We start from the raw sequence: 41555 nt of genomic DNA, 5'->3' as shown, positions 1-41555 counted from the left end.
GGGCCGAGCGCTCCGGCCGGGTCGGGTGGGTCATGGCGGGGCCGGTACCACCAGGTCTGCGGCTGCAAAGGCTGCAACCCGCTGGGTGGGCCCGGGGTGTGCCGCGGCAAGGGCCTGCCCGCAGGGGCCGGTGCCCGACCCGGCCACCGCAGCCCCAGCCCGGGCGCACCGCCCAGCGTGCGCGGCAGGCGCAGGCCGCTGACGCTGCGGAAGGCGAGCATCCACGCGATGTTCTTCAACAACGAGGCGATAGGGGAAGTGCCGGGGTTGGGCTGCCACACCAGCCGCATCACCCACGACCCGATCCGGATCTGGGTGTAGATCAGCACCAGAAGCAGCAGGAGCTGCATCAGCCAGTCGTCGTCGCCCACCTCGTCCCCCGTAGCGGACGGGGTGCTGTTGAGGTCGGCGAAGGTCATCTGCCCCTCGAAGAACAGCTTCGCCAAGCACATGAACGTCAGGCTCTGCCCGACGGGGATGGCGCACAGGCCCGCCATGCACCGCCACCACATCTCCGCGATCCTGTTGGTCTGCGGTAGGGCGTGGAAGATCAGCAGGATGGGTGCGCCGATGACCAGGACGATGGCCATGCAGATACGGATCGCCTCGGTGATCATCCACACCACGAACAGCACCACCACGACCACCACGAGCAGCACGGTGAAGATCAGAGCTTCGGCCACCAGGGCGTCTAGGCGGTCGCGGAAGTTCTCCGCCGCCTCCCGGGGGTCGATTGCCTGGGCGCCGATCGCGGCCGAGATCTGGTTCGAGACGCGGATCATCTCGGTGGAGACCCACAGCGAGATGTTCGCCGCGACGAACCCCCACACGATGCGGGGCAGGATGTCGGCGGCCGAGTAGCGGGACTGCACGGTCTGGTGGCCCATGGCTATCAGACCGCCCGCCACCACCACCAGCACGAACAAGGTGTTGGCCACGCCTAGGATCCCGGCGTGCAGGCCCTGCATGCCCTCGGTGGGGACGGGGGTGTAGAACGCTTTGGCTGCCAGCCACCCCAAGGCGGGGTTCAACCCGCTGACGGCGAAGTCAGCGAACCAGTTCGAGACATGGCACCCGGCATCCATGAGGTCGCAGTCGAAGACGTTGTCGTCGACCTCCAGCTCCACCGGCTCCGGCTCCACCACCGGAGGCTCTCCACCTTCGGGGTCCTCGGGCGGTGGCAGCGGATCATCGGTGATCTCCGGGTCCGCCTCCGGTTCGGCCTCGGGCTCGGGTGCGGGGCCGGGGTCGGGTTCGGGTGGCGGGTCATCGGACGGAGGAGGCAGCGGGTCATCGCTGATCTCCAGATCCGCGGGCCTTCGTACGCCCGGCAGGTGCGGGGTCACTGGCCGCCCCCGGCCTGTGCGGCGAGCACCCAGTCCAGGATCTGCATGAGCGTGCTGGCCAAAACCGCGATGCCGTAGCCGATGGCGGTCCCGGTCAGCGCCCGTTTGGCGGAATCGATCGACCCGGGCTCCCCGCCCGCGACCATCCACCGCACCCCGGCGATCGTCAGGAACAAGGTGCCCAGAGCGGTGCCGATCACGATGAGGATCAGCTGCACCCTGTCCACGATCTGGAGCAGCTCGGCCGCCTCCTGCTCGGCGCCCTCCCGGGACTGTGCCCACGCCCACGAGGCATCCCCGACGACCAGCACCCCGACGGCACTGACCAGAGCCAGCCCCCACCCAACCGTCCACACCGGTGAACGCATACGCCTTCCTCCCTTCCTCGCAGTGACGCCTTTCAAGAAGCGGGGCGAAGACGCGGATGCGACACGGGAAGAGCGGCGACTTTCGACGGCAGCGGCAGCACGGTCCCGGTGACGTCGGGGGCGATCGAGTCGGAGCCCAGGGCCGCGGAGGCCTGCACCCGACCGGACCGGAGGGCTTCGGCCAGACGCTTCTCGGCGCGCTCACGGCGTTTGGCCGCCGTCTTGTAGGAGATCCCCAACCGCTGGGCGACGTCGGCGAGCATGTTCTCCTCCAGCCGGGTGGAGGCGATGAGGTCGGCCTCAGCGGAGGTGATGACCCCGCCGCGCACCGCGGCGATCAGCACCAGCTCGCAGCTGCCGCGGGTGTCGAGGCCGGGGTCGCTTTCGTTGCGTGCTCCTCCGCAGGGCGTCGGAGCGTCCATTTCGTGCTTGCGGGCGGAGAGCCCGGCCCGGTGCGCGGGCCGGGTGAGGTACCAGGCCAGGCGCCAGTAGGAGAGGTTGATGGTCCGCACCTGCTGGATGGTCGCGGTCAGGATCGCCGATTCCACCTCGTGCCGGTCGGCGGGGGTGAGTCCGCGCCCGGCCCGGGTGGCCGCTGCGCGCAGGGCGGGCATGCACAGGCCCAGGGCGCCGGTCATCCAGTCCGAGGACCTGCGGGCGGCGCGGATGGTGTGCCGCCAGACCTCGTCGCGGACCTCGTAGGGGGTGCCGTTGGTGAGCAGGATGCGGCGCAGTTCGGTGAGCGGGTAGGGGCGGGGTTCGAGCCAGGGGTGGACCTGGTCGCCGTTCAGCAGCAGGTGGGTGGGGGCCAGGTGGTGGAAGGCGTTCTCGACCACGTGCAGGGGTGAGCGCGAGCCCATGAGCAGAGACCTTTCGCCAGTGCGGGTCATCGGACACCCGCACCTTGACGAACGCCCTGCTCAGAGCACTTTCACGCTGTACTCAGACCGGACTCATGGCGCGCTCACCGGCCGCTCAGAAGGTAAAGAATCCACCAAGTGCTCACTGGTGGGGGATGGCAAAAGCCCTGCTCACGGGCAGTGAGGGTGTCGTGTGAGCAGGGCAGTGATGACGCGGGGGGACTTTCTCGGCTGTTGGCTTGTTGCGGCCTGTTTTTAGCGGTGGGCACCGTGCCATGGCGAAGGACCTTTCCCCACGGGCGAGGACCGCAGACGAGAACCACCAGGTGCCTTGAGCGTTCGGTGGCGCATACCGTTTCGTAACAACACACCGACATATAGACCGACATACAGGCAGGACGGCAGTAGCCAGAACCCGGACTGGGCGGTGGTTCCCGGCGTACCGTAGGGTGCGTGTGCGCAGACGAGATGACCCGTGAACGTGCTCTAGATGTCGGTGGCCGCGTGCTGCGAGCTGCTGGATGGCCGACACAAGGGATGCGGGTGCTGGGGCCGATCGGTGAGAACGCGAACCTGGTGTCTCCCGGGCCGGGGATCGTGTTGCGTATCAGTTCCCACAGCGCGTTAGAGCGAGCCCACCGGGAGGTGGAGATCGCACGCTGGTTGCATTGGAGTGGTGTCCCGGTGGTCCGAGCATTCTCGGACACACCCCACGTGGAGGACGGCCGGTGGGTAGTCACCCTGTGGGAGTACATCCCCGAGGTGAGGCCCGGCTCCCCGGCAACTATTGGAACAGTGCTCAGGTCACTGCACAGGCTTGCGGCCCCGGTGCACCTTTCGCTGCCGGTGCTGGACCCGTTGGCGGGCATTGACGGCTACATCGCTTTGTCCGCGCTCGGTGCCGACGAGAAGGCGTTCCTATACACACGTTTGGCTGAGCTGGGGGTCGAGCTCTCCGCGTTGGACCACGCGTTTCCGGTAGGCCCGGTTCACGGGGATGCCCACCGCAAGAACATCGTCGAGGATAACCAGGGGCGACCAGTGGTCCTGGATCTGGAACGGTTCGGTATCGGTGCCCGGGAGTGGGATTTGGTGGTCGCGGCCGTCTATGAGCGGGTCGGCTGGTATACGAACGCTGAGTACTCCGCGTTCGCCGACGCCTACGGATGGGATGTGCGTTCCTGGGCGGGGTTCGAGACGTTGGCGGCGGCCCGCGAGCTGAGGATGACAGCGTGGCTGTGCGCACGCACTGGCCGCGAGCCACACCTGCTCCCCGAAGCGCGTTGTCGCATCGCCTCCCTCAAAACCCCGTCAGCGCCCAAGAGTTGGACACCGGGAACCTGACAAGCCTCACCGGCGGACAAGCGGGGCGTCAGCGAGGAACTCGTCGAGTTCCCGAACGTGCCTGCTGCTGGCGTAGGGTTCGAGGTCGCTGCGCAGGCGGGTGATGTAGGTGCGTACGCGGGCCGAGCGCAGGGTTCCGGCCTGGGTGATGGCGGTGCGGGCCAGAGCGCAGGCGGCTTCAGGATCGGCGTCGGCCTGCTTCAGGTAGGCGCTGGCTTGGATGAGTCCGGCGAAGGTGCGGCTGCGGCGGAACCCCTTGGGTGCCAAGGTGATGGAGCGGTGGGCATGGTCGATGGCGCGGATGCCGTGGCCGAGGTCGTGGGCGCAGTGAGCGCTCTCGTCGGCAGCCTCCGAGGCGTCAAAGTATCCCATCCAGGCTGGCTCTGTCATCGGGTCGATCTGGTGGAAAGCCTGTTCCATCTCGTCCAGGGCCCGGGTGCAGGCGTGGTCGTCACCGAGTGAGGCCAGACCACGGGCCTCCATGGCGGCGAGCATGGCGCGTACCGCGGGGGTGGCGTGGTGCGCCGCGCCGGTTTTGGCGGTGCGGGCCAGATCGACGGCGCTGCGGAAGCGCCCCAGGAAGTTGGCCTGGTGGCTCAACAGAGCGAGAGATTTGGCTCCCAGGAGGCGGTCGTTTCCCAGGTGTGCGAGGTTGAGGGATTGGAGGAAGTAGCGGCGCCCCAGGTCGTGGAGTCCGGCGTCGTAGGCCATCGCGCCGACTTTGGCGGCGAAGCGAGCGCTGGCGGCGAACAGGCTACGGCCGGTCTCCGGGGCAAAGCGACCGCGCAGCAGCGGGGTGACCTCCGTGTGCAGGTATTGCACGGCGGCGGTGCGGGCGTGCCCACCGCCGAATTCGTGGTCCAGGGCCTCGAAGAGGTCGCAGGCTCTCCTGATGGCGTTGATGTCGTCTTCGGTCACCTCGGGTACGGCCTGGGAGGAGTGAGTGGTGAGGGTTGTGGGCGGTGCTACCAGCCACCTGAGTAACGGTGTGCTCAAGTGATCGGGATCGATCCGGATGGTATCCGGGGTGAGACGTTGTTCTAGGTCGGTTCGCCACAGCCATCCGCTGGCTTCTACCGCGTCCGGTACGGACTCGGTGAAAAGACCGTCAGGGTTGGTGAGAGCGAGCGGCGGGCTGCTGATGTTCGCCGTTGGAGACTGGGGAAGTTCAAGGAGGGTCTCCGCTGTGCCCACGTGTCGTTCTGGGTGTGGTGTATCGGGTGGTCGAAGTATGTCGAGTCCGTTGAACACAGCATCGCGGGTGCTTTTCCGTTTGAGTCTGGACTTGCCTGAGACGGAGTCGGAGATCGTGGACTGTGACAGGCCCAGAATCTGAGCCAACTCCGTCTGCGACAGCTCCGAGTGCCACAACACCAGCCGCACCAACGCCGCAGCGTCTCGCTTCTCCCACGCCTGCCGTATCTCAGGCAGTGCCCACACCTCCGCTGGGATGCACCGGCACCCTGACCAGCCGGTGTTGGGGGGTCGACCACAGCCCCGACACACCACTGGCTTCTCATCCGTCAGCAATATGCACCTTTCATCCGATGAAGGGATCGCTGATTTCACGGTAACCACCGCAAGTCCCTTGTGTCCGGTTCGTGCCTGAAGGGTGTAATTGGCGGGATTTGAAGCCCTTCGTCATTACCATAATAGTGCGGCCCTGGCTATCGCCAAACCCTGTTGAAACCGATATCTTTCGATCGTTTTTCGTTAGTGCGCAGCCCCGGGGATCCGCACGATGGGACACATGAATCCAGTTCCAAGGGCCCCGGCGCGACAGAAATCACCAGACATACCGGCACTGGTGCGCGCACAGGTCAAAGCGCTGTACCCCCAAGGCGTCGACCCCGTTGTTTTCGCTGCAAACGGGCGCACACTGGTTGGCGGTAATGGGCCCCTCGAAGCGATCGCACCACTCGTCGTCACCTACTCGGGACTGGCCAGCGCCCCCCACCACTGCGCTGCTGTGGCTGGCCTTGATCGGTTCCTGGCCTCCGAGTCCGCACGCCGAGAGGCAGGGCGTTGATCGTGGCGGCCGCGGTGATGCAGGCTCTGCACCAGGCACGGCGTACCTTTCCCGGCGGTGACATGGTCACCGTTGGTGCTGCTCGCCGATGGGTGGAGGACCACCTTCGTGAGTGGGACGTCGAGGCTCCTGACCTGCTGACCTTGATCGTGTCGGAATTGGTGACGAACGCGCTCACCCACACCCGCAGCGGCATTCCCGGAGAGAACGTCACCCTGCGCCTCTACGTCCACTCGGATTACATCCGAGTCGCGGTCAAGGACGCTGGCCCTAAACCCCGTCGCGTCCCTCGGCGTCGCTCTCCAGAGGACACGTCCACCCATGGCCGCGGTCTGCTGCTGGTTGACGCCCTCTCCCTGAGGTGGGGGCCGCTGACGGTCGGGACCGGGGTGTTCGCGGAGGTCGCCCGATGACGGCGCTCGCACTGACGATGGTGCCCCAGCACCAGATCCCACCCCGGCCGTCCCCTCGTGCCCAACAAGCCCTGCGGGACATGGAACTCGCTCTGGTGAGCCTGGGCTACACGCCCTGCACGGACTTGGGGGAGTGGGTGATCGACGCCCGCGTCTACCCCGAGCGCACCTGGCGGCAGGGCCGCCCCGTCGGGATCGGTGCGCCGTCGGCGGCGGTCCGGGTGCTCCTGCACCAGCCGGAGGAGACCGGCCTGTGGTGGCTCATCGAGTACCCCGCCCGCCTGACCGGCGCTCCTGCGACCGGGCACCACCGCTTGGCCGTGCTGGGCGATGCCACCCGGTCCCTGCACTCCCAGGACCTCGGGCTCCTCGACCACCTCATCACCCGGGCGCGAGGAGGGGGCGGATGAGACGGCCCATGCTCAGCACCGTGCTGCGGCGTGTTGATCTGCTCCGGACCCGGTTCGAGGACCTGCGGTGGCGCGCCGCCCTGCACGGCCTGGTGCTCACCCGGGAGCGCCGACTGCTGGGAGCGGTCTACCTCCTCACCCCGCTGGAGGGCGAGGCGGTCATCCTCTACGACCTCAACGAAGTCATCGGTCACCTCGCCCACAGACCCACCCGCTAGGACCTGCCGCCGCCCGATCGAGGACCGCCACGTCCTCACCGGGGAAGAGAGGGCGGCGGCTCCCCCGGGGCCGTCCCCCGGGAACCGGGTGGGGCCGTGCACACCACCACGGCCCCACCCGGGTCCACCGACTCGACAACGAAACACGAACATGACCGCTCACCCTTTCCTGCTGACGCCGACCGACGCCGGTCTGCTCCTGCGCCACCTGCGCCTTCTCCAGAAACAGACCACCACGGCTCTTGGCGCCGAGGCCGGGATCGACCAGTCCGTGATCGTGCGCGTGGAGCAGGGGCGGCTGCGCCTCAACCCGGACTCTCTCGGCCGTCTCCTCGACGCTCTGAACACACCACCGGCTCACCGCAAGGCGATTGTCCTGGGCATGGCCACAGATCCCGGCTACCTGCATCTTCTCGATCCCACGACCCCCTAACCCCTGCTCTGGAGGACCTGATGCCCCCCGCGATCACCCCTCCCACGGATATCGACCACGTCCTGGAGCGCACGCTCCTGCTCGCCCGGCTCGGACCGGCTGACACGGTTCCCCCTTGCCAGGCCCGGGACCTCACCGGGCTCGGGCGCCGTGCCCTGGCCGACCGCGCCGCCGACGGACGCATCCTCGCCCACCGCGCTACCTCCGGCGGCAACCGCTCTTACGAGGTCTCCAGCATCGTCGACTACCTGGCCGAACACGGTCCCGTCGTCACTGTTTCGTGCCGGGTGTGATGGTGGTGTGTCCTGCTTTCTTCGGAGTCGGATTTCTGGATCCTGGGACCACGTGACCCTTGAAGGAGGGCATCGTGGGACGTCGTGGATACCCCGCCCAGTTCCGCCGCAAGGTCTTGGACCTAGTCCAGGCCGGACGCAGCGTCACGGACGTGGCACACGATCTGGACATCAGCACCGAGACGATCTACGCTTGGCGGCGCCAGGACCGCATCGACCAAAGCCTAATCCCAGGCCTGACCAGCACCGAGAAGAGCGAGCTGGCCGCGGCGAACAAGCGCATCGCCGCACTGGAGGCCGAACTGGCGATCCACCGCCGTGCCAGCGAGCTGCTGGGGAAGGTGGTGCCCCCAAAAGACGGTTCGAGACGATCGCGGTGATGGCCACCGAGGGCCACCCGGTCCAGGTCGCCGTCCGGGTGCTGGGGGTGTCGGAGTCGGGGTTCTACGCCTGGCGCGACCGCGGCCCCTCGGCCCGCTCGGTCCGGCATGTGCTGCTCACCGACACCATCCGCCAGATCCACGCCGCCTCCAACGGCATCTACGGGGTGCGGCGGGTGCACGCCGAGCTCACCCTCGGCCGCGGGATGCAGCTCTGGCACGCCGGCGGTGGCGATGCTGATGTCCCGAGCCGGACTCAAAGGGGTTACGGGACGTCCGAAGTGGCGGCGGGCACGGCCGGACTTGGTCTCGGCCGACCTGGTGAACCGCCACTTCACCCGTCAGGCCCTGGACCAGCTGTGGGTCACCGACATCACCGAGCACCCCACCCGGGAGGGCAAGGTCTACTGCGCGGTCGTTCTGGACGTGTGCTCACGGCGCGTGGTCGGGTGGGCGATCGACTCCTCACCCACCGCGGCCCTGGCCACGAACGCGCTCGGGATGGCCATCGACAACCGCCAACCCCCTGCGGGGACGGTGATTCACTCCGACCACGGCGTGCAGGGCGGATTCAACTGGTCGTCGCAACACCTCGATCACGAGGGTGTGCGATGGGGCGCAAAAGAAAACAGCTCCCCGAGGTGCCTGCGGGAGCACGACGCCAGAGGGCGCCGTGGGCTCCAGCGCGGCAACGCCGCCGCGGAGTCCTTCAACGCCAGCCTCAAGCGCGAGACGCTGCAGAGGAAGGGTCTGAAACGCTGGGCCACAGCCAGGGCGGCCCGATTGGCGGTGTTCTCCTGGATCAACCGGTACAACACCCGTAGACGGCACTCAGCCAACGGCCAGCTCAGCCCACTCGTGTACGAGCAGAGAACGGCGAGCCTGGGACTCGCCGCCTAATCATCAGGTGTCCACTCTCATGGGGGAACGCCCCCAACTCGTAACTACACGGCATTGCATCTATAGGACCGTCCCGGCACGAAACAGGCTGCGGTTCGACCGTTCCTGGCCTGGGGTGGGCTGTTGACCGCGCCCATCGGGCGGGTGCGGGCGCTGCCCGCCCCAACCTGACCGGCTTTGACCTGCACTAACGAGGAAGAGGAGCCGTTTTCGGGGGCCGTGGACCCAGGCGCTGACCCGGGCGGATCGGGTCGTTGCCATGCCCGTACCAGGGTTTTCGCCATCCGGTCAGTCCCGAGTGGCTCTCTCTGTCTGACCGACAAGGCGTCATGAAAGATCGAGGTTAGTGTCGGAGATTTCCATGGCCAGGGGGAAGGCCCGTCAGCTGTAAGCAGTTTGAAAGCATATTCCGGGATACTTGTGCCTAGGTTGCCCAACCCTCCTCAGAAGGTGCGATGGATGTGTGGAAGGTATCAGCGGGCGGTTCAGGACACGGGCGATGCAGTCAAGATCCTTACCGAGCGTGATCTCCTCGCGTTCTTTCCGAGTGAGCACTCATTTCGCCCTCATCGGCAACCCGCTGCGAACTGCGGTGTTACTACGACGTTATGACACCACCAACGGAAGGAGTTCTCTTGGAGATGATCCGCATCACGGCCCTGGGCCGCTGTTCCATCGATGGGGTGGCAGTCCGCAGCCGCCGGTCAGTGGAGTTGGCCGCCCTGGTCTCTCTCAACGGGGGATCCGCTGGCAGGTCATGGCTAATAAGCAACTTCTTCGAGGACGACCCCTCGCCGTCGAGCCTGCCGACCCTGGTCCTGCGTGCGTGCAGGATCGGTCTACCGGTGTCCTACGACCAGGATTCCGGATTTTACAGGCTCCAGGACAATGTGTGCTGCGACATCACCGAGGTCTTCGACCTCTTACGCGACGGTGACATCGAAAGTGTTCTGGAGCTCTACAAAGGGCCCTTCCTGCATTCCAGCGACAGCCCTTTCGCCTGGTCCACGCGGACCTCCCTGGAGAACGCCCTGGTCCGAGGTGTACCGGTGCGGGCCGATACCGATCTGATGACACGGGTGGACCGCGTCGTCAAGCATCCCGAGCTGAGAGCGTGTCTGAGAAGGGTCAGGAGACGAGGCCTTCGCTCGTCCAGGCACTCTGGCGGACAGCATCTCGTCCTTGTGCCAGGCGGCAGGCCATTTGACCTATCGCGGCCCAGCGCACCATGGCCTCGGATACCGCGGGGTCACGCTCGTAGTCCCTGGCCAGACGCTGGTGGGAGGTCAACCACGCCAGCGAGCGCTCGACCACCCACCGGCGCGGGATCACCGCGAACCCCACTTGACCGGGAGCCTTGCGCGCAATGTGCGTGGTCGCGGCCACGAACTTCTCGGCTCAGGCCACCAGCCTTCCCGCGAACCCCGCGTCAGCGAACACGAACCGCACCGGAGTGGCCAGGTACAGGCTCAACGGGGTCGTTTTCGCCTGTCGTGGTCCTGGACCGAGGCGGCCATCACGCACACCACCAGCAACAGCCCCAGGGTGTCGGTGACGATGAACCTCTTGCGGCCGTTGACCTTCTTGCCCGCGTCATAGCCCCGGGTGTCCTGGCCGACGGCGTCGGCCCCCTTCGGGCTCTGGGAGTCGATGGTCCCGGCCGAGGGCGCGCCACTGCGCACTTGAGCCTTGCGGAGTCGGCGGCGCAAGGCGGCCATGGCCTGCTCGGTGACCTTGGCTTCCTCCCAGCGGGCGAAGTACCAGGTCTGCCAGGGTGGGAAATCCACGGGCAGGTGCCGCCAGGAGCAGCCGGTGCGCACCACGTACAGGATCGCGTCCACCATGTCGCGGTGGAGGTGCTTTTCGGGTCGGCCGCCGGTGTTGGTCGGCGGGAGCAGGGGCTCGACCAGAGCCCACTGGTCATCGGTCAGGTCAGAGGAGTAGGTCGGACGTCGCAGCATGGCGGCCATGCTCGCGGCCTGACGGCAGTCGTGTGAGCGAAGTGTCCGGACCGTCACCTCTCCTCAAACACTCTCTAATTCACGAACGACCGATGACCATATTCGGCCAACAGGAACAAACAAGGACAGCCTCAAGTCACATGACCAGCGGAAAGAAACACGCGACTCCGGAACCCCACAGAGCCAAACTGAAATGGGATATGGAGAATCCGATCCACCATCTGATGGCCTGAATTATAAACATTTTATAAACCCCCCCAAGCGCCCCCACTCCTTTCTCGGAGTCCGACTCCGAGAAGGGCGAAGGCGAGAATAATAGGTTTATAGTATGGCTAGACCAGAAACAAAGATCGATCCAGAAAACGGCCCGATCGGCCTCTTTGCGAGCAAGCTGAGGGACTTGAGGAAGCAGTCGGGCTCACCCACCTACAGGGATCTGGCAAAGAAGACCAACTATTCGGTCGCGACACTCTCGGAAGCCGCCCGGGGGTGCCGCCGTCCCACGCTCGACGTCACACTCGCCTACATCGATGCCTGCGGCGGTGACCGCGAAGAGTGGATCCGACACTGGCGCGAACTCGACCGCACGCTGAAGTCCGACTCCGGAACCCTCCAGGCGACTCGACCCGCCTCCATCAGCCGCCCGTCACCGAGCGTGTCCCCGCAGCTCGAGTCGCGACCGAGTCGAAACGTCGCCGCACCGTCCCTGACGGCCGCCCCTCCCGCACCGACGCCGCCCGGACGCGACACCGGACACGGTCACGACTCCGCTTTCGCGAACACCTCGAATTGGACATTCTTTCTCCTGGGTGCCATTCTCGCACTGGCCACCAGTATCACATTTTTCAACTGAGGCCAGAACACTTCAGAAGGCAATTGGACTCAAACTCGAAAGGTCCCATGCTCGCCATCAGCAATGCGTCAAAGTCATTTGGGTCAAAAAAAGTGCTTCACGATCTCTCGCTCAACGTGGAAAAAGGGAGCATCTTTGGCTTCTGTGGCGCGAACGGCCAGGGAAAAACAACCGCCATGCGGATCATGATCGGGATCCTGAAGCCCGACAGCGGCACTGTCAGGTGGAACGGTGCTTCTATCGGACGGAAGGAGCTCCGTCGCATCGGGTACATGCCGGAGGAACGGGGTCTGTACCCCAAGATGACGCCGAAGCGCCAGCTGGCCTACTTCGGCGTCCTCAGCGGTGTCAACCGGAGAGAGGCCGAGGAGAGGGCCGAGTACTGGTTGGAGAGGTTGGCGGTGAAACTCAACCCTAACGACTCCCTCGAGAACCTCTCTCTGGGCAACCAGCAACGGGTACAACTGGCCTCCACACTCCTCCACGAACCGGACCTCCTTGTCCTGGACGAGCCATTCTCCGGCCTGGATCCCGTCGCGGTCAACGCACTCTCCGAGCTCCTGGTCGAGCAGGCGAGAAAGGGCGTCTCCATCGTGCTCTCCAGTCACCAACTCGAGCTCGTCGAGAACCTGTGCGACTCAGTCGGCGTACTCAAGGATGGTCGACTGGTCGCTGAAGGTCCGGTGTCTGAGATCAAGAAGCAAAGCATCAAGAGGATCGCCAAGGTCAAGCTCAGCGGTGCGTCCGACAGCTGGCACGTGGACCTGCCGGGGACGCGCCTGGTTGAGAGGGGGGAGATTTCCTCTCTGCACGTGGATGAGGGAATACCGCCCGAGGAGCTTCTGAAGAACCTCATGGAGAGGGGCACAGTCGAGCACTTCTCCTGGAATCACCAGAATCTGTCGGAGGTCTTCCTTGATCTAGCCGGGGTCGAATCGTAAGAATCCCCGAGAACTGCCAGAAGAAATTTGGAGGCTGGGAAACATGCCCTCACCCGCGGGGGAGAACATCCGAACTGTTTGGATAATCGCCGAACGAGAAATCCGAGAGAAATTTAAGGACAGAAATTTCATCGCCTCCACGGGGCTCATTGTCTTTCTGATCTCGGCGATGATCCTAATCACCTCGTTCGCTCTGGATCGAGACACTGAGTACACGGTGGGATTCGACGCATCGGACGCAGCGGTCCGTACCGCGGTCGAGCAACAGGCGGAAACCCTGGACTTCGTCCTACAAACAGAGAAGTTCACGACCCTCGACGCCGTTGAGGAGGCCATCCGGTCCGAGCGGGTGGACATCGCGATCTTCGGCGACATGATCATCACCGGAGACAACTCCACGCCCGAACTCCAAGCGCTCCTGGAATCCGGCTACCAAGCCGCCGCCTCAATCGATCTCCTCGCAAGCGCCGAGCTCAGCGACGAGCAGGCCATGATCATCGCCCAAGGCCCGCCCCAGCCCGAGCGGAGCGACCTGAGCGGCATGGACTCGACCACTCACAGCATGCTGGTCTACACAATGTTCGGCACAGCGATCCTCTACGGTTTGTTGGCCCTGATGGGTCAGTACATCAGCCAGGGTGTGGTGGAGGAGAAGGCCAGCCGTGTCTTCGAACTGCTTCTCACCAAGGTGAAGGCCTGGCAACTGCTGGCCGGAAAGCTGGTAGGTCTCGGCCTGGTCGGTCTCAGCCAGATACTCCTCATCCTTCTGGCCAGCGGCGGTGTCGCCCTCTACTCCGGGCTGCTCACGTCGGGAACAGACCTGGGCCTGACGGACATGCTGGCCCTCGTCCTCAACATCACGATCTGGTTCGTCTGCGGATACGTGTTCTTCTCCGCGCTGTTCGCCATCGCCGGGTCCCTGGCCGCTCGGCAGGAGGATCTCCAGAGTGTCCAGACACCGGCGATCATGATCCTGGCCATCAGCGTCTCCTCCCTCCTCCCCGCCGCGAGCTCCCCCGAGGGAGAGTTCACACGTTTCCTCTCCATTATTCCGCCGTTCTCACCCGCGGCGATGCCAATCCGATCAGCGGTGGTCGACATCTCCTGGTGGGAGTACTCGATCTCCTTCCTGCTCCTGGCGGTCGGCACCGTCCTGATGATCAGTTTCGGTGGACGGATCTACAAGGGAAGCATGATGCGGGTCGGCGGAATCATGAAAATCCGAGACGCGCTCTCCCGGGACAAGGAATAAAGGAGTGATGATTCATGAAAGCACTGGTCCTGGCTGGGGGTTCCGGGACGAGGTTGCGCCCGATCACCCACACTTCGGCCAAGCAGCTGGTTCCGGTCGGAAACAAGCCCGTCCTCTTCTACGCCCTGGAGTCCATCCGTGAGGCAGGAATCACCGAGGTCGGCCTCGTCGTAGGAGAACAGGCCGACCAGATCAAGGCGGCAGTGGGCGACGGGAGCGGGTTCGGCCTTTCCATCACTTACCTTCTGCAGGCCGAACCGCTCGGGCTGGCGCACGCCGTGATCGTGGCGCGGGAGTTTCTCGCCGACGAACCGTTCCTCATGTTTCTGGGCGACAACTTTCTCATCGGAGGCGTGCGGGAGCAGGTCCAGAGTTTCGAGCTCCGCCCCCAGTCTTCGCGGCTACTCATCACCCGGGTTCGGAATCCGGAGCAGTTCGGGGTGGCGGAGATCGGAGAGAACGGGAGGATCATCAGCCTGGAGGAGAAGCCAGAGCACCCTCGGAGCGACCTCGCGATCGTCGGCATCTACCTCTTCTCGGCTGACATCCACCGCGCGGTCTCCGAGATCAAGGCAAGTGCGAGGGGCGAACTCGAGATCACCGATGCCATCCAGTGGATGATCGATCAGGAAATGGTGATCGGGACCACCGTCGTCGACGGCTATTGGAAGGACACGGGGAACGCCCAGGACATGATCGAGGTGAATCGCCTCGTCCTGGAGAGCGTCAAGTCGAGCAACCAGGGACACGTTGACGAGGAAAGCGAACTCGTAGGTCAGGTTCAAATTGGAGAGGGCAGCCACATACGCGACTCCCGAATCGTCGGACCCGTCGTCATTGGGAAGGGGTGCGTGATTACCGACTCCTACGTCGGACCCTACACCTCCATCGCGGACGAGTGCTCCATCGAAGAGACCGAGATCGAACACTCAATCGTCTTGTCGAATGCCTCCATTTTCGGAATCAAGCGTATAGGCGCATCCATGATCGGGCAGCACACCAACATCTCTCCCACGTCCGGACATCCCCGGGAACACCGATTCATTCTTGGGGACCACAGTGAAATCGAGCTGCACGTATGAAAATCGTCGTGATCGGTGGAGCCGGTTTCATAGGCTCGCAGTTCGTCCGTGACATCGTCCTCGGAGAACGTCCCGGCTTCGAGCACGCGGACGTCACCGTCTACGACAGGTTCACCTACGCCGGGAGCCGGGCCAACCTGGGCGAGGCGCTCCAGCGATGCAGGGTGGTCGAGGGCGACGTGTGTGACCAGGCATCCCTCACCGACGTCCTCGCCGGGTCCGACCTGGTCGTGAACTTCGCGGCGGAGACACATGTCGACCGGTCGATCACCGACTCCCACGCTTTCATGAGGACGAACGCCCTGGGCACTCAGGCCCTGATGCGGGCGTGCCTCAACACCAGTGTGCCCAGGATCGTACAGGTCTCAACGGACGAAGTCTACGGGTCGATCGAGAGGGGCCGCTGGACGGAGGACCAGTCGATCAGTCCGAACTCTCCCTATGCGGCCGCCAAGGCCAGCGGGGACTTGATCGCCCTGGCGTACGCCAGAACCCACGGCCTCCCGGTCAGCATCACGCGCTGCGGCAACAACTACGGACCCTTTCAGTACCCTGAGAAGCTCGTCCCCCTCTTCATCACGCATCTTCTGGAGGGGAAGAGGGTTCCGCTCTACGGAGACGGAAAGAACGTCCGCGAGTGGGTGCACACCGCCGACCACTGTGCGGGCATTCGACTTGTAGCCCTCGCTGGGGAACCCGGCGCCGTCTACAACATCTCCGGCTCTGTAGAACTGTCGAACACCGAGATCGTTGATCGTCTCCTCGAACTTCTCGGCGCCACCTGGGACCGTGTCGAGTTCGTCGCCGACAGGCAAGGCCATGATTTCCGGTACGCCCTGGACGACTCGCGTATTCGATCGCTCGGATACACACCGGAGGTCGATTTCGACAAGGGCCTCGCAGACACCGTTCGCTGGTATCGGGAGAATCCGGACTGGTGGGGTCCGAGAAAACTCGAACCCCAAGGAGGTGAATAGATTCCGTGGGGTCGACTCCGGTTCGATTCGGGGTGATGGGATGCGGATCCATCGCCCAGAGAAGAACCCTCCCAGCTATGATGCTTCATCCGTCGGCCGAGATCAGTTCGGTCGCGAGCCGCGACGCCGCCAAGGCGGAGGAACTGACGCGGAGATTCGGTGGCACGGCGGTCGAGGGCTACGCGGCCCTCCTCCACCGTCCTGATGTGGACGCCGTCTATGTCACGACCCCCACCGGTCTGCACGCCGAGTGGGCCGCCCATTGCATCAGGGCGGGCAAGCACGTCCTCGTGGAGAAGCCGTTGGCCTCCGAGCCGGCAGATGTTCGGGACCTCGTCGAATTGGCCAGACGCCACGACGTCGTGCTCATGGAGAACCTGATGTTCCGGCATCACTCGCAGCACCAAGAGGTGGCGAAACTCCTCTCCCGGGGGGACATCGGGGAGCTCCGCTCCCTCAGTGCCGCGTTCGGTATACCGCCACGCTCCCCCGACGATGTCCGTTTGAGCCGGGAACTGGGCGGCGGAGCGCTTCTCGACCTCGGTGTCTACCTCCTTGAGACCGCGAGCATGTATCTGGGTGAGGAGATCCGGGTGCGGGGGGCTGTTCTTCGTGAAGACCGGGACTCGGACGTCGATGTCGCCGGACACGTTCTCCTGTCGGCTGGCGAGGCCACCGCGGAACTGACCTTCGGATTCGGCTTCGGATACCGGTGCGCGTACTCCTTGTGGGGCTCCGAAGGTCGGCTCACCCTCGACCGCGCCTACACGGCACCCCCCGAGTGGCGGCCACGGCTCGAGGTAGCCCGGCAGGACCATTTCCAGGAGTTGACTCTCGCCTCGGACGACCAGTTCCTGCGTGCGTTGGAGCATTTCGTCGCCGCCGTCCAGGGGACCGAGAGCACCGAGGAGAACCTGCGGTCCGCCCTGAGGAACGCGGACCTCACGCGGGACATACGCGACATGGCGAACTTCGGTGCCGGGATTCGAGAGAAATCGCCCGATCACGTCCACTCCCCGGAGGAACAGAATCCATGACCTCGCTGTTGACGTCTGCCAACGGCGGACAAGCCCCCCTGATCGTGGTGTTGGGGGCATCCGGGTACATCGGTTCCGCGACCACGGCGGCTCTGGCACGATCCGGTGCCCGCGTACGGGCCGTAGCCCGGCGGCGCGCCAACGTCCCGTCCGATCTGGCGGACCGGGTCGAGGTCCGCTGTGCCGACCTGAGCGTTCCCAGCGCCGTCCACACGGTCGTCGGCGACGCCGACATTGTGATCAACCTGGTGGCTCCCCTCACGGACACCGATTCGTGGCGGGGGGTTGGTGACCAGGAGGCGAGCGAAGCCCTCAACCGGGGGCTGATCGTCGAAATCGTCACGGCGCTCAGCACCCAACGGGGATCTCCGAGACCCGTACTCGTCTTCGCCGGAACCACCGGACAGGTGGGCGCGCCACAGGACCCGCATATCGACGGCAGCGAGGTCGACCGTCCGGTCACCCCCTATGGAGACCTCAAGCTCGGCGCCGAACGCGAACTGCTGCGCGCCAGTGCGGACAAGGGAATCACGGGGCTGTCCCTACGCCTTCCGACGGTGTTCGGGCACAGTCATCGGGGCTACGCACCTGACAGGGGCGTCACGGCGGCCATGATCCGTCGTGCCATGACCGGCCGTCCTCTGCCCATGTGGAACAACGCCTCCGTCCGCAGGGACCTGATCCATGTGGACGACGTCGCGGACGCCCTGGTCGCGGCTGTCACCCACGCCGGGCCCCTGAACGGGCGTCACTGGCTGGTCGGTACGGGCGTCTCCACCACCATCGAGGAACTGTTCACTACGATCGCCGAAGAGGTCTCGCTCCACACAGGTCGAGAGAGGGTGCCGGTGATCTCGGTACCTGCTCCCGAGTCCGCGACCCCCACGGACTTCCAGAGCTTCGAGATCGACTCCTCGTCGTTCAGGAGTGTGACGGGTTGGCAGCCGAAGGTCGATCTCCGGTCCGGCCTCAGGCACTCCGTCAGGGAGTTCCGTTGATCCCGGTTCTCCACGTCTGAGAGCGGCGCCCCGCGTCCCCGCGCTACCCGGCGCTCGGGTCCGCGCGAAGAAGGCTCGCGTGTGCCCGAGGGCACGCCCGCCTCCCCGCCCGCACTCTCCGGTCAGCGCGCAACATCGATACCCACACTCATTGGAGAAGCCCATGGAACTCATGACGCGCGGACAGCGCCTCATAGAACTCGGCGACCTGATCACACCTATGGCACTGCGTGCCGCCGCCGAGCTGCGCCTCGCGGATCTCTTGGAAAAGGGGGAGTCGTCCCCCGAGGAGATCGCCGCCAAGACCGCCACCGCCGTCAGGCCAATGCGCAAACTTCTGAAACACCTCGCGGCGGTCGGTGTCGCGCAGGAAGGCGAGAACGGAAAGTTCTCTCTCGGTGAGCTCGGAGAACCTCTACTCTCCGCCAACGACCCCTACGGCTTCCGGCCCACCCTCGATCCAACGAACCTGAGTGGTCGGGCCGAGATGGCCATGACCAACCTGACTCACACCCTGAGGACGGGCGAGCCCGCCTACAACGCCTGCTACGGGCGGGACTACTGGTCAGACCTGGAATCGTCCCCCACTCCGATCCCCGGGCACGAGGATGCGTTGAACGCTCCGCCCGGGTTCGACTCGGACCTGGTGGTCAACGGGTACGACTGGAGCCGCGTGTCGTCCGTCGTGGACGTCGGTGGCAGTGGAGGGGCACTCCTGTCCTCACTGCTGCTGGCCCATCCGCACCTGACCGGAACGCTGCTCGACCTGTCAAAGGCAGCACGATCCGGTCTGGAGCGCTTCTCGCGCATGGGCCTCGCCGATCGGACCGACGTGGTGGCGGGCAGCTTCTTCGACCCTCTACCCGAAGGGGCAGACCTCTACCTGCTCTCCAGCATCCTCGTCGACTGGCAGGACGTGGACGCGGTGAGTATCCTGCGCGGTTGCGCCCGTGCTGCGGGCTCCAACGGTCGGGTGCTTGTGGCGGAGATCGACCTGTCGGTCTTTCGTCAGGGGTTGGATCCCATGACGAGATCACGCGTCGACCTACGGTTGGAAGCCAGTATGGCCAACCCGGACCGCGACCCAGCGAACGTGCGGTCCCTGGCCGAACGGGCTGGGCTCGAAGTCGTGTGGGAGTCCGAGAACTCCGGGACCCGGTTCCTCATAGAGCTACGAGGGACCGAGGGCTGAGACGTGAGTCCGCGCGAACCATGACGTTCGAGGGGCCATGAACTGCTCCCTGGAAGTTGGACTGGAAATCCAGTTCCATCGGCTAGGGAGCAGTCCCATGAGAGCGAACAGCTCGCTCACCCCTCTCCACGCGAGACCGCGATAGCGTTGTCGGCGACACGTGAATACTGACCCCGTAGCGTCGCCTGAAATCTGACCCCCTCTGCTGATGATCAGGAAGGTGATCACTGTGGAGGACTGGGCGGAAATCCGCCGTTTGAGCAGATCAGAGCAGATGCCGATCAAGGCCATCGCGCGCCACATGGGCATCTCCAAGAACACCGTCAAGCGGGCCCTGGCCGCTCAGGACCCGCCCAAGTACCAGCGCAAGCCCACAGGGTCGATCGTGGACCCGTTCGAGCCCCGGATCCGCGAACTGCTGTCCCAGGTGCCCACCATGCCGGCCACCGTCATCGCCGAGCGCATCGGCTGGGACAGGTCGATGACCGTGCTCAAGGACCGCATCCGCCAACTGCGGCCGCTCTACCTGCCCCAGGACCCGGCCTCGCGGACGACCTACCAGCCCGGGGAACTCGCCCAGTGCGACCTGTGGTTCCCCAACGCCGATGTCCCGCTCGGGGCCGGGCAGACGGGTCGGCCTCCGGTGCTGGTCATCGTCTCGGGCTACTCGCGGTGGATCCTGGCCCGGATGCTGCCCTCCCGCCAGGCGGGCGATCTGACCGCGGGCATGTGGGCGCTGCTGAGCGAGTGGGGCCGCACCCCCAGAACCCTGGTCTGGGACAACGAGCCCGCCGTGGGATCCTGGCGGGGCGGCAGCCCCCGCCTGGCCCGGGAGTTCTCGGCCTTGCGCGGATCGTTGGGAGTGCGCGTCCACCAGTGCGCTCCCCGCGACCCCGAGACGAAGGGGATGGTCGAGCGCGCCAACGGCTACCTGGAGACGTCCTTCGAACCAGGGCGCAGCTACACCGGCCCGGGCGACTTCAACACCCAGCTGGCCGCCTTGGCTATGTCGATGAGAAGCAGCAGCACTTGTCGATGGATTCTGGAAGCGCCTGAAGCTCTCTGAGGCTGGGCCGTGTCGATGAGTTCCGACAGCGCCGGTGCCTTCCTCGTCGCCGAGTGTGGCCGCCGCTCGTCGCACCTCAAGGTCGTTCGTCCTCGCTTCGCTGCGGGCGCTCCACCTTGACCTGCGACGTCGAGGACGGCGGTGGGGGCAACTATCGAGGAAGGGCAAGGTAAGCCCCATCGCGCGCGGTGCTGTCAGGAGTCATCGACACGGCCCTGAGGCGATCAGAGGCGCTGTCGAGACTGATCGACAAACGCTGTCCACTCTCGCGAACAAAACCACCGCCTGGCTGGAGCGCGCCAACCGGCGTATGCACAGCACCCTGCGCTGCCGCCCCACCGACCGGCTGGTGACGGATGTGGAGAAGATGGTCGCCCTGCCCGAGCAGGCACCTTCGGCGGTGGGGTGGTGGCGGACCTGCCGCCTGCCCCGGGACCACTACGTGCGCCTGGACACCTGCGACTACTCCGTGCATCCTGCGGCGGTCGGCAGGCAGGTCGTGGTGCACGCCGACCCCGAGCACGTCCGGGCCTGGTGCGGCGGTGAGCTGGTCGCCGACCACCGGCGGTGCTGGGCCGCGCATCAGACGCTCACCGATCCCGAGCATGCCCGGGCCGCGGCCCGCATGCGCCACCAGGTGCGCACCGCGCGTGCGCCCCGGCCCGCGCTGGAGCCGGTCGAGCAGCGCGACCTGGCCTGCTATGACCGGCTGCTGGGTGTTGAGGGGGTGGCCTGACGATGAGCACCACCGGCAGAACCGGGCGGGCGGCCGAGCACCCGACCGGCAAGGACACCGCCGCGCAGATCGCCTATCTGGCGCGGGCGCTCAAGGCTCCCTCGCTGCTGGCGGCGGTGGAGCGGTTGGCCGAGCGGGCCCGGGCCGAGACCTGGACGCACGAGGAGTTCCTGGCCGCCTGCTTACAGCGGGAGGTCGCGGCTCGGGAGGAGCACGGCGGGGCGGCCCGGATCAAGCAGGCCCGTTTCCCCGGGCTCAAGAGCCTGGAGGACTTCGACTACGACCACCAGCGGTTGCTTCGCAGGGAGGTGATCGCGCACCTGGGAACGCTCGACTTCATCACCGCCCGCGAGAACGTGGTGTTCCTGGGCCCGCCCGGGACGGGCAAGACGCATCTGGCGATCGGGCTGGGGATCCGGGCCTGCCAGGCCGGTCACCGGGTCGCGTTTGCCACCGCGGCCCAGTGGGTGAACCGGCTGGTGGAGGCGCACCGGGCCGGGCGGTTGGAGGCGGAGCTGGCCCGGTTGGGGCGGTATCCGCTGCTGGTGGTGGACGAGGTCGGCTACATCCCGTTCGAGCCCGAGGCCGCGAACTTGTTCTTCCAGTTGGTCTCCAACCGGTATGAGCGGGCATCGCTGATCGTGACGTCGAACAAGGCGTTCGGCCGGTGGGGGGAGGTGTTTGGGGACGACACGGTGGCCGCGGCGATGATCGACCGCCTGGTGCACCATGCGGAGGTGGTCGCGCTCAAGGGTGACAGCTACCGGTTGAAGGACCGGGATCTGGGGCGGGTGCCGCCCTCGGCCCAGACCACGCGTTAGCAGGACTTATTGGAGGAGAGGGGGTCAACTTTCAGGCGTCGGAAAGGGGTCACTTTTCAGCCGTCGTTGACAAGCGTGGTCCGAGCAGGGCAGGTCCGATCAATCGGTGGCAACCACGCTGGGAGTGGGCCGATGGTCGGTCCGGCGCCTGTACCAACGGTGGCGGATCCATGGCCTGAGAGCGCTGGTGACCAGACAGACGAGGAAGTCCTACTCCTTCGAGTTCAAGGTCCAGGCGGTGCGCCGCACCCTGGCGGGCGAGCCCAAGACCGAACTGGCCAAGGAATTGGAGCTCCCGTCACCCAAGCTGTTGGAAGCCTGGGTACGCACCTTTCGCTGTGAAGGCGACGACGGGTTGCGCCCAAACAGCGGGGCCGCCCGCCCGCGACCGAGGCACCCTCGCAGGAGTCCGGGTTGGAGCGGCTGCGCCGTGAGAACGAGCTCCTGCGCACCCAGAACGCCTACCTGGGAAAAGTATGGGCCTTGAGGGAGAACCGACCAGAGTGAGGCTCCTCGCTGTGGTCGCTCTCAAGGCTGAACACCTCCTGGAGGTGCTGCTCAAGGTCTCCGGTCTGGCCCGCTCGACGTTCTTCCACCATCACCCGGCTCAAGTGCCCTGATCCCCAAGCGGCGCTCAAGGCCGATATCACGCGGCTCTTCGAGGCGAACAAGGGCCGTTACGGGCATCACCGTATCCATGGCCGGTTGCTGGCCCAGGGACGCAGGGTCGCGAAGAAGACCTTGCTGAAGCTGATGGGCCGGCTCGGCCTGGTCTGTTGGGTGCTCCTACAGCTCCTACCGGGGCCAGGCGGGCGAGGTCGCCCCGAACCTGCTGGAGCGTGACTTCTCGGCCCGGGGACCGAACCAGAAGTGGGTGACCGGCGTGAGTGAATTCCGAGTGGGCAGCCGCAAGGTCTACCTGTCACCGGTCATGGACCTGTTCAACCGGCAGGTCATCGCCTACACGGCGGGGTTGTCACCGAATGGAGCTGACGAACGCCTCCTTGCGGGCGGCGTTGGAGACCCTAGCCCCTGGTCAGAGGCCGTTGGTCCACTCCGAACAGGGGTTTCAGTACCAGCACGTGTCCTGGCAGTGCCTGTTCGCGGGGGCCGAGTGCGCGCAGTCGATGTCGCGCAAGAGCAACTGTCTGGATAACACGGTGATAGAGAGCTTCTTCGGCCACTTGAAGGAGGAGTTCTTCACCCACACCGAGTTCCACAGCCTCGAGAAGTTCACCGCGGTTTTGGAGGAGTACATCGTCTGGTTCAACAACGAACAGATGCATACCTACCTTGAGGGCCTGAGCCCGGTCGAGTACCGGGCTCAGGCCCTGGCAGCCTAATCTTCAGTTAGCCGGTCCAACTATCGGGGACCAGTTCAGGGTCTGCTCGCCGCCTTAGACCCTCGCGCGCAGCACTCGCACCTTGCCGCCCCTGTTCTTTCCGCGAATGACCAGGTGCGGTTGGCCCGCGGTCCGGGCGCAGGGCACCTCGGAACTCACCGAACCCAGCATGGTGTTGTTGGTCTCGATGCTCGCCGTCACCCCTTCCGGCACCACCAGGCGACACTGACCCCACGAACAATCGATCGTGACCTCCACCGTGCTTGAGGTGAACTTCGCGTGTCCGAAGTCCAGTCTGGTGTTCCCGTAGGGGTTCAACGCCTCGATTCTTCCGGGTACGGACCACGGTCCCTTCCGTACGATACGTTCGCCCTTACCCATGAGCACAAGGCTCTCTTTGTTCTCCACGCCGAGGAGTACCTTATCAGGTGAGGGGATCAGATCCTCCGAGCCGGGGATATCCGCCACGATCGAACTGAGATCTGCGTACGTCAGGGATTCCTGCACTCGACCGAGCCGCTCGTCGAGTTCCTCTATCGTGATCCGGCCGTTGCCGGCGGCCGCTCTGAGGATGTCAACCACGGCATCCCGCTCACCATCCGACACCCGCTTGTCGCCGTCTGGGTATCCGCCATTCTTCACTTCGTCATTCCCCATAGGGAGAAATCACTTCCCTTCCGATCGGGATTCAAGCAGCTCAGCCTGACCCAGGATCAGTCTCTCCGCCTCAAGGGCCTCCTCGTAGTCCGGAAGAATCCCCGCCTTCTGTGCCTCGTCGAGATTCATGGCGTTTCGATCTCGCTCCGACACCACAGGTTCGATACCCTTCGGCAACGGAAGGGCGAGCCGGGGATCGAAGAACGAAACTCCGACCTCGTACTCCGGAACGTAGCTGGCTGTCAGCATGTAAGAGATGAGGGTGTCGTCCTCCAAGGATACGAAGGCGTGGCCGACCCCTACAGGAAGGTAGACCGACCTGTAGTCCTCCTGGTCGAGGAGTACGGAGTCCCACTGCCCGAAGGTCTCGGACCCCAAACGGAGATCCACGACAAAGTCGATGGCCCGGCCGCTGGGACAGAAGACGTACTTCGGGCTGCCCGGTGGCAGCGAAGTGAAGTGCACACCCCGAAGTACCCCCCGCCTGGACTTGCTGTGGTTCGTCTGCTTCACCGGGATGGCGGAAACACCGATGGTCTCCTCGAAGGCCTCCCTCTGGAATGGTGAGACGAAGACCCCACGCTCGTCGTGAAACGATTCCGGGGTGAATTCATAGGCCCCAGAAACGGCCAACTCTCTCCATTTAATCAATTCACCAAACTCCGAGTCACTTCGATGTTGACTTCCACAGGCGCGCGCCCTTGGACATTCTCAACGGCACGAGGGTGGCCTCGTCAGACCTTGAGTGGATCAGCGAGGCTGTACAGACACGCCACGAGGCTGCGGGCCTGCACATTGACGTAGTTGCTGCGCCTCAGGAGATCCGCCAGGTGCGCCAACGTCACCCACCGGTAGTCACGATGGCCCACGCCGGTGCTGGGCTCGGTCTCCACGATGAGGTAGCGCGATCGAGCATGACGAAAACGTCCTCCTTCTTCCGAGAGAACGGACGAGAAACGCACCTGGGCGTCGTCCGCCTCCCTCACCTCCTCGAGGAAAGGCGGCCAGGCCGACGGAGGTAGGTGCTCGTAGTTCTCCGGTGTGCACTGCACCGTGGGCGCTAGCTCGACGAAGCCCATCAAGCCGGGCTCGACGCGAGCGTGAATCAGGACATGCAGGACACCGTCGATCCGGCTGGTCAGGAAGGCCACGATCCCCGTTCCGCGAGGTTCGATCATGGGTTGGGACCAACGGCTCACTTCGCGTTCCCCAGCTTCCACGTCGACGCCCACGACGCTGAAGAAGCCACCGCTCTTGTGGGAGACCGTCCCGTTCTCGTACGACCACCCGTCGAGTTCGTCCAGACGGACCCGCTCCAGGGTGGCGGTCAGTCCGGCGCGCCTCTCGGAGATCCAGTCGACGATGTCCGAGGTCCGTTCCCGCGTGCGCCGCGGGTTCGACGACCGCAGGAGGGCGCCCCGGAAGTCGTCCGAGCCGACTGAGGCCGCTTCGCCGAAACCCTCACCGATGAACAGCAGACACGCCAGCACCGACCTGGTCGGCATGTTCACCAGGTCGTCGAAGGCCAATAGGCGGTACACCACAGCCAGGGGTATCCACAGGAAGCCCTGGAGGAGCTCGACCTCGTCCTTCGTCTCCACGACCACGTTGCGGTTCGTCTTCTGGTAGAACCAGGCTCCCTGTTCCGACTGGTCCACGTCCAGAACCACGTTCGTTCCGGGCCTTCCGTCGAAGTACTCGAGGTAGGGAACCGTTTTTCCCCCGTGCGCCCTGGTGAAGTTGCTCCGCGTCGCCTGGACCGTCGGAGACAACTGGGTCCCGTTCACGTTCCCGGGTTCGTACTTGGCCTGCATCAGGCAGTGCATCACCCCGCTGAACTCCTTGACCAGGATACCCAGGAGCCCGACCTCGGCCTGGTTGATGATCGGTTGCCCCCACTCCGGAACTGGCGCGCCGGGGATTGAGATCCTCAGCCCTTCGACCGAGAAGAAGAATCCCCGCTCGTGGCGCAGAAATCCGCTTTCCGGGTCGAGAACCCACCCCTCCATGTCGTCCAGCGGTATCCGGAACGAACGCGCGTCACACTTGAGCGAGATTTCCTCGAGTACGTCTCGGTAGCGCCGAAGGGACTCACCCGACTCATCCACCTGTATGATGGAGTCCGCGTAGCGATCCCGAACAAAACTCGTTCCCAGGGTACTTCCGGACACTGTGCCAACGTGGGGTATATTCATGATTCCCATAGTTTCCGCAGGTGAGGCAAGAGGCTCAGACAATTTCCCCAGAGGCGCTTCCTGGACGGTGCAAGGACATGGAGCACGTTTCCGTGGGAGTGGCCGCGGGTCTAGCCGGAAACCCGTTCCTACAAAGGTAACCGGCACGCGGCGCACCGCGCCCACGGGCGCCGACCATCCCACCAGACCGGGGCCTCCCACAGAGCTTTCCTCGTCAGAAGACGAAGAAGAGGATTCCAACGACAAACCCCACAGCCAGAGAGGCGATCATGAAGACCTTGTCTCTCGCACTTTTCTCCATGCAAACCTCCAAAATGACATTCATTGTGCTAACGAAAAACCCTGGCGAGCTCTTCTTTCATGATCCTACTCTGCTCGACATCCCGTCGCAGATGGACTTCCTTGATGCGAGAGGCATGCTCACGTCTGACACACCAGATGGGGTAGTAAATCGAGTAACCGTTCTTTCCCTTGCTCCAGGTAACCCGGTCCGTTACCAGAGCGTGGTCCGTGGTCGCGCAATCGATCCGGCCAAGAAGGACGTCGAGCATTTCCTCCCTGGAGTGACCCCGCGGCGTGGTGAAGTGATCGCTTCGCGCGATGTCGCTATACCAAGCCCGGTAATCGGCCAGGCACCCCTCCAGCATGCGGCTCCGGAACGCGTCCGACTGGGCCCGTTCCATGAAGCGCCGAACCTCCGACTCGGAACCCGCAGTGTGAAGGACTATGGCGTATCGGGCGGTGACCGCCTGGTGCCTCCCCCCCTCGTTCCGGTTCTGGTCCACGGTGTGCCGCGCTGAGGTCGCGAAGTATCCGCCCTTCTCGGCCAGACGCCACCACAGGTCCCAGTCCTCGAACCCGCTGTTCTCCTCGTTCCACCCTCCGACCTCGGGCACAATCCGTCGCGAGTGGGCCACACGCGACGGTTCGATGAATCCGTGCAGGACCTGTAGGTCCGGGTGCCACACGAGATCCGCGGCCTCCGAAGCCCCGATCGCCTCGCCCTCCGAGTTCCGGTACACGCACCCGGAGGCGGCCAGTGGCGCTCCCGTGTCGAGCAGGTCCACCAGGGTCTCCAGGTGGTTCGGCCGCCAGGAGTCGTCGCCGTCCAGGTAGGCCACGTACTCCGCGCCGGCGAACAAGAGTCCCACGTTGCGGGGACCACCTGGGCCGCCGTAGGAACCGCACCTGACCACCGAGATCCTGGGGTCCCCGTATTCGAGGGCGACCTCCTCCGTGTCGTCGGTGGAGGAATCGGAAACGATCACCATCCGCCATTCGGGCATGGACTGCGCGAGGACGGACTCGATGGTGGCCCGGAGCGCCTGTGAACGGTTGTAGGCCACGCAGACAACGTCGATCCGGGCGTCGAGCCGCCCCCAACCCCTGAGCACTTCCACACTCATGTCAAGCTCTCCTCACTTATGGTCCACTCACGTGCCCTCACCCCCGCGCGTCGGTCACGTGTTCCCACCCAATGAGGAGCCGTGCGGTGGGGTCCATGTCACGTATCAGTCCGTCAAGGTGGGAGAGCTGTCTCCGGTCCCGTTCCGCCGAGACGCGCCTGATCTCGCGGGCGTGTTCCCGTTCCCCGCACCAGAGGGGGCGGTAGATCACCGTCGTGTCGCCCGTCCGAGCGAGGGACAGGTGACTGTAGAGCTCGGACGCCTGGATGCCTCCCACCAGCTCCGGTGCCCGAGCCAAGACGCGGTCCGGATCCGAGCCCGCGGGAGAGACCAGTCCTCCGGACTCGGCCAGTCGCCGGAACCAATCGCCGTAGTCCGACCGCTGAAGTTCCGCGAGCCTCTCAGTGACCTCCGGCGAACGGAGCCCGGCGATGATCCGTCGAGCCCCCTCCCTGGTGTCCACGCGAGCGAGCGGCAGAGCGAACCGCGCCCTCACCGACGACGTGCGCGTGCTGTCGTCCATCAGGAAGCGTGCCGTCCGGTCGGGCAGCGGCGTGAACCCCGTCTCCCCCCGCGTCAGCCGCCACCACAGGTCCCAGTCCTCGAAGCCAACGGGCTCCGTCTTCCACCCCCCCGCCGCCCGCACCAGGTCCCTACGGTGCCCTACCTGTGACGGCTGGTACATCGCCCGCATGACCTGCATGTCCGCGTGCCAGGCGAGATCGAGGTCCGTGCTCCGGTATACCGTCGTACCCGTGGCATCGATCCCCACCGAGCCGGTCGCCACGAGGGGGTGGCCCGACTCCAACGCGTTGAGCAACATCTCCACATGCGAAGGAGCCCAGTGGTCGTCGTGGTCGATGTAGGTGACGAAGGGGGCCGTCCCGTAGTCCAGGCCGATGTTGCGCGGACCTCCGGGGTGTCTGTGGGGCAAACAGCGCAGCAGGTGCACACGAGGATCAGAACACGCGGCGACCACGTCGTCCGTGTCGTCCGTTGAGCCGTCCGACACCACGATCAGCCGTAGTCGACTGACCGTCTGGGCGAGGACGTCCTGGATGGTAGAGAGGATTGCGGTGGATCTGTTGTGGGTAGGACAGATCACGTCGACGATCGGATCGGCGGCCCCTTCACCTTTCCTCAGTACCGAGACACGGGTCATCGTGTCCCCTCACCACCGGAATCCCCGACGACCACGCCGGTGAACTCCGCGTGTGAGAAGGCCTCGAGTCCGCTGGAACGCAACTCGGCGTCGGTCACCCGCGCCAGACGGGTGGGCAGCTCGGTGATCCAGGTCAACCCCTTGCCCATCGGAGACAGCTGGCTGAGCAGATCCGCCAGCACGCTGGGTGACTCCAGTGCAGTCGAGACCTGGCGCACGCAGTATGTGCGTACGTTAACGATCTCCGCGTCCGTCGGCGGGCTCTCCTCCAGCCCTGTGATCTCCTCGAGGACGGCCTCGAGGACCCGCTCCTCCGAACCCGGAGGAGGGGCGGCGCTCAGGACCAGCCTCCTCGTGCCGACAAGGGAGTCCCGGCTCGACCACACGGGGAATCCTCCGGGAACCATGCGTCTGGCGGCCTGAGTGAGCCGGGACAGTTCGTAGCCGCCGAGGAAGCCCGTCGCCAGGTATCGTGCCGCCTCCGCCTCAGGGGAGCCTTCCGGCTCCGGGGCGCACAACACGATTCCGGAGGCCGCTCCTTGCCCCTGCATCCTGAGGATCCCGCTGGTCGGTTCCGCCCGGATACCCGCGAGAGCGCAGGGCTCCCCCTCGCCCAGGACGCGCTCAGCGTGTGCCGCGAACGTGTCGGGATCCAGGTTGCCGACCGCGATCAGCCAGCGCTCGGAACCCCCGAGAGACGGCCAGGGTACGTCGATGAGCGAAGCCGCCGCGTCCCCAACTACGCGCTTGGTGGTGACGAGGTTCGGGTCCTGGCCGAAGAACGTGTAGGCCGCGGCCCGTTCGGCGCGGGCGAGCGGTGGGGTGGACTTGTGCCTCGCCAAGTACACCGCGACGGCCTGAGCGATCCGCTGCTTGTCGAATCGGGACTCCGAACACGAGCTCCGTACGGCGCTCAGCCATGTCTCGACCTTGTCGGACGGCATGACTCCCGAGAACCGGACCCAGTCCGGCCCAGAATCCACCTTCCACTGTCCACCGAGTGCCTGGATGTCCAAGGCGTGCTGGTTCTCGGCACGTAGCGCGTTCGCGGCAATGTCCGTGAGGTGGAAGTCGCTGCTTCCCACCGGGACGTGGAAGCGCAGTTCCACCTGGGGGACGCGGACATCTCGAACCGCCAGGACCCGCACACCGTTCGAGAGCCGAAGGCAGGCACTGGCCGGCATGGTGATGGTCGGGGGACGATCCGCGGACGAGCGAGGGCCCTTGGGCCCACCGCCGCCTTCCTCGGTGGGCAGGGGTTTGCGCGGACGTTTGACTCCAAGGCGCGGTGCCGAGAGGCGCACCAGTCCTTGGGCGCTGGGGCGCACGTGAACGAGACCGCGCCCCTGTTCCAACAGTGCCCTGGCGACCCCTCTAACCTGGTCAGTCGTCACTTCGTCGATGCGCCGCACGAACTCTTCGAGCAGCTCGGGTTGGCCGAAGAGCAGCTCCAGACGGCCGAGTGTCCTGCAATGGGTCATGAGATCGGCGCGGTCCCTGTAGTAGGCCGAACGCACCTGCCGTGCGGCGCCGTCGACCGTTAGCCCGTCATCCTCCACGATGTCCCGGGCCAGGCTCTCGAACGCCTCCAGCATGGCCTGGGGTTCCATACCGGCGCTTCCCCTAACCGTCACGACCAGGGCGTCAGGCGACAGGGCGTTCAGCGGACCGAAGAATCCGCAGGAGGCGTCGACCTGTCGCAGTCCCGACTCGGTGGACGCCACCGGCAGGGACCTCATCTCCAGGAGCCGGGCCAGTACGGCCTGGGTCGCGTACTCGTCCAGCTGTGTGACCGGATCGGCCAGCGATGTGCCGATGGCCAGGGCCGGAGTCGGAGCCAGGGGGTCCTCGTACGTCTCGACCCGATCCGACGTCAGCGGCTTCTCGGGCGGCGGGGGGCCGTGCTGGACCGTCCTCACCGCGATGCCGCCGAAGAATTCGTTCACCCAGTCCGTCACCTGCGCGGGTGCGAAGTCGCCCGCGATGGTGAGCACGGCGTTGGAGGGCGCGTAGTAGTGGTCGAAGAAGCTCTGGCACGCGTCCACGGTGACGTCTCGCAGCGCCCGCTCCACACCGTACCCGTTGTGGGAGTTGGCGAAGCTCTCGTAGAGCACACCGGGCATCCTGGGCCAGGGGAAGTCTCCGAACGGCCGCTCGTACAGACTCTCCCGAATCTCCTGGCTCACCACCGCGATCTGTTCGTCGAGCACCTCGCGGTTCAATTGGGGCCCCCTCATTCGTTCCGCTTCGAGGAACAGGGCCTCCCGCAGGTCGCCCGGCGCGAGGGACTGGGAGTAGTCCGTGTAGTCCGGATGCGTCGTCCCGCTGGTGGTCCCTCCCGCGACCATGATCCGCGTGATGTGTTCTCCGGGTGACAGGTTCTTGGTGCCGCGGAACATCAGGTGCTCGAAGAGGTGTGCCAGACCCTCATGGCCTTCGGGGTCGGATCGGAACCCGACCCCGTAGTGGACGCTCACCGAGACCCTCGGCACCGCGTCCTGTGGGAAGAGCACAACTCTCAGGCCGTTGGGCAGGCTGTACCTCTTCATTCGGATCCTTCCTTGTTCTCCATGGCGGCGATTCTGTCGACGAGGTACTTGAGGAACTGCGCGTAGCGTTCGAACTCAACCGCGTTCCAGCCGACGTACACGAGGAAGTCATGCAGGTGGAGGAGGATCCGCAGCACGGCCGCGCGCGTCTCCTCGGCCCCGGCCGGTTTTCCGTAACCCTCAGAGAACGCCCCCAGCAGATGGGTCCAGGCGGCTCCCCCGTCCCGCCCGCCCAGCTTCCAACGAAGGTCGAGCAGTTCACCGATGACCCATCCGACGTCGAAGAGGGGGCTGGCGGCTCCGACGTCCTGTCCCGACAGCAGCACTGCTCGGTATGGGTCGTCCGAGACGGTGAGGGACCCCAGCCTGGGAGCGCCGTGGCACAGGACGGCGCCCTCGGAACTCGTCAGCTCTGTCCTCCACCTCCGTAGTGCCTCCCAGCGGCCCTCGCCGATCTGGGCGCGCAGGAATCGCTGGGCCTTGCCGTCTCCGGACTCCGGAGGGTAGAGCTCGTCTAGCCAGAGCCCGAGGCGGGTCAACCCCGGGGGCGGGGGGTGGCCCTCGGCGCGGAGCGGCGCGGCGTGCAGGTCGCGTAGGGTCCGGCCGAGCCCGCGGAGCAGCGGCACCAGTTCCGGATGGGAATCAGCGCCGTCCAGCAGAAGCAGCAGAGCGGCCGAACAGCCTCCCTGAACCGAGTAGGCCCGTTCGGTCTCGGTCCCGCCCGCGTCACCCATCGACAGGCTGACCCCGCCGTGCTCGGAGAAGGCTTGGGCGCGCAGGTCCTCAGGGACCTGGCGGAAGCCCTCAGGGGCCTTCGCCCCCAAGACGTACTCCCAGCGGAAGCTCCCGTCCGCCAGGGCAAGGACACTGGTGTGGTGGAGCTCGGTACCGAACTCCTGCAGGTTCGCGGTCTTCATGGTCGTCCCTCTCACAGAAGCGCCCGGTTGACAGCGGAGAGGGATTCGATACCCGAGCCAGCTTCTTGCTTCCCGGACGCCATAGCATCGCGCTGGCTCAGCAGCGTTTCGAGCACGGTCAGCATCGGAACGAGGACCTCGTGGTCCTTCCCCGCAGGAGCCCCGGATCGAGTGCTCGACTGGACCACCGCCGTATTGGGCCTCTTGGAGAGGGCTTCGACATGGGTCCTGTAGGCCGCGCTCCTCACCCCGCCGGGTGGCAATGCGGGAGCGACGATCACCGGGGCCTCCGTGCACTGCGTTGCCAGTAGGCTCGGCGAGTCCGCCATCCCCAGGGCTAGCCGGGCCAGGTAGTTGAGTGTGGCCGGGTAGATCAGGATCGCCTCGGCCCAGGAGGCGAGGTTGACGTGCAGGGCACGGTCCGGTTCGTCTTCCCAGGCGTCCACGATCACTTTGTGCGAGGTGCTGTGCAGGAACGCGGTGGTCGTGACAAACCGCTGGGCACTCCTGGTCAGAACCACCCTGACCTCAAGCTGGGGAAAGCTCCTTCTCAGCCATCTCAGCCAGGAGGGCATGTCCGTGACCGCCATCGATCCCGTTGCCACGATGAGTATCCGGGACACTCCAAGGTCCTTAGACACGATCCCGGACCCTCGCTCCTCATCCATCTCTTCCTCTTTGTACTTGGGTAGATCCCGCATTCATTGGCTGGCCGAACCAGGGTCACGAGTCGAGCGCGCCGAGAATCGTCTCGAGGTCGTCGATGACCACACGTGTTCCCTCGGTGGCCTGCACGCTGAGACTGTTGAGCACGACCTCGTCGACCCCGGCTTCCCAGAAGGCGCGAATCCCGGCAGCGATCTCGTCGACTCCACCCCAGAGGAAGCTCCCGTGGTCGACCAGCGCACGAGCGTTGCTTTCCGGGTCGGAAGGGTCCTGGGAGATGCCAGCCTTGCGCAACATGTCCTGGTAGTGCGGCATGGTCAGATGAGGACTGGCGGCCAATTGGTACGGGTCCCTACCGTTCTTGGCGCGCGCGAACGGGACCACCGCGATGGTCCGCGGCGCTGGGCGGTCGGCGTTCGCGGCGCCCTTGGCCAGAGCCGGGACAAGGGCGTCCCGAATGTAGTTCGGAGGCGCCAGCCAGGTGATCGCGTTGTCGGCCACCTCCCCGGCGAGCTCTGCCATCCTGGGCCGGAGCACCCCGGTTCCCACCTCGGCCCCGGGGTATCCCGGCGCCGGATTCAGCCTGCCCCTCATGGAGAAGTAGGAGCCCTCGACGTCGACCGTCTCTCCGTTGAGGAGTCCGCGCACGATGGTGACGAACTCCCGCACCGCGGTGAGCGGGCTCGCGTACCGGCTGCCCAAGACGCTCTCTTGCAGACCCACGGCACCGGGACCGAACCCGGCGACCATCGGATGTCCTGTGAGAAGGGCCGTCGACCGGACCTCCAGCGCCGCTTGGAGGGGGTGCCGAAAAGGCATGAGTGAGACACCGGTGCCAACGGGCACCCGGACGCCCATACCAGCGACGGCACCGAAAACCTGGTGCTGATCAAGGAGGATGCTCTGACCGCTCCACAGGCGTTCCGCGCAGCTCCTCTGCACGAGCGCGGCAAAGGGAACCGCCTGTTCCGATGCCGCCATCATGCCCGGTAAGAGCACAGAAACCTTACCCAAGGGTTTACTCCTTCATAGTAGGGTTGACCACCCTCGCGCCAGTTCGGTCGAACGGGAAACGAGGACATTTGTTGAGGAGGGATGTCTACGGAACATGGGAGTACCAGCGCGACCCTGTTCGTTCGAAAGAGTTCATTGATTCCAAGAGGCCGCACCTGCAAGGCAATCGAGATCTACTGGGAAGAGTGCCGGGCCCGCGCAAACGACGAAGGACGGACCCGGCACCGTGATCGGAAGACTCCGATCAGCGCTCCAACATCACGGGAGGACGGATCAGCACGTGATCGCGATGGTCCCGGTCACGCTGAGAGCACTGGTGAAGTAGCTGAAGCAGGCCGGGCTGCTGGCCGGCGCCTCGCCGAAGGCAACGACGTCGACGTCCTCGACGGTCGCGTAGCTCTCGTAGCCAGCAACCAGATCCATCAGGTCGTCCACCTTGACAGATTCACTCATTCTAGCTCTCCATTCTTGAAATCTGATTTCCAAGCAGGGGGCGCGTGCACTCACCCCCTGCAAGGAAGCCAGCGGTAAGATAAACATCGCTCTGACTACTCTAGGAGAAACTTCAGGCCCATCCTCAGGGAATCATTGGGTTCTCAGGTTCTGGTACGGCCGAGAGGGGTTGGCGTTCCCCTTTTCAAATACCTCCAGGATCGCCTCTCTGATTCCGGAGGAGTTTCGGGCGGCTCTGTTGAGCGCCTCCGCGACGAGCGAGGCACGGTGCATTCCGAAACTCATCCCCTGGTAGGCGCTCCTTCCGTCCACCGGTTCCTCAGCCGCGGCGACTCCAGGGCCGACGCGTCGGCACAAAGCGGGAGTCTCGTCGACGACACCCGGCATGCCCTCGGTTTCGGCCGCGACCATCTCCTCGACCTCCGAGGCCCATTCGTCGGCATAGACGACGAGGGCGTCACGCCTGGGATAGAAGGCGGGCCGGGACAGGATCTTCGCCTGATAGGCGACACCGGATCCGTTGAGGCGGGCGAGAACCTTTCCCCACACACCGACCGCGGCGTCCGCACTGTTTACGTGCACATAGGTACGCGATAGTCCCTGACGTCGCTCCAGGCCCCGCTCTCCCCGTACCATCAGGAAACCCGGGGAGAGGGACGCCCGAGCCGAGGGTGCCGAGAGGTCGACCTGTTCACCTGGGGGCGTTCCCTCCGACAGGTCAAGGAGCTCGACGGGTGCCCACACACGCAGGCCCTCACGTTCGACGAGCTCGAACGTCCCCTCCTTTCTCTGTTCCCGGCTGCCCAGGAGCCGCACGGGAACTCGGATCAGGCTGTGGGGAACGGCCGCCACGAGCTCCCTTTCGAAAACGGGGTCCCGGCGTCGGAGTTCGTGACTCCTCTCCTGTTCCCCGCCCTCATGCCCCGAGCGGCCCGCGTGAAAGATCTCGTAGATCGTGTCGGCGAGCCGAGCCTGGAGTTCGCGGGGTGTGTCAGTAGCGATCTCACGGTTCCCGACCCGCGCGCCACAGCGATCGTCCGAGACCCGCACCCGGCCGATGATCTCTACCAGGGAGGGATGCAGGACACCATCGCGTTCCGTCATGACCTACCCCATTCCCATCGCGCGAACGTACTTGCCAGGGGAGATCAGAAGCCTGCGACCGACGCCGGCCGCCGCGCGTTCGACTCCCGAGATGCGAGACCTCACCGCCGCCCCTGCGAGCAGCCGGTCGATCATGTGCCACCCAGCGAAGGCCAGCGCCCGGTCGGTCAGTTCCACGGCGCTATCCGTGCGCTGCCGCATGTACTCGTCCCAGAACGCGCTGATGACAGGCTGCAACCGCAGAATCTTCTCCACTCCACGCGTGAGAATGGTTCTTTCGTCGAGCTCGAACTCCGCGTCCTCCGCGTCACCACGAACGGTGACGATATCCAAAATCGCACGGTACATCCATTCTCCGATAAAGGAACCGACATCTCTGGCGGCGTCAGCGAGGCGGAACTCTTCCCAATCAGTGAGAATCACCTCGTCATCGACAACGAGGAACTGGTCCATTCTCACGTCACAGTGAGCGGGAACCCGGGGAGCCAGTCGTTCCTGTTCGAGCAGTCGAGAAACACCCTCCCTGAGGCCGGCATCGCCCTGGAGAATACGCCAGACCTCCATCTGGTTTATGGAGAGGGACTCGAACATGGAATCCGGAATCCCCTCCAACAGTTCCGGAGAGGGCAGAATCGGCCGGGAGTCGTCCAGAGATCCAACGGCAGCGGAGTCAAGCTCGTGGAGCTGCGCCAGGGACGCCCCCATCTTCCTCGCCAGGTGCTGGGGAAAGGCGTCCTCGGCCATGATCTGTCCACCGTTCACACCGTCCGGCTGGTACTCGTAGATCACGAGAGCCAGAGACGCGTCGTGCCCAACCATAGGCGGGGTTCTCAACGCCAGTGGCCACGAACCGGACGCCAATCGTTCGAAGTCCAGCACTCGACGCATTCGCGTGGCCACCTCGTCGGGCTGACCGAGCATGCGTTTCACCAGAACCCACTGCTCGGAGGTGGTGGGAGCGGCCCAGACGTCGTTCCTACCCTGGAGCGAAACATAAGCGTGCCGATCGAGTTCCCCGAGCCCCGCATCTAGGAGAATACGGTCAACGACCTGTTCTGCGGAGAGGGACGGGGAATCCGGACTCAGTGCGGCTTCCTGTGACGGAGACATGTCCTCATACTGCCAACTCGGCACTTGTGACTGTCAACACGAAAGGTACGCAACCCAGATATTTGTACAAGTCATGAACAACCAGACAAACCCCACCAACAACATAAACAACACTCTTCGTATGCAATTCATTACTTTTTGTTTTGAAGGTTCTCGTTTTTGTGACGATTCAGCGACACAAAGTGTTCGATTGCCTCTCCTCGAGAACATTCGCTCGGGCGAAGCAAGCGCACCCGGAGAAGGACCTGCCTGTCCCCCGCCCACCGGCTTCGGACACGCACAGGGACGGGGTGGCGCTCTATATCCCAGGGCTGTTTCATTCTCGATGAGTGGTGACGTTGGCGCTGGTCGCGGCAGCCCGATCACGTCCAGCGGGCGGGTGAACGCCTCATACGACGGTCATGTCCCTTGGAGTGGTGTAACTCCGGGATGGGTGATCTGACCTGCAGGGCTATAGCGACAAGACGAGCCATCGTGTGACGGTCAAGAGGAAGGCCTAAGTTCCCCACGAAGGACACGCACACGATGGCTCTGTCCCAGCATGACCTACAACAGCTTCTGGAGTCACTACGAGCCGCCGAGAATGTGGACATGGTCCGCCTGGTCCTGGAGCGCATGCTCCAGGAACTGATCGAGGCCGAGACCACCACCGTGATCGGCGCCCACCCCCACCAGCGCACCCCCGACCGCACCACCAGGCGTAACGGTCACCGCGACCGCAAGCTCACCACCACCGCCGGGGACGTGGACCTGCGCATCCCCAAACTGTTTCGTGCCGGGTGTGATGGAGGCTGGTGTGTACCGCTCTTGGTGGAGTCAGGTTGCTGGATTCTGAGGCACCTCACTGGGCCCACGGATTTGATCCTTGGCTTGCGAGGCGGGGCGATTGCTCGGTGGTTGCTCCGGTGCTGGGGGACGGGGTGGTCTCCGGTGGTGCCGGGCGGTCCTGTGTGGTGTCGGTGCTGCGGGTCGGCGGGGGAGCTATCGGGCCATAGCGGGGTGTATCGGCGTGGCGGGAGCGGACTTTTAATCCGTGGGTTCAGGGTTCGAGCCCCTGGGGGCCTACCCACAAAACCCCAGTTCAGAGCCCCTTTTCAAGGCCGCAGGCCTGGGTTCTTCTCGTCCCAGACACCCCCCGCTTGCTCGAAGCTCGCTCTTTTGTCTTGACCGTGCCTCCCACCTCCAGAGCATGCTCGCTCCACGCTCCTCCGCCGGGCACCGCCACGCTGCCATTCCCACCCTGGTCCCGTGTGCGCCCACCAACGCCCCGCTCACCGCTGAACACCCGCTGTTCGTCTGGTTGGTGGGCGGCGGCCGTGTGGGTCCGCTGAACGCCGTACGTCGCCCGGCCGGAATCGTTGCCGTTGGCGTCCTCGAGGGCGGGGCGGGAGCTTTCCCGCCGGGGCCCGCCCCGCCCTACGTGAAGAGGAACTGCCCACTTGGGTATGTGTCTGGATTGCGAAAGGCCCACCCAAAGCGGCACTGAACTGCACTGATAACGCGCAGGGGGTGGGCCGTTCTAATGGGCCCGTTCACGGGCGGAGTCACAGGCCCTCCGTGTGGCCCAGTCACAGGCGGAGTCTCCGGCGGAGTCACAGGCCCACCCCCGAAAAAGGGCGTTTCATTTCCTTATAGTCAGATATGTACGAATGCGGTCGGCCAGCTCGGCAAACTCGTCCTCCCCTGGTTCGGGCTCCATAGTCGAGGGCCTGACCGGGTGGTCGCTCGGCTCGGCCGGACGCGGCTGGGGAACCATGGCGAGGTCGAGGTAGGGGCGTACCAGGGCTCCGGCGATCTGGTCGGGGTCGGCGTCCACCGCGTCCTCCGGCGCGTACGGCGCGGAGCGGCCTCGGTAGGCCTGCTCCCAACGCTCGGATGCCACGGAGGCCCCGGTCGCCCAGATGTTCTGCTCGGGGAAGCCGGGCGGGTCGGCGAGCAGATCACCGCCTCGCCTGCCGCGCTCGGGGTTGCCGCCGGACGCCGGTGCTGCGGGCAGTGCGCGCGGTGTCCGGGTAGGACGGTCCCCTCGCGGGCTGAAGATCGCCGCTAGGGCGATGGCCAGCAGCGCGGCGGTCAGGGCCCACACGCGCCCGGCCATGCTGTTGCAGGGCCGACGGTGGCGGCCGGTAGTAGGGTTTTCCATGGTCTCCTCCTGCTGGTGTCAGGTGGGGGTCACGCCCCGGTCCGGTGTTCCAGCACCGGTCGGGGCACCTTCTTCTTTCTTGGCTTCCGTTACTTGCGGGATGCCATCAGCGGCTTCGCGTGAGCAGTCTGGTTCTCCCTCCGGGTTCGGGCCTTGGCCACCCGGGAGGCGATCAGCGCGCGGCTGACCCCGAAGCACTCGGCCAACGCCGCATAGCTCTCCCCGGCCTCGTGCCGCGCCAGCAATTCGGCGTCGGGCACCCCTAGGTCCCGGGGCGGGTGGTGCCCGTATCGGCGCACATGTCCTTCGGCTTTGCGCTGCAATGCTCGGCGTTTGCGCAGCCGGACCAGGTACATCACGTTCTGGTGCCGCGCCCCGGGACGGTCGTAGCCCCACAGCAGGGACGGGGTCTCGCCCTCGTGCCACAGCGCCAGGAACGCCCGCCGGGCCCGCCCCAGCACCCTCGTGAACGTAACCGGGTCCATGTTCAAGGCGCGTTCCGCACTGCGCCGGTCCTCGTGCTCGGCCAAGGCGGTGAGCACTTCGCGATGAGCGGGTTTCAGCGCGGTCCAGATCTGCGCCAGTGCGAGGCGGTCGACGATCTGCTCCTCGTGGGAGTGGGCCGGGGCCGAGACGCTGGTCCAGTACCGGACGAATGCTCGGGAGAGCAGGGCCTTGTTCTTGCTGCCCAGCCCGCGGGCTTTGAGATCCTGGTAGTGCTGGGCCTTCATCGCCTTCCACCCGAGGGCGATCAGCTCTGTCTCCTCTGGGCGCTCCGACGTGAGTTGGAGGTGTTCGGTGATGGCCTCCCAGGCGGTCTCCGCGCGGTGTACCGGGTCCATGGCGTCCACCCACCGGCACTCCCTGGCCGCCCACACCGCCAACCGCACCACCTGGAAGGCCGTGTAGCCGTGCCCCACCGGGTCATCGGCTTGCGGCGGTGGCAGCAACGGACCGAACTCACTCGACCCGTGCGGAGCACGCGCGACCAGCCCGCCCCTGTCGCCTCCCATCGATGTCGGTTCGGGGATGTCATCGTTCGCGGCGATCGGTTCCGGCGCCGGGACGGCGGCAGCGTTCACGGAGCACGCTCCAAGAGGGCTGGGGTGGACGAAGAGACAGCACATATGTATGTGCTTGACTCATGCACTCATATATATGAGTGGTGAGATCAGGTTGCCTCACTCATGTACATGAGTCAACCCCGTTGGCGAAGAACCCGGAAAACCCTCAGTCCACAGCAGGGATGCGGTAGTCGAGCACGAACTGATCCGCCGCCATGATCGTGTCGCACACCTCCACCACACGCCCGGCGGTGGTCACGGCGTTGCGCGTCAGGTGGAAGACCGCGGAACCCGGGCTGAGGCCCAGCGCACTCGCCTCCTGCTTGGTGGCCAGCCGCGCCCGCACTGTCTCGGTGTACTCGGCGAACTCATGGCCGTGCTCTTCGAGCCGTGCGTAGATCCCGCCACCGCCGGGGTTCTCCTCGAACAACTCGGGGATGTCCCGGGCCACGTCCCACGACAGATACGACGTGGCCTCCTCCGTAGGCGTGCCGTCGCTGAAGTACAGGCGCCGACGGGCCAGGACCTTGTCACCTTCATCCACGCCCAGGCGCTCAGCGATCTCAGCGGGAACGGGCACCGGACCGATGGACAGCACCTGCACGGTGGGCTTGATCCCGGCCTGCTCGGTCTCGGCGATGTAGGCGGCCTTGCCCGCACGGCGGTGCGAGCGCCGGAACCGGTCGGAGGACTTGCGAGTCACCGGCGGGCGCGACTTTACGAACGAGCCCTTGCCCTGGAAGGTCTCCACCAACCCGACGGTCCGTAACTGGGCGATGGCCTTGCGGACCGTGCCCGCCGATACCCCGTAGCGCTCCACCAGCACCGTCTCACTCGGGATCTCCGCTGCCGGGGCCAACCTTCCGGTCGTGATCTGCTCTTCGATGTCGTCCGCGATCTGGAGATACCGGGGCTTACCGGACCGCGCCCCTACAGTGCTCGCCATGGTCCTTCCGTACCTCCTATGCTCCTGTACATGAGTAACAGCACCGGAGATGGGTCGTCAACGCCGCTGCACTCGGTGTCCGTCGCCGGCGCCGTCATCGACGGGGACGGCCGGTTCCTGGTGATCCGCCGCGCCGACAACGGCCGTTGGGAACTACCCGGCGGTGTTCTCGAACTCGCCGAGACCCCAGAAGACGGCGTGTGCCGCGAGGTCTGGGAAGAGACAGGCATCCACGTCGAGGTGGACCGCCTCACCGGCGTCTACAAGAACACCACCCGAGGCATCGTCGCCCTCGTCTTCCGCTGCAAACCCTCCGGCGGTACCGAACGCCCTTCCCCGGAATCGACCGAAGTTGCCTGGCTCACCCCCGAGGAGGTGACCGAGCGTATGGGAGAGGTCTACGCGATCCGCCTCCTAGATGCCCTGGACCCGAACACCCCCCACGTCCGCAGCCACGACGGCCACCACCTGACCTGTTTCGTGCCGGGTTCTTTAGAGGCTCGGAACCAACGCTTCGGTGTCCGATGACACCGATTCCTGCCGGTAGAAGTCGTCCTCGAACTCGGCCGGCGGGACCAGGCCGATCTCGCCGTGCAGGCGGCGGTGGTTGAACCAGTCCACGTACTCGGCCACCGCGATCTCGACCTCGTCCAGGCTCTTCCACGGGCCCCGGTTGCGGATCAGCTCGGCCTTGAACAACGAGTGGAACGCCTCGGCCAGGGCGTTGTCGTAGGAGTCCCCGGTGGTGCCGACCGAGGCCACCGCCCCCGCCTCGGCAAGGCGTTGGGTGTAGCGCACCGCGAGGTATTGGGTGCCGCGGTCGGAGTGGTGGACCAGCCCGTCCAACCGGCGCCCGACGTGCTGGCGGTTCCACACCGCCATCTCCAGCGCGTCCAGCGCCAGGTCGGTGCGCAAG

43 protein-coding genes, 1 tRNA gene and 2 pseudogenes are annotated in these 41555 nt (G+C 65.3%); 25 read left to right on the top strand and 21 right to left on the bottom strand.

What is annotated here, in order from left to right:
* From QJS33_RS22935 to QJS33_RS22925, 3 genes and pseudogenes are all read right to left on the bottom strand, one after another.
* Positions 1–1346, bottom strand: a pseudogene (locus QJS33_RS22935) (hypothetical protein); the annotation flags it as partial.
* On the bottom strand, positions 1343–1714 hold the full coding sequence (locus tag QJS33_RS22930) for a hypothetical protein (protein ID WP_306370113.1): 372 nt from the start codon (positions 1712–1714) through the stop codon (positions 1343–1345). The gene QJS33_RS22930 and the pseudogene QJS33_RS22935, both read right to left, overlap by 4 nt.
* 32 nt (positions 1715–1746) lie before the next feature.
* Positions 1747–2604: a sigma-70 family RNA polymerase sigma factor gene (locus QJS33_RS22925; RefSeq protein WP_306370112.1), complete on the bottom strand. Its 858-nt coding sequence runs from the start codon at positions 2602–2604 to the stop codon at positions 1747–1749.
* Between the two features lie 513 nt (positions 2605–3117).
* Here QJS33_RS22925 and QJS33_RS22920 point away from each other — a divergent pair.
* Entirely contained in the window at positions 3118–3918 is an 801-nt protein-coding gene (locus QJS33_RS22920) for a phosphotransferase enzyme family protein (RefSeq protein ID WP_306370111.1), read from the top strand.
* A 6-nt stretch (positions 3919–3924) separates the two neighbouring features.
* Here the strand turns inward: QJS33_RS22920 and QJS33_RS22915 are convergent, their stop codons facing one another.
* Positions 3925–4914: a hypothetical protein gene (locus tag QJS33_RS22915; RefSeq protein WP_306370110.1), complete on the bottom strand. Its 990-nt coding sequence runs from the start codon at positions 4912–4914 to the stop codon at positions 3925–3927.
* Positions 4915–5949: 1035 nt separating this feature from the next.
* On the opposite strand from QJS33_RS22915, the gene QJS33_RS22910 reads away from it, so the two are divergent.
* The 7 genes from QJS33_RS22910 to QJS33_RS22880 all read left to right on the top strand — a co-directional run bounded on the left by QJS33_RS22910 (position 5950) and on the right by QJS33_RS22880 (position 8994).
* Positions 5950–6360 (top strand): ATP-binding protein, encoded by a 411-nt coding sequence (locus QJS33_RS22910; protein WP_306370117.1) that lies wholly within the window; start codon positions 5950–5952, stop codon positions 6358–6360.
* The gene (locus tag QJS33_RS22905) at positions 6357–6770 is read left to right on the top strand and encodes a hypothetical protein (RefSeq protein ID WP_306370109.1); all 414 of its coding nucleotides are present in this window, start codon (positions 6357–6359) and stop codon (positions 6768–6770) included. Before QJS33_RS22910 ends, QJS33_RS22905 begins: the two co-directional genes overlap by 4 nt.
* Positions 6767–6988: a hypothetical protein gene (locus QJS33_RS22900; protein WP_306370108.1), complete on the top strand. Its 222-nt coding sequence runs from the start codon at positions 6767–6769 to the stop codon at positions 6986–6988. The genes QJS33_RS22905 and QJS33_RS22900 overlap by 4 nt, the downstream gene beginning before the upstream one ends.
* A gap of 151 nt (positions 6989–7139) precedes the next feature.
* Positions 7140–7421, top strand: a complete 282-nt coding sequence (locus QJS33_RS22895; RefSeq protein WP_306370107.1) for a helix-turn-helix domain-containing protein — start codon at positions 7140–7142, stop codon at positions 7419–7421.
* 20 nt (positions 7422–7441) lie between these two features.
* A complete protein-coding gene (locus tag QJS33_RS22890; protein WP_306370106.1) occupies positions 7442–7714 on the top strand; it encodes a hypothetical protein in 273 nt (90 codons plus the stop codon).
* Positions 7715–7788: 74 nt separating this feature from the next.
* Positions 7789–8094, top strand: a complete 306-nt coding sequence (locus tag QJS33_RS22885) for a transposase (protein WP_306370105.1) — start codon at positions 7789–7791, stop codon at positions 8092–8094.
* 234 nt (positions 8095–8328) lie between these two features.
* Complete coding sequence (locus QJS33_RS22880) at positions 8329–8994, top strand: DDE-type integrase/transposase/recombinase (protein ID WP_306370116.1); 666 nt, start codon at positions 8329–8331, stop codon at positions 8992–8994.
* Positions 8995–10463: 1469 nt separating this feature from the next.
* On the opposite strand, the gene QJS33_RS22875 is transcribed toward QJS33_RS22880, so the two are convergent.
* Entirely contained in the window at positions 10464–10955 is a 492-nt protein-coding gene (locus QJS33_RS22875) for an IS5 family transposase (protein WP_306370104.1), read from the bottom strand.
* A 328-nt stretch (positions 10956–11283) separates the two neighbouring features.
* Between QJS33_RS22875 and QJS33_RS22870 the strand changes: the two genes are divergently transcribed.
* The 14 genes from QJS33_RS22870 to QJS33_RS22810 all read left to right on the top strand — a co-directional run bounded on the left by QJS33_RS22870 (position 11284) and on the right by QJS33_RS22810 (position 23253).
* Positions 11284–11808 (top strand): helix-turn-helix transcriptional regulator, encoded by a 525-nt coding sequence (locus QJS33_RS22870; protein WP_306370103.1) that lies wholly within the window; start codon positions 11284–11286, stop codon positions 11806–11808.
* A gap of 47 nt (positions 11809–11855) precedes the next feature.
* The gene (locus QJS33_RS22865) at positions 11856–12749 is read left to right on the top strand and encodes an ABC transporter ATP-binding protein (RefSeq protein WP_306370102.1); all 894 of its coding nucleotides are present in this window, start codon (positions 11856–11858) and stop codon (positions 12747–12749) included.
* 43 nt (positions 12750–12792) lie between these two features.
* A complete protein-coding gene (locus tag QJS33_RS22860; RefSeq protein WP_306370101.1) occupies positions 12793–14001 on the top strand; it encodes an ABC transporter permease in 1209 nt (402 codons plus the stop codon).
* Positions 14002–14015: 14 nt separating this feature from the next.
* Positions 14016–15083, top strand: a complete 1068-nt coding sequence (locus QJS33_RS22855; RefSeq protein ID WP_306370099.1) for a glucose-1-phosphate thymidylyltransferase — start codon at positions 14016–14018, stop codon at positions 15081–15083.
* On the top strand, positions 15080–16060 hold the full coding sequence (gene rfbB / locus QJS33_RS22850) for a dTDP-glucose 4,6-dehydratase (protein WP_306370098.1): 981 nt from the start codon (positions 15080–15082) through the stop codon (positions 16058–16060). The genes QJS33_RS22855 and rfbB overlap by 4 nt, the downstream gene beginning before the upstream one ends.
* 5 nt (positions 16061–16065) lie before the next feature.
* Positions 16066–17097, top strand: a complete 1032-nt coding sequence (locus tag QJS33_RS22845) for a Gfo/Idh/MocA family protein (RefSeq protein ID WP_306370097.1) — start codon at positions 16066–16068, stop codon at positions 17095–17097.
* Positions 17094–18095, top strand: coding sequence for an NAD(P)-dependent oxidoreductase (locus QJS33_RS22840; protein ID WP_306370096.1), 1002 nt, complete (start codon positions 17094–17096; stop codon positions 18093–18095). The genes QJS33_RS22845 and QJS33_RS22840 overlap by 4 nt, the downstream gene beginning before the upstream one ends.
* Before the next feature lie 163 nt (positions 18096–18258).
* Positions 18259–19287, top strand: a complete 1029-nt coding sequence (locus QJS33_RS22835) for a methyltransferase (protein WP_306370095.1) — start codon at positions 18259–18261, stop codon at positions 19285–19287.
* 220 nt (positions 19288–19507) lie between these two features.
* Positions 19508–20353 (top strand): IS21 family transposase, encoded by an 846-nt coding sequence (gene istA, locus QJS33_RS22830; protein ID WP_306370094.1) that lies wholly within the window; start codon positions 19508–19510, stop codon positions 20351–20353.
* A 310-nt stretch (positions 20354–20663) separates the two neighbouring features.
* On the top strand, positions 20664–21089 hold the full coding sequence (locus QJS33_RS22825) for a hypothetical protein (protein ID WP_306370093.1): 426 nt from the start codon (positions 20664–20666) through the stop codon (positions 21087–21089).
* Between the two features lie 2 nt (positions 21090–21091).
* A complete protein-coding gene (gene istB / locus QJS33_RS22820; RefSeq protein ID WP_306370092.1) occupies positions 21092–21910 on the top strand; it encodes an IS21-like element helper ATPase IstB in 819 nt (272 codons plus the stop codon).
* A gap of 106 nt (positions 21911–22016) precedes the next feature.
* Positions 22017–22397, top strand: a complete 381-nt coding sequence (locus QJS33_RS31445; RefSeq protein WP_372339703.1) for a transposase — start codon at positions 22017–22019, stop codon at positions 22395–22397.
* 110 nt (positions 22398–22507) lie between these two features.
* Positions 22508–22753: an IS3 family transposase gene (locus QJS33_RS22815; RefSeq protein ID WP_306370115.1), complete on the top strand. Its 246-nt coding sequence runs from the start codon at positions 22508–22510 to the stop codon at positions 22751–22753.
* Positions 22754–22893: 140 nt separating this feature from the next.
* Positions 22894–23253: an IS3 family transposase gene (locus QJS33_RS22810; RefSeq protein ID WP_306370091.1), complete on the top strand. Its 360-nt coding sequence runs from the start codon at positions 22894–22896 to the stop codon at positions 23251–23253.
* A gap of 54 nt (positions 23254–23307) precedes the next feature.
* Here QJS33_RS22810 and QJS33_RS22805 read toward each other — a convergent pair whose 3' ends face one another.
* The 12 genes from QJS33_RS22805 to lxmK all read right to left on the bottom strand — a co-directional run bounded on the left by QJS33_RS22805 (position 23308) and on the right by lxmK (position 36486).
* Complete coding sequence (locus tag QJS33_RS22805; protein WP_306370090.1) at positions 23308–23910, bottom strand: DUF1707 domain-containing protein; 603 nt, start codon at positions 23908–23910, stop codon at positions 23308–23310.
* A 9-nt stretch (positions 23911–23919) separates the two neighbouring features.
* Positions 23920–24543, bottom strand: coding sequence for a dTDP-4-dehydrorhamnose 3,5-epimerase family protein (locus tag QJS33_RS22800; protein WP_306370089.1), 624 nt, complete (start codon positions 24541–24543; stop codon positions 23920–23922).
* Between the two features lie 101 nt (positions 24544–24644).
* Positions 24645–26105 (bottom strand): NDP-hexose 2,3-dehydratase family protein, encoded by a 1461-nt coding sequence (locus QJS33_RS22795; RefSeq protein WP_306370088.1) that lies wholly within the window; start codon positions 26103–26105, stop codon positions 24645–24647.
* 329 nt (positions 26106–26434) lie between these two features.
* Positions 26435–27511, bottom strand: coding sequence for a glycosyltransferase family A protein (locus tag QJS33_RS22790; RefSeq protein WP_306370087.1), 1077 nt, complete (start codon positions 27509–27511; stop codon positions 26435–26437).
* A gap of 37 nt (positions 27512–27548) precedes the next feature.
* On the bottom strand, positions 27549–28673 hold the full coding sequence (locus tag QJS33_RS22785; RefSeq protein WP_306370086.1) for a glycosyltransferase family A protein: 1125 nt from the start codon (positions 28671–28673) through the stop codon (positions 27549–27551).
* Entirely contained in the window at positions 28670–31222 is a 2553-nt protein-coding gene (locus tag QJS33_RS22780) for a pitrilysin family protein (RefSeq protein ID WP_306370085.1), read from the bottom strand. The genes QJS33_RS22785 and QJS33_RS22780 overlap by 4 nt, the downstream gene beginning before the upstream one ends.
* The gene (locus QJS33_RS22775; RefSeq protein ID WP_306370084.1) at positions 31219–32139 is read right to left on the bottom strand and encodes a phosphotransferase; all 921 of its coding nucleotides are present in this window, start codon (positions 32137–32139) and stop codon (positions 31219–31221) included. The genes QJS33_RS22780 and QJS33_RS22775 overlap by 4 nt, the downstream gene beginning before the upstream one ends.
* A gap of 11 nt (positions 32140–32150) precedes the next feature.
* Positions 32151–32807 (bottom strand): flavoprotein, encoded by a 657-nt coding sequence (locus tag QJS33_RS22770; RefSeq protein ID WP_306370083.1) that lies wholly within the window; start codon positions 32805–32807, stop codon positions 32151–32153.
* Positions 32808–32862: 55 nt separating this feature from the next.
* On the bottom strand, positions 32863–33819 hold the full coding sequence (locus QJS33_RS22765) for an LLM class flavin-dependent oxidoreductase (protein ID WP_306370082.1): 957 nt from the start codon (positions 33817–33819) through the stop codon (positions 32863–32865).
* 273 nt (positions 33820–34092) lie between these two features.
* The gene (locus tag QJS33_RS22760) at positions 34093–34242 is read right to left on the bottom strand and encodes an LxmA leader domain family RiPP (RefSeq protein WP_306370081.1); all 150 of its coding nucleotides are present in this window, start codon (positions 34240–34242) and stop codon (positions 34093–34095) included.
* A gap of 162 nt (positions 34243–34404) precedes the next feature.
* Positions 34405–35376, bottom strand: coding sequence for a T3SS effector HopA1 family protein (locus tag QJS33_RS22755; protein ID WP_306370080.1), 972 nt, complete (start codon positions 35374–35376; stop codon positions 34405–34407).
* 3 nt (positions 35377–35379) lie between these two features.
* Positions 35380–36486 (bottom strand): class V lanthionine synthetase subunit LxmK, encoded by a 1107-nt coding sequence (lxmK, locus tag QJS33_RS22750; RefSeq protein ID WP_306370079.1) that lies wholly within the window; start codon positions 36484–36486, stop codon positions 35380–35382.
* Positions 36487–37011: 525 nt separating this feature from the next.
* Between lxmK and QJS33_RS31440 the strand changes: the two are divergent.
* Positions 37012–37251, top strand: a pseudogene (locus tag QJS33_RS31440) (transposase); the annotation flags it as partial.
* Positions 37252–37471: 220 nt separating this feature from the next.
* Positions 37472–37555: transfer RNA gene (locus QJS33_RS22745), tRNA-Ser, on the top strand.
* 552 nt (positions 37556–38107) lie between these two features.
* Here the strand turns inward: QJS33_RS22745 and QJS33_RS22740 are convergent.
* The 3 genes from QJS33_RS22740 to QJS33_RS22730 all read right to left on the bottom strand — a co-directional run bounded on the left by QJS33_RS22740 (position 38108) and on the right by QJS33_RS22730 (position 40639).
* A complete protein-coding gene (locus QJS33_RS22740; protein WP_306370078.1) occupies positions 38108–38629 on the bottom strand; it encodes a hypothetical protein in 522 nt (173 codons plus the stop codon).
* Between the two features lie 89 nt (positions 38630–38718).
* Entirely contained in the window at positions 38719–39642 is a 924-nt protein-coding gene (locus QJS33_RS22735) for a hypothetical protein (protein ID WP_306370077.1), read from the bottom strand.
* A 217-nt stretch (positions 39643–39859) separates the two neighbouring features.
* Positions 39860–40639, bottom strand: a complete 780-nt coding sequence (locus QJS33_RS22730) for a GntR family transcriptional regulator (protein WP_306370076.1) — start codon at positions 40637–40639, stop codon at positions 39860–39862.
* Between the two features lie 30 nt (positions 40640–40669).
* On the opposite strand from QJS33_RS22730, the gene QJS33_RS22725 reads away from it, so the two are divergent.
* A complete protein-coding gene (locus tag QJS33_RS22725; protein ID WP_306370075.1) occupies positions 40670–41167 on the top strand; it encodes an NUDIX hydrolase in 498 nt (165 codons plus the stop codon).
* Here QJS33_RS22725 and QJS33_RS22720 read toward each other — a convergent pair.
* Positions 41132–41555 (bottom strand): integrase core domain-containing protein (locus QJS33_RS22720; RefSeq protein ID WP_306370074.1); only part of this gene is annotated, 424 nt, incomplete at its 5' end. The two genes, QJS33_RS22725 and QJS33_RS22720, sit on opposite strands and share 36 nt — an antisense overlap.

The organism is Nocardiopsis sp. CC223A (genome assembly GCF_030766825.1).
Lineage (GTDB): Bacteria > Actinomycetota > Actinomycetes > Streptosporangiales > Streptosporangiaceae > Nocardiopsis.
Note: the sequence above shows the minus strand (reverse complement) of the source record. Positions and strands in the feature narration are given on the sequence as shown.

Coding starts and splice junctions, on each gene's coding strand:
- QJS33_RS22930 (WP_306370113.1), bottom strand. CDS start 1,714: ATGCGTTCACCGGTGTGGACGGTTGGGTGGGGGCTGGCTCTGGTCAGT.
- QJS33_RS22925 (WP_306370112.1), bottom strand. CDS start 2,604: ATGACCCGCACTGGCGAAAGGTCTCTGCTCATGGGCTCGCGCTCACCC.
- QJS33_RS22905 (WP_306370109.1), top strand. CDS start 6,357: ATGACGGCGCTCGCACTGACGATGGTGCCCCAGCACCAGATCCCACCC.
- QJS33_RS22900 (WP_306370108.1), top strand. CDS start 6,767: ATGAGACGGCCCATGCTCAGCACCGTGCTGCGGCGTGTTGATCTGCTC.
- QJS33_RS22895 (WP_306370107.1), top strand. CDS start 7,140: ATGACCGCTCACCCTTTCCTGCTGACGCCGACCGACGCCGGTCTGCTC.
- QJS33_RS22890 (WP_306370106.1), top strand. CDS start 7,442: ATGCCCCCCGCGATCACCCCTCCCACGGATATCGACCACGTCCTGGAG.
- QJS33_RS22880 (WP_306370116.1), top strand. CDS start 8,329: ATGCTGATGTCCCGAGCCGGACTCAAAGGGGTTACGGGACGTCCGAAG.
- QJS33_RS22875 (WP_306370104.1), bottom strand. CDS start 10,955: ATGCTGCGACGTCCGACCTACTCCTCTGACCTGACCGATGACCAGTGG.
- QJS33_RS22870 (WP_306370103.1), top strand. CDS start 11,284: ATGGCTAGACCAGAAACAAAGATCGATCCAGAAAACGGCCCGATCGGC.
- QJS33_RS22865 (WP_306370102.1), top strand. CDS start 11,856: ATGCTCGCCATCAGCAATGCGTCAAAGTCATTTGGGTCAAAAAAAGTG.
- QJS33_RS22860 (WP_306370101.1), top strand. CDS start 12,793: ATGCCCTCACCCGCGGGGGAGAACATCCGAACTGTTTGGATAATCGCC.
- QJS33_RS22855 (WP_306370099.1), top strand. CDS start 14,016: ATGAAAGCACTGGTCCTGGCTGGGGGTTCCGGGACGAGGTTGCGCCCG.
- rfbB (WP_306370098.1), top strand. CDS start 15,080: ATGAAAATCGTCGTGATCGGTGGAGCCGGTTTCATAGGCTCGCAGTTC.
- QJS33_RS22840 (WP_306370096.1), top strand. CDS start 17,094: ATGACCTCGCTGTTGACGTCTGCCAACGGCGGACAAGCCCCCCTGATC.
- QJS33_RS22835 (WP_306370095.1), top strand. CDS start 18,259: ATGGAACTCATGACGCGCGGACAGCGCCTCATAGAACTCGGCGACCTG.
- QJS33_RS22825 (WP_306370093.1), top strand. CDS start 20,664: ATGCACAGCACCCTGCGCTGCCGCCCCACCGACCGGCTGGTGACGGAT.
- istB (WP_306370092.1), top strand. CDS start 21,092: ATGAGCACCACCGGCAGAACCGGGCGGGCGGCCGAGCACCCGACCGGC.
- QJS33_RS22810 (WP_306370091.1), top strand. CDS start 22,894: ATGGAGCTGACGAACGCCTCCTTGCGGGCGGCGTTGGAGACCCTAGCC.
- QJS33_RS22805 (WP_306370090.1), bottom strand. CDS start 23,910: ATGGGGAATGACGAAGTGAAGAATGGCGGATACCCAGACGGCGACAAG.
- QJS33_RS22795 (WP_306370088.1), bottom strand. CDS start 26,105: ATGAATATACCCCACGTTGGCACAGTGTCCGGAAGTACCCTGGGAACG.
- QJS33_RS22790 (WP_306370087.1), bottom strand. CDS start 27,511: ATGAGTGTGGAAGTGCTCAGGGGTTGGGGGCGGCTCGACGCCCGGATC.
- QJS33_RS22785 (WP_306370086.1), bottom strand. CDS start 28,673: ATGACCCGTGTCTCGGTACTGAGGAAAGGTGAAGGGGCCGCCGATCCG.
- QJS33_RS22780 (WP_306370085.1), bottom strand. CDS start 31,222: ATGAAGAGGTACAGCCTGCCCAACGGCCTGAGAGTTGTGCTCTTCCCA.
- QJS33_RS22775 (WP_306370084.1), bottom strand. CDS start 32,139: ATGAAGACCGCGAACCTGCAGGAGTTCGGTACCGAGCTCCACCACACC.
- QJS33_RS22770 (WP_306370083.1), bottom strand. CDS start 32,807: ATGGATGAGGAGCGAGGGTCCGGGATCGTGTCTAAGGACCTTGGAGTG.
- QJS33_RS22760 (WP_306370081.1), bottom strand. CDS start 34,242: ATGGATCTGGTTGCTGGCTACGAGAGCTACGCGACCGTCGAGGACGTC.
- QJS33_RS22755 (WP_306370080.1), bottom strand. CDS start 35,376: ATGACGGAACGCGATGGTGTCCTGCATCCCTCCCTGGTAGAGATCATC.
- lxmK (WP_306370079.1), bottom strand. CDS start 36,486: ATGTCTCCGTCACAGGAAGCCGCACTGAGTCCGGATTCCCCGTCCCTC.
- QJS33_RS22740 (WP_306370078.1), bottom strand. CDS start 38,629: ATGGAAAACCCTACTACCGGCCGCCACCGTCGGCCCTGCAACAGCATG.
- QJS33_RS22735 (WP_306370077.1), bottom strand. CDS start 39,642: ATGGGAGGCGACAGGGGCGGGCTGGTCGCGCGTGCTCCGCACGGGTCG.
- QJS33_RS22730 (WP_306370076.1), bottom strand. CDS start 40,639: ATGGCGAGCACTGTAGGGGCGCGGTCCGGTAAGCCCCGGTATCTCCAG.
- QJS33_RS22725 (WP_306370075.1), top strand. CDS start 40,670: ATGAGTAACAGCACCGGAGATGGGTCGTCAACGCCGCTGCACTCGGTG.